This is a genomic window from Muricoccus roseus, from assembly GCF_900141905.1.
In the GTDB taxonomy this organism is placed as follows: Bacteria; Pseudomonadota; Alphaproteobacteria; order Acetobacterales; family Acetobacteraceae; genus Roseomonas; species Roseomonas rosea.
Window position 1 is genome coordinate 10447 of sequence record NZ_FQZF01000026.1, and the last position, 55297, is coordinate 65743.

Below are 55297 nucleotides of genomic sequence, written 5' to 3' on the forward strand. Positions count from 1 at the left end.
CCGGGACAAACCGTCAGCGCAGAACAAAACCCAGCCGCGATCAGGCCGCGTCCCGCACCTTCAGCAGCCGGTCCACCGTGATCGGCAGGTGGCGGATTCGCTTGCCGGTGGCGTGGTACACGGCATTGGCGATGGCGGCCGCCGTGCCCACGATGCCGATCTCGCCCAGCCCCTTCACGCCGATGGGGTTGAGCTTGTCCTCGTGTTCCTCGACGAAGATCACCTCGATCCCCTCCACATCCGCATTCGCGGGGATGTGGTACTCGGCGATGTTGTGGTTCATGAAGCGGCCGAGATGGTGGTCCATCATGGACTCCTCGTGCAGCGCCATGCCGATGCCGAAGACCACGCCGCCCAGGATCTGCGACCGCGCCGTCTTGGGGTTCAGGATCTTGCCGGCCGCCACAGCATCCACGACGCGCGTCACGCGCACGCGACCCAGTTCCTCATCCACGCGCACCTCCGCAAAAATCGCGGAATGGGTGAAGCCGGAATAGCGGGCCTGGTTGATGCGGCTCGGGCTGCCGGTTTCCTCCGCCTCGATCCGGTGCACCTTGCCCGCCACCATGGCATCCTGGATCGTCACGAAGCGGGTAGGGTCGGAGACCAGCTCGATGCGCCCGTCGCGGAAGGCGACGCGGCCGATCTCGGCATTCGCCAGTGGCGAGCCTTCCATGCCGCGGGCATAGCCGAACAGCGTCTCCCGCACCGTGTTGCAGGCCAGCGTCACCGCGGTGCCGGCTGAGGCCGCGGCCCAGGAGCCGCCCTCCACCGGGGAGAAGGGCAGCTTGGAATCACCGACCTTCGCCGTCACCTTCTCCATCGGCAGCCCCAGCGCATCGGCCGCGATCTGCGTCAGGATGGTGTAGGTGCCGGTGCCGATATCGGCCGTCGCGGTCCCGACCTCCAGCTTGCCGTCGATCGTCAGCACGGCGCGGGCGGAGGTCTTCTGCATCTGCGCCTCCCACATGCCGCTGGCCATGCCCCAGCCGACCAGCTCCCGCCCCTCCTTCATGGAGCGGGGCTCCGGACTGCGCTTCGACCAACCGAAGCGCTCCGCGCCCAACTGGTAGGCGGCGCGCAGCTCCTTGCTGCTGAAGGGCTTGCCGGTGGCCTCGTCGATCTCGGCGTAGTTCCTCAGCCGCAGCTGCAGCGGGTCCATGCCGAGCTTGTAGGAGAGCTCGTCCATCGCCGATTCCAGCGCGAACATGCCGGTCGGGGCGCCCGGCGCGCGCATGTCGCCGGGAGTGTAGGTGTCGATCTGCGCCAGCTTGTAGGTCGTCGAGACGTTCTCGCAGTGATACATCATGGATGACCAGCCGACGATCATCTCCTGGTAGTCCTCGAAGGTCGAGGTATTGCTGACCACGTCATGCCGGATGGCCTGCAGCATGCCGTCGGGATTGGCGCCGATGGACATCTCCTGCAGCCCGTCCGGGCGATAGGTGAAGGTGAACATCTGGTCACGCGTGAGCGTGACGCGCACCGAGCGCTTCAGCTCCAGCGCCGCCATCACCGCCAGGAAAAGCTGGTATTGCGGCCGCAGCCCCGAGCCGAAGGCGCCGCCCACGAAGGGCGAGAGCACATGCACGTCGTCCTGCGACAGGCCGAAGACATGGGTGATGTAGGACTGCGTGTTCTGCACGCCCTGGATCTTGTCATAGACGGTGATCTTGCCGTCCCCGTCCCACACCACCGTGGCGGCATGGGGCTCCATCGGGTTGTGGTGCTCGATGGCGATCCGGTAATCCGCGCTCACCCGGACCGGGGATGCGCCGAAGCCTGCCTCCGCATCGCCGCGATCCGGCGCCGGCGCCATGCCGGAGCGGGTCTTGGGCGGCTTATAGGCCTGCATCCGAACCTTCTCGAGATCCGTCTGGTGCCCCTCCGCCTCATAGGTCACGCGGACCAGGGAGGCGGCGTAGCGCGCGATCTCGAAATCCTCCGCCACCACCAGGGCGATGGGCTGGCCGCTATAGAGGATCTTCTCGTCATAAAGCGGGCGGAAGGGCGTGCCGGGCGGCGCGACCTCGTCCTGATAGGCCTTGCTGCGCCAGGCCGTGCGCGGGCGGTTCTGGTGGGTGAAGACCTGGATCACCCCCGGCACCGCCATGGCGGCGGAAATGTCGATGCTGGTGATGCGCCCCTTGGCGATGGCGCTGTTCACCACATAGCCCTGGGCCAGGTCCGGCGCGGTGTATTCCGCAGCATAGCGCGCGGCGCCAGTGACCTTCAGCTTGCCGTCCACGCGGCTGCGGGGCGATCCGACATGGGTCTCGTACATGGTCCGGCTCCCCTTCCCTACTGGATGCGCTTGTCGACTTGCGACTGCGGCGTGCCCGCCGCGGCCTGGGAGAGGGCGCGGATCACTGCGCGGCGGGCCAGGTCGATCTTGAAGTCGTTGTGCCCATAGCCCTTTGCGCCATCGAGGATACGTTCCGCCACCGCCTCGAACAACGCGCGCTCCGGCACCTTGCCGCGCAGCAGCTCCTCCGCTTCCGGCAGGCGCCAGGGCTTATGGGCGACACCGCCGAGCGCGATGCGCGCCTCCACCACCTTGTCGCCATCCATTTCCATCGCGGCGGCGACGGAGACCAGGGCGAAGGCATAGGAGAGACGGTCGCGCAGCTTCAGATAGGTGTAGTTCTTCGCGAACCGCGGCTCGGGCAGCTCGATCGCGAGGATGATCTCGTCGCCATGCAGGTTCGTGTCCTTCTCCGGCATGTTGCCGGGCAGGCGGTGGAAATCGGCCAACGGGATGCTGCGCTCCCCGTTGGGGCCGGCCACCTTCACCACCGCCTCCAACGCGGCCAGGGCCACGGCCATGTCGGAAGGGTGGGTCGCGATGCAGTGCTCGCTGGTGCCGAGAATGGCGTGGATGCGGTTCACGCCTTCCTTCGCCGGGCAGCCAGAGCCAGGCGCGCGCTTGTTGCAGGGCGTCGCGTCGTCATAGAAGTAGTAGCAGCGCGTGCGCTGCAGCAGGTTGCCGCCCATGGTGGCCGAGTTGCGCAGCTGGGCCGAAGCACCGGCCAGGATGGCGGAGGAGAGCAGCGGATAACGCTCCTTCACCCGCTCGTCATAGGCGGCGGCGGTGTTGCTCACCAACGCGCCGATGCGCAGCCCCCCTTCCCCGGCCTCGCCGATCTCCTTCAGCCCGGGCAGGCGAGTGACGTCCACGAGATGCGTGGGCCGCTCCACATTGTACTTCATCAGGTCGACGAGGTTGGTCCCGCCCGCGATGAACTTCGCCGCGGGGTTCGAGGATACCTCGCGCAGCGCATCCTCGACGCTGCCGGGGCGCGCATAGGAGAAGCGGTTCACTTCGCCGCCTCCTTCGCCAGCACATCCTCGATCGCATCGACGATGTTGGTATAGGCGCCGCAGCGGCAGAGATTGCCGCTCATATGCTCCCGGATTTCCGCCCGGCTCGTCGCATGGCCTTCCTTCACCAGCGCGACGGCGGAGCAGATCTGCCCCGGCGTGCAGTATCCGCACTGGAAGGCATCGTGCTCGATGAAGGCCTCCTGCATCGGGTGCAGCGTGCCGTCCGGCCCGGCCAGCCCCTCGATGGTGGTGACCTCGCAGCCATCCTTCATCACGGCCAGGGCGAGGCAGGAATTGATGCGCTCGCCATCCAGCAGCACGGTGCAGGCGCCGCACTGGCCGTGGTCGCAGCCCTTCTTCGTGCCGTAGAGAGAGAGGTCCTCCCGCAGGAGGTCGAGAAGGGTGGTCCAGGGCCGCACATGCAGCGCCCGGCGCTCGCCATTGATGGTCAGGGTGATCGGGATCTCGTCGGGCAGCGGCCCCGGCCCCTGTGCGGGCCCGGCATCCGGGGCGAAGCCTTGCCGGAGCGGAAGTTCGAGGTCAGCCATGGCGGTGTCCTGCTGAACGGCGTGGGCACCGGAGGCCGCGGGTGGGGAGTGGTCACGCGGAGAGTGGCCCCGCCGCCCTCCCTTGCCGGAGCCTCCGTGTCTTGGCCCTGCAAACGAAGGGATTGCCCCCGCGGTTGCGGCTAGCCGGCCCGGCGCCCGAGATCGGCCCCGACGAAGGCTCCCGTGCGCTCGTAATGCTGCGCCAGCAGGGCGGCGGCGGTCTCGGCATCGCGGTCCAACGCCGCGCGGGCGATGGCGGCGTGTTCGGCCGCCACGTCCCGGTCTGGATAGGCCACCGTGTTGGCCAGGGCACGATATCGCCGCGCCTCCTCCCGCAGCCTGTCGCAGAAGGCGAGCAGCTGCGGCGCACCGCAGGCTTCCAGCAGGGCCTGGTGGAAGCGCAGGTGGCAGGCTTCCCATTCCGGGTTGGTCGCGAAGCGGTGGGAGTCCAGCGAGCGCGCCAGGCGGTTCAGCCGGTGCTCCGCGAGCACCAGCGCATCCTCCCAGGCCGCGTCGCCCAGGCGGATGGATTCCTGCAGCGCCGCGCATTCGGCCAGCACCCGGCTGCGGATAAGCCCCTCCAGCTGGGACGGCGCGGCGGCGGCCACCCGGAAGCCGCGATGCTCCAGCCGTTCCGCGAGCCCCTCGGCCGCCAGCTTGGACAGCGCTTCCCGCATGGGGGAGGCCCCGGCGCCGTAGCTCTCCGCCAGGTCCCGCAGCTTCAGCTTCAGCCCAGGGGCCAAGCGGCCCGAGAGGATGTCCTCCCGCAACCGCCGGTGGACGGCGGTGGCCAGGGTGGGGTCGCGCCCCTCACTCGATGCGGCCTGGGACATTCCGGCAATTATTCGCCATTTCAGAATAGGAGCAAGCCTTGGCGACGTTTTGCTTGACGAAGTCAGAATTTCGACAAAATCTCTCCCGACCAACCGGAGGAAACGCCGCGTGCGTCTGATCGCGTTCGAGCATGAGGGCCGTCCGGCCCTCGGCGCCCGCATGGGCGAGGAAGTGGTGGCCCTGGCCGATGCCATTCCCGGCCTGCCTGCCGACCCGCTGGCGGCCTTCGCCTCGCTGAACCTGCCCGAGGGCGCGCCCGCCCTCGCCGAGAAGCTCGCCAAGGCGCCGCGCCGCCCCTTCAAGGGCCTCAAGCTCCTCCCGGTGGTGCCGCGCCCGGGCAAGATCATCTGCATCGGCCTGAACTACGTGGAGCACGCGAAGGAGGGGAACAACCCCATCCCCGACTACCCCGCCGTGTTCTTCCGCGGCCACACCTCCCTCGCCGCCCATGGCGAGCCGCTGCTGCGCCCCAAGGTGTCCGACAAGTTCGACTACGAGGCGGAGCTGGTCATCGTGGTCGGCCAGCGTGCGAAGCACCTGACGGAAGCCAACGCCCTGTCCTGCGTCGCCGGCTACACCTGCATGAACGAGGGCTCGCTGCGCGACTACCAGCGCAAGGGCGCGCAGTGGACGGTGGGCAAGAACTTCGACCGCACCGGCGGCCTCGGCCCCGAGATCGTGACGCCCGACGAGATCCCGCAGGGGCCGAACGCGCTCCGCATCACCTCCCGCGTGAACGGGCAGACGATGCAGGACAGCAATACCTCGGACATGATCTTCTCCGTGCCCCGCATCCTCGCGATCCTGTCGGAGGTGATGACGCTGGAGCCCGGCGACATCATCGCCACCGGCACGCCGAGCGGCGTCGGCTATCCCCGCAAGCCGCCCGTCTTCATGAAGCCGGGCGACACGATCGAGGTCGAAATCGAGGGCGTCGGCACGCTCGTCAACACGGTCGAGGACGAGGCCGCCTGAGCATGGCCGGGCCGGTTGTCACGCTCAGCTTCGACAACGGCCCGGAGCCCGAGGTCACGCCCGGCGTGCTGGATGTCCTCCGCCGCCGGGGCCTGCGGGCCACCTTCTTCGTCATCGGCCGGAAGCTGGCCGCGCACCGGCCGCTGGCCGAGCGCGCGCATGCCGAGGGCCACTGGATCGGCAATCACACCTGGAGCCACACCCGGCCCCTGGGCGAGATGCCGGACGACGCCGCGACGGCGGAGGCGGAGATCGGACGCACCCAGGCCGTGATCGGGGATCTCTCCCATCCGGACCGCCTCTTCCGCCCGGTGGGCGGCGGAGGCGCGCTGGGGCCGCACCTGCTGAGCGGGGCCGCGCTGGAGCACCTCCGGGAGGGGGGCTTCACCTGCGTGCTCTGGAACGCCGTTCCCGGCGACTTCCGCGACGCCGAGAACTGGCCGGAACGCGCCCTGGCCATGTGCCGCGGCCCCGACCCGGTGACGCTGGTGCTGCACGACCTGCCCAATGGCGCCATGCGCCAGCTGGACCGCTTCCTCGGTCGCCTGGCCGATGCCGGCGCCCGCTTCGCACAGGACTTCCCGCCCTCCTGCGTCCCGATGCGCCGGGGCGAGGATGACGGCACCATCACACGCTACTCCACCCCCCATACCGGAGCCGCCGCATGACCCATCTTCCGCGCCGCGCCCTGCTGGGTGCCCTCGCAGCCCTTCCTGCCGCGCAGGCCATGGCACAGGGCGCCGGCACCTGGCCCAACCGGCCGATTCGCCTGGTCGTGCCCTTCGCGGCCGGCACCACCACCGACATCCTCGGCCGCATCCTGGCCGAGGCGTTGGCCAAGGAGGCAGGCCAGCCCGTGGTGGTGGACAACCGCGCGGGCGCCGGCGGCAATGTCGGCGCCCAGGCCGTCGCCCGCTCCCCGGGGGATGGCTACACGCTGCTGCTGGGCACGAACGGCACGCATGGCATCAATGTGAGCCTCTATGCGGACCAGGGCTTCGACCCGATCCGCGACTTCACGCCCATCGCGCCCTATGTCTCCACCCCCAGCGTCCTCGGCGTGCCGCCCTCCCTCGGCGTCTCCTCGGTGGCGGAGCTGGTGGCCCTGGCGAAGCGCCGCACCGTCACCTTCGCCTCGGCCGGCAACGGCACCACGGGGCATCTCTCCCAGGCGCTGTTCAACCTGCGCGGCGGGCTGACCACGGAGCATGTTCCCTACCGCAATGCCGGCCAGGGCGTGACGGACCTCATCGCCGGCCGGGTGGATGCGATGTTCTACCACCCGCTCGGCCTCAAGCCGCATCTGGATGCCGGCACGCTAAAGGCGCTGGCCGTCACCTCCGCCTCGCGCGTCACCATGCTGCCGGATGTGCCCACCATTCAGGAGGCCGGGCTCCAGGATTTCGTGGTGGAGGGCCGCTGGTCGCTCTACGGCCCCGCCAACATGCCGCCCGAGGTGGTCGCGCGGCTGAACCGGGCCACGAACGCCCTGCTGGCCGATCCCGCCTCCCTCGCCAATCTGCGCGCCCAGGGCGTGGAGCCGCTGGGCGGGTCGCCGGAGAAGCTGGCGGAGATGACGCGCGAGGAAATTGCGAAGTGGCGCGCCGTCGTGGCCGCTGCCAACATCAAGCCCGACTAGATCCGAACCCCGGACAGCATGCATCCGAGGGCGGGCGACCGAGACCCGCCCCGGACGGAGGATGACGAGAATGGCTGACCTGGACCAGAACACCGTCACCGAGGCCGTGATCGCGCAGATGGCCGACACGCCCGACCCGCGCCTGCGCGAGGTGATGGCGAGCCTCGTGCGACACCTGCACGGCTTCGCGCGGGAGGTGAAGCTCACCCCGGCCGAATGGCTCGCCGCCATCGGCTTCCTCACCCGCGTCGGCCAGACCTGCACGCCCATCCGGCAGGAGTTCATCCTCCTCTCGGACACCCTCGGCCTCTCGCGCCTGGTCAACCTGATGGACGACAAGGCCAACCGCGTGGGCGAGGCGACCGAGACCAGCCTTCTCGGCCCCTTCTACCGCGAGGCCGCCCCGCAATTCGGCTATGGCGAAAGCATCGCGACCCGCGCCAAGGGGCCGGAGATGATGCTCTTCGGCCGCGTGGTGAACGAGGCCGGCGAGGGCGTGCCCCATGCCACGGTGGAGATCTGGCAGACGGATGCCGACGGCGCCTACGACCTGCAGGTGAACAACCCGGAGGTCATGGACATGCGCGGCCAGTTCCGCACCGATGCGGAGGGGCGCTACGCCATCCGCACCCTCATCCCGCTCGGCTACTCCATCCCGATGGACGGCCCTGTGGGCGCCATGGTGCGCGCGCAGAACCGCCATGGCTTCCGCCCCGCCCATATCCATGTGCTGATCGGCGCCGAGGGGTACCGCGAGCTCGTAACCGCCCTCTATCTCGGCGATGACGACCACATCGATTCCGATACCGTCTTCGGCGTCTCGGAATCGCTGGTCGTGCATCCCCGTGCCGGGCTGGAAGGCGCGCCCGATCCTGCCCTGCCGAGCGTGCGCTACGATTTCCGGATCGCCCGGAAGGCCGCCCACGACACATCGGGCCGCGTCGGCGCCGACCCGTCCAAGATCGCCGCGGAATAGCCGCGGCCCACCGCGTCAAGGCATTGGCCACGGGCGAAGAAACCGGGCCGCAGGAGGAGAAGGTTCATGGAAGGTCTCAGCAGGCGCGGCCTCGGCCGCGCGGCCCTGGCGGCGGCCATCACCGTGCCCGCCACCGTTCCCGCCACTGCGCGCGCGCAGACCGCGCCGTCCGGCCCGCCCATCCGCATCGGCTATTCCATGTCGCTCTCGGGCGGGCTGGCCGGCAACGGCCGCCCGGCGCTCATCGCCCACCGCATCTGGCAGGAGGACGTGAACGCCAAGGGCGGGCTGCTCGGCCGCCCGGTCGAACTGGTGCATTACGACGACCAGAGCACGGGTGCGCAGGTGCCGGGCATCTACACCAAGCTCATCGACGTCGATAAGGTCGATCTCGTCATCTCCGGCTATGCCACGGCCATCATCGCGCCGGCCATGCCGATCGTGATGCAGCGGAACATGACCTTCGTGTCTCTGTTCGGCACGGGCGCGAACAACGACTTCAAGTACGACCGCTATTTCAGCATCAACCCCGCGGGCTCCAAGGTGAAGGAGACCTTCGCCAAGGGCTTCATCGACCTCGCCATGGCGATGGAGCCGCGGCCGCGCAGCATCGCCCTCGTCAACCTGGACAGCGACTTCCACCAGCGCACCGCCGAGAGCGCCCGCTACCTCGCGCGCGAGGCCGGGCTCCGCATCGTCTATGATCGCGCCTATCCGCCGAGCACGGTGGATTTCTCCCCCATCATCCGCGCGGTCCAGGCCGCGCGGCCCGATGTCGTCTTCGTCGGCTCCTACCCGCCCGACACGGCCGGCCTGCTGCGCGCGGCCAGCGAGCTGCGGGTGAACTTCCAGATGTTCGGCGGGCCGATGATCGGACCGCATATCACGGCGCAGAAGCTCCAGCTGGGCCCCATCCTGAACAACCTGGTGGTGTGGGACGTCTATGCGCCCGAGCCGACCCTGCAGTTCCCGGGCACCCAGGCGCTGATCGAGAAGTACCAGCCCGTCGCCGCGCGGGAGGGAACGGATGCACTGGGCCACTATGTGCCGCCGCTGGCCTATGCCCAGATGCAGGTGCTGGAGCAGGCGGTGAAGCGCGTCGGCCGGATCGACCAGGCCGCGCTGGCGGCGGACATGCACGCCAGCACCTTCGAGACGGTGATCGGCCCGCTGAAGTTCGACGCGCTGGGCGAATGGACCGAGGAGCGGAACCTCTACACCCAGTATCAGGGCGTGCAGGGCAACGGGATCGACCAGTTCCGCAAGGCGGGCACGCAGGTCATCCTCTACCCCCAGCGCTACAAGTCCGGCGATCTCCGCAAGCCCTACACGGCGGGTGCCTGATGGACCCCGACCTCGCCCTCCTCCTGAACGGGATCGTCTCGGGCCTGCTGCTCGGCGGTCTCTACGCCGCCGCGGCGGCGGGCCTTTCCATCTCCTTCGGGATGCTGGACGTGGTCAACATCGCGCACCCCGCCTTCATGGTGCTGGGCGCGCTGCTCGTCGCCCTCCTCTGGGGGGCGACGGGGATCGACCCGCTGATCCTCTCCGTGCTGCTGACACCCGCCTTCTGGGCGCTCGGCGCCGCCATCTATGTCGTCTACCACCATTTCTTCGAACGGCGGGGAGACGAGGCCATCCAGGGCCTCGCCTTCTTCTTCGGCGTGATGTTCATCATCGAGGTCGGGCTGGTGCTGGCCATCGGGCCCGAGCAGCATTTCGCCGACGCCGCCTATGCCGGCATCACCTGGCGCCTGGGCGAGATCGACCTGCCGCTCCGCATGCTGGTGCCCGCCCTGGTCGCCTTCGCCGCCATCGGCGGGCTCGCCCTCTTCCTCCGGCGCAGCTTCACCGGCCGCGCCATCGCGGCCGTGGCGCAGGACCGGGAGGCGCTGCGCCTGCTGGCAATCGACCCCGTCAGGATCAAGCGCCTCGCCTTCGGCATCTCCATCGCCATGGCGGCCCTGGCCGGCGGCGCGCTGGTGGTGGTGCAGCCGGTGGATGCCTGGTCCGGCCATGTGTTTATCGGCCGGGTCTTCGCCGTGGTCATCATGGGCGGGCTCTCCTCCCTCGGCGGCTGCGTGCTGGCGGCGCTCGCCTTCGGCGTGGTGGAGAACGTCACCGCCAGCTTCTACGGCCCCTCCTGGTCGCCCGCCGTCGCCTTCGGATGCCTGCTGCTGGTGCTGGCCATCCGGCCCCAGGGCTTCTTCGGGCGCGTGGCATGAGCGACACGACCATCCCCGCCATGCCCACCCTTCCCGCTCCGCGCCGCACGGGCCATCCGGCCTTCTGGCTGGCCAGCGCCGCCGTCGCGCTCGTCAGCATCCTCGCGCTGCGGGGGATCGGCAGCGAATACGCCTACTTCGCGGCCACCTTCATCCTGCAATACGTCGTGCTCGCCACCGCCTGGAACATCCTCGGCGGCTATGCGGGCTATGTGAACTTCGGCGCCGCCGCCTTCTTCGCCGCCGGCGCCTATACCACCGTCGCCATCGGCAAGGCGCTTGGGCTGTCCCTCCTCCCCTGCATCGGATTCGCGGCGCTGGTGGGCGGGGTGCTCGGGCTCGGCACCGGCATCCTCACCCTGCGGCTGCGCGGCGCCTATTTCGCCATTGCCACCCTTTGCCTCTCGGTGGTCCTGCAGACCATCGTGGTGAACTGGGACTATGTCGGCGGATCTCGCGGCGCCTATGTCATCCGCCCGCGCGAGGTTCCCTGGCCCTTCGAGAGCTACAGTGGCTATCTCTGCGCCGTGATGGTGGTGCTGGCCGCCGCCGCCGTCGCCATCGCCCGCAGCATCGAGAAATCCCGCCTCGGCCTGGGGCTGGCGGCGCTGCGGGACGACGAGGCGGCGGCGGAAGCCGCCGGCGTGCCGACCCTGCGCCTGAAGCTCATCGCCACCACCATTTCCGGCGCCATGATGGCCGTGGCGGGGGCCCCGCTGCCCCTTCTCGGCTCCTATGTGGAGCCGAACTCCGCCTTCGGCCTCTCCTACGCGGTGAACGCCATCGCCATGCCGCTCATCGGCGGCACGGGCAGCTGGGCGGGGCCGCTCATCGGTGCCGTGCTGCTCGCCTCGCTCCAGCAGGCGGCGACGGTCACCATCTCCTCCGCCGCTAACCTCATGATCGTGGGCGTGGTGCTGGTCGTCTTCGTCTGCGCCGCACCCCACGGCATCATCGGCCTGTTCCGGAGGCAGAAATGAGCCCCGACATCGTGCTGCGGGCCGAAGGCGTGGGGAAGCGGTTCGGCGGCTTCACCGCCCTCTCCGGCGTGGAGCTGGAGGTGCGCGCCGGAGAGCGCCTCGGCCTCATCGGGCCCAATGGCTCGGGCAAGAGCACCTTCACCAACTGCCTCGCGGGTGCCTTCCCCAGCCATGACGGCGGCTTCACCTTCAAGGGCGAAAAGCTGGCCGGGCTGAAGTCCCATGAGCGTGCCCGGCGCGGGCTCGCGCGCACCTTCCAGCTTCCGCGCCCCTTTCGCGGCCTGACGGTGCTGGAGAACATCCGCGTCCCCCTCGCCTATGGCGGCCGCGACGACGCCACGGCGGAGCGGGCGATGGAATGCCTGGAATCCGTCGAGCTGGCGGCCAAGGCGCATCGCATGCCCAAGGAGCTGACCCAGGTGGAGCTGCGCCGGCTGGAACTGGCCCGCGCGACGGCGCTGAAGCCGGAGCTGTTGATCGCCGACGAGGCGATGGCCGGCCTCTCCCATGCGGAGGTGGACCAGATCCTGGCCCTGCTGTTCCGCCTCAACGCCGGCGGCACCACCATCATCATGATCGAGCATGTGATGCGCGCGGTGACGGAGTTCTCGCAGCGCCTGGCCGTCCTCGTCGCCGGGCGCAAGGTCGCGGATGGCGACCCGCGCGAAGTCCTCTCCATGCCCGAGGTCGAGGAGGCCTATCTTGGCCGCTAGCCTTCTCATCGAGGATGTGGATGCCGCCTATGGCGCCGTCCGCGCGCTGGACGGCGTTTCCCTCCACGTCACCACGGGCGAAACCGTCGCCCTGCTGGGCACCAACGGCAATGGCAAGACCACGCTGATGCGCTGCATCCTGGGCCTGCTGAAGCCCAGCCGTGGCCGCATCGCCGTCACGATCGACGGCAGGACCACGGAGCTCGTGGGCCGCTCGCCGGAGGAGATCGTCGATCTCGGCATCGCCATCGTGCCCGAGGGCCGGCGCCTGTTCCCCCGCCTCTCGGTGGAGGAGAACCTGCTGCTCGGCGCCTATCGCCGCGCCGCCCGTCCGGCCATCCCGCGGAACCTCGAATTCTGCTACGAGGCTTTCCCGCGCCTGAAGGAGCGCCGCTCCCAGCCCGTCGGCAGCATGAGCGGCGGCGAGCAGCAGATGGTTGCCCTCGGCCGCGCCGTGATGTGCGCGCCGAAGCTGCTGCTTGTGGACGAGCCCTCCGTCGGCCTCGCCCCCATCCTGGTGGCGCGCACCATCGAGAAAATCGCCGAACTGAAGGAGAAGCTGGGCCTCACCGTGCTGATGGCCGAGCAGAACTTCCACCAGGCGATCCGCATCGCGGACCGTGGCTATGTGCTGGTGCATGGCCGGGTGGAGTTCCAGGGCGACAGCCCCGCAGCGCTGGGCGACAGTGATCTCGTCCGCAAATTCTATCTGGGGCTGTGAGAATGGGTGCGCTGCAGGGCTGGAAGCTGGGCTGGATCGGCGTGGGCCGCATGGGGACGCCGCTGTGCCGGCGCCTGCTGGATGCCGGCGCCACCCTCTCGGTGGCGGATCTCGACCCAGCCCGCACCGCCCATCTCGCCGCCGAGGGCGCTCGCCCCAATGCCACCGCCGCCGCCCTGGCGGAGGAGGCGGACATCCTCCTCTCCATGGTGACCAACGACGCCGCGCTGCTCGCCGTCGCCATCGGGCCCGGAGGCGTGGCCGAGACTATCCGCCCCGGGCAGGTCTTCATCGACCTCAGCACCGTCTCTCCCGCCACCTCGGCCCGGGTGGCTGAAGCCATGGCCGAGCGCGGCGCGGATTACCTGCGCTGCCCGGTCTCCGGCAGCACGACCATGGCGGCCGCCGGCACGCTGACCCTTTTCGCCTCCGGCCCCGCCGCCGCCCTCGACCGCTGCGAGCCCCTCCTCGCCACGCTGGGGAAGGAAACGCTGCGCTGCGGCAGCGCCGAGGAGGCGCGCGCGGTGAAGCTGATGGTCAACATGGTCGTCGCCCTCACCCCCGCCATCATCGGCGAGGCGCTGGCCTTCGGCTCCCGCCTCGGCCTGGACTGGGAAGGCATGGTCGATGCCCTGAACCGCAGCACCGTCGCCTCGCCGCTTCTTGCCTACAAGGCCGATATGCTGAAGGCGCGAGACTGGACCCCGGCGGCGGATGTGGACCTGGTGGCGAAGGACGTGGACCTCGCCCTCTCCATCGCCCAGCGGGAGGGCGTGCCCATGCCCTTCTCCGCCCTGGCCCGACAGTTCGCCGCCGCCTGCCAGGCGACCGGCGAGGGCGGGCTGGACTTCTTCCGTGTCGCCACCTGGCCCGAGCGCCTGCTCGCGCCCAATCCCCGCTGAGGCGCCCCATGCAGGACGAGATCCGCGCGCTCGAGGCGCGCCGCTATGCCGCGATGGAAGCCGGCGATATCGGGGCCCTCGAGGCGCTCCTGTCCGAGCGGCTGGTCTATGCCCATTCCAACGCCACGACCGACAGCAAGACGAGCTACCTGGACACGCTGCGGGATGGCAGCCTGCGCTACCTCTCCGTCGACTTCACGACCGAGCAGGTGCTGGAAGCCGGCCCCGGTGCCGCCGCCGCCCTGGGCCGCATGAGCGCCCACGTCTTCAGCTACGGCGCGGAGCGGGAGATCGCCTCCCTCACCCTCGCCCTCTGGACGAAGGAGGGCGACGCGTGGCGCCTCCTCGCCTATCAGCCCACCTCGCTTCCCAAGGCCTGAGCATGACCAACACCCTTCTGCCCACCACCGTCGTCGGCAGCTACCCGCAGCCGGACTGGCTCGTGGACCGCAACGTGCTCGCCCAGAACCTCGTCCCGCGCGTGCGGATGAGGCAGATGTGGCGCGTGGCCGAGGATGCGCTGGAAGGCGCGCAGGACGACGCGACGCTGGTCGCCATCCGCGACATGGAGCGGGCCGGCATCGACATCGTCACCGATGGCGAGATCCGCCGCGAGAGCTACTCTAACCGCTTCGCCCTGGCGCTGGACGGCGTGGATGTGGACAACCCCGCCCGCACCATGGGCCGCGCCGGCAAGGAGACGATGGTGCCGCGCGTGATCGGCCGGATCCGCCGCAACCGCCCGGTGGAGGTGCGCGACGTCGAGTTCCTCGTCGCCAACACCGACCGCCGCACGAAGATCACCCTGCCCGGCCCCTTCACGCTCTCCCAGCAGGCGTCCGACGAGTACTACAAGGACGAGGAGGCGATGGCGATGGATTACGCCGCCGCCGTGAACGAAGAGGCGAAGGACCTCCGCAAGGCAGGTGTCGACGTCATCCAGTTCGACGAGCCCTGGATGCAGGCCCGGCCGGAAGCCGCCGCCCGCTTCGGCGTGAAGGCGCTGAACCGCGCCCTCGAGGGGCTGGAAGGCGACACCGTCGTGCATCTCTGCTTCGGCTACGCCGCCGTGGTGAAGGACAAGCCCTCCGGCTACTCCTTCCTCCCGCAGCTCGCCGATTGCACCGCGCAGCAGATCTCCATCGAGGCCGCGCAGCCGAAGCTCGACCTCGGCGTGCTCGACGAGCTCTCGGGCAAGACGATCATGCTCGGCGTCATCAACCTCGGCACGGATGAGGTGGAGACCCCGGAGATCGTCGCGGAGCGCATCCGTGCCGGGCTGAAGCACCTCCCGCCCGAGCGCCTGGTCGTCGCGCCGGATTGCGGCATGAAGTATCTCCCCCGCCCGCGCGCCTTCGCCAAGCTGCGGGCCATGGCGGAAGGCGCCGCGATCGTGAGGCGCGAGCTGCAGGGCTGACGCCATGCGGCCCGGCGTGGGCGTCATCGGCCTCGGCATGGCATCCACGCCGCATATGCTGGCGCTGCGCGACCTGGAGGCGCAGGGAAGGCTGCGGGTCGTCGGAGGCCACGCCCCCTCCGCCGAACGGCGCGACGCCTTCGCCCGGCGCTGGTCCGTCCCGGTCTTCGCAGATCAGGCCGAGCTTCTCGCGGCACCCGGCCTGGATCTCGTCCTCGTCCTCACGCCGCCCTGGACGCATCTCCCGGTGGCGGGCGCCGCGTTGGAAGCGGGCAAGCACCTGATTGTCGAGAAGCCGCTGGAAGCCACCGCGGCGCGCGCGGAGGCGCTTGCGGAGGCCGCGGAAAGAGCTGGCCGGCTGATGGCGGTGTGCCTGCAGCACCGCTTCCGCCCGGCCGCGCAGCACCTGAAATCCGTCATCGATTCGGGCGCCCTGGGAACCCCGCTTTCCGCCTCGGCCAGCATCCGCTGGTGGCGCGACGAGGCCTATTTCGCGCAGCCGGGCCGTGGAACGAAGGCACGGGATGGCGGCGGCGTGCTGCTCACCCAGGCGATCCACAGCATCGACCTGCTGCTGCACTTGATGGGCCCGGTCCGGGAGGTCACGGGCTTCGCCACCACCTCCCCGCTGCGCCGGATCGACACGGAAGATGTCGTGGCCGCCGCGCTGCGCTTCGAGAACGGCGCCATCGGCGTGCTGGATGCGACCACGGTGGCGCGCCCGGGCTTCCCGGAGCGGATCGAGATCGCGGGCACCAGGGGCAGCGCGGTTCTCTCGGCGCACCGCCTGGAACTGCACCGGGCCGATGGCAGCGGGCCCGAGATCATCGGGGAGGAAGGTTCGGGCGGCGGAGGCGTCGATCCCATGGCCTTCGACCACGGCCCACACCGTGCCATGATCGCGGCGATGCTCGATGCGATCGCAACCGGGCGGGCGCCGCCGCATGCCGCCCGCACCGCCCTCCCCGCCCAGCGGCTGATCGAGGCGATCCTCGCGCGGCGACCGCATCCGTGAGGCTGGCGGGCCTTCTGCTGCTGGCGCTGCTGATCGGCGCCGGAGGGTTCCTCGCGACCGAGATGCTGGGCAGCCGCCGCCTTGCCGACCCCACGGATCGCTGCGCCGAGGCCGCTTCGGCCGCTCGTCAGGCCTTCGAGGCCGGCCCCATGGCCCGCAATGGCCTGCGCGTGACGGATTTGGGCCCGCCGTTGCGCGAAAAGGCGCCGCAGGGCTCGGTTGCGGGGCTGATCCTCTGCCGCGCGGAGGCCAGCTTCAGCACCGGCGCGCAGGAAACACTCTGGTACGCCCTGGTGCCTGCCGCGAGTGGCGGCGCCGGCCAGTTCATGATTCACGCGGCCCCGGGCGAGATGGGCCGGCGGAACATTCTCGCGCTTCGTTAGTCACGCCTTCCGAAGGGGAGTGCCGGACGGGTCCGGCACTCCCCCCCAGCAGCAGCTTACGGGCGAACGACGACCGTGGAGCCCGCGGCAGGAGCCGTCATCATCGGCGCCGGCGTCACGACCGTCGCGGCGACGGGCGGCTGCGGGTTCGCGGGCGCGGTGTTGACCGTGCAGGCGGCCAGGCTCAGGGACGCGGCCGCTACGGCCAGGATGGGGAGCAGTCGCATTCGTTACCTCCGTTGTGACTTCCAACGGCGCTTTAACTTCTATGTCGCTGCTTCGTAACACCAGTTAACCCATGACAGCTTCGTGATCGTTTCTGAGACCTTGTTACAGCGGGCGGCGCCGAATACCCGCGGTTTGGATCGGCCGCACAAAAAGCCACTAACGGCCGCCACGGGCCTGCCCTGCGAAGCAGCCCTCGGCAGACGACACGCTCGGAGAATTGCAAGTAAAACGCCACCTGCGGAGGCCAGGCTGTCGGCGAATACTGTCGCTCGGGGAGAATGGTGCCGGGTGCGAGAATCGAACTCGCGACCTATCGATTACGAATCGATTGCACTACCGCTGTGCTAACCCGGCCCATGCAGGGCGCGCCGACCGGGGCCGGCGCGCTGCGGTGCGGCGCCTTCTAGCGGGACATGCGCCGCCCGGCAACCTCGTCTGTGATGGAACCGCTCAGGTCGTCACCACGGAGCCGCCCTTCGCGGCCGCCCCACCCGTCCACTCGATCCGCCCGGGCGTGCCGCATTCTTCGCAGACCGGCTCCCACTTCGCATGGGTGGTACCGCAGGAGAGGCACTGCCACCGCGGCTCGGCCGGCGCGGCGGCGGCGGCCCGCAGCCACTTCGCCTCCGCGGCCCGGCCGGCCGCGCTGTCGCCCAGCTCCACCGCATCCATGTCCACCATGGCGAGATAGGCGCGGCGATCCGCACTGCCGGATGAGACCAGCGCCTCCAGCTCGGCCCGCGCCCGGCCCGTCAGCCCTGCGGCCAGCGCCGTTCGGCCGAGCACCAGCCGGCTCTCGGGATGGGTGCGGTTCTCATGCGTCAGCGCCTCGGCCCCCTTCACCCGGGCCAGGGCATCCGACTCATCCGCCAGATAGGCCTCGGCGAGGTCCGGATGCGGCGCCACCTTCCACGCGGCCTGGAGCGTGGACTTGGCCCGGCGCGGGCTTCCCTCCGCCGCCTGCCGGCGCGCCACGGCCAGCGCCGCCGGGGCAAAGCCCGGATCGGCCGAAAGCGCCTGCTTCTCCAGCGCCGAGGCGGTCTCAGGGTCCTGCATCGCCGCCGCCAGGGCCAGCGCCGCGCGGCGGTGCCCGGTCAGCTGCTCGGAGGGGGAGAGGGCGAGCGCCTCCTTCCAGTCCCGCGTGCGCAGGGCGAGCGCCGCGCGCTCCTCCCGCACCCAGGCGGCGCCGGGCTGGGCGGCCTCGGCCTCCCGCGCCAGGCGTTGTGCGGCCGGCCAGTCCTCGCGCTGCATCGCGTCCCGCAGCAACCCGCGCAGGCCGAGGAACTTGCCGTCCTCCCGCTGGGAGAGGAGGCGGAAGGCCTGATTCGCGGCGTCGTTGCGGCCCGCCATGCGCTCGGCCTCGGCGGTCAGCAGCAGGGTATGCGGCGTATCGCCCAGCAGGTTCCGGGCGCGCCGGATCTCCAGCCGCGCCTGGTCCGGCGTGCCGGCGGCCAGGGCCACCAGCGCCCGCGTCACCGCCGCATCGCCGTCCCGGCGGTGCCGCGCCTCGCGCCGTGCCCGCATCCGCGCCGGCCAGCCGCGAAGCGACTTCCAGGCGGAGAGAATGCCGTGCAGCACCACGAAGCCCACCACCAGCGCCAGCAGCCCCAGCCAGACGGGCACGCCGATGAAGGTGTTGCCGACCGTGATCTCCACGATCCCGCCCATCTGGCGGAGGAAAAGAGCGGCCCAGACGCCCAGGCCGAGAAGGATCAGCAGCCAGATTGCGCGGAGCATCAGTTGCTCCCGGCGCCGGAGGTGCTGCCGGTGGCGGCACCTGAGGTGCCGAGGTCGCGCAGCGCGGCGCGGGCCTCCACCAGATCACGCGCCTGGCCGATCCAGCCCGCCATGGCATTGCGAGAGGGCTCCGGCAGGCGCTCCAGCCGCTCCACCGCGCCGGGCAGGTCACCGGCGTCCAGCGAGCGGCGCGCGCGCTCCAGCTCACCCGAAACCGCGTCGCCGACCACGACCTGGTCGCCACGCCGCACCGTCACCAGCCCCTGCAGGCGGGCAAGGGCCGAATCGGTCACCGACTGGCCCTGGGGCTCGGCCGCCAGCCGCGCCGTCCGGGCCGCATCCTCGAAGGAGAGGCGCAGCGCCGCCTCCGTGGGCGGCGCGGCCTCGCGGTAGCGGGCGAGCGCCACCGGCGGCGTGCCGGAAAGGCCGGAAAGGGCCTGGCCCAGCGGCCGGCCAGCCTCCAGCGCGGTCTGGATCGCCCCGCGCGCGGCCAGGGCGCCCAGGCGGCGCTCCGCCGCCTCGGCCTGGGCCAGGCGGCGCTCGAACTGCTGCACGCGCTCGGCCAGCTGCTGCTCCTGCCGCGCCACGCGCTGGTTCATCTCGGCCTCGGCGCGGGACAGGCGCTCATCCATCGAACGGCCCGCCGCATCCATGCGCTGGGTCATGGATTGGCCGGCCGCCTCCACGCGCTGGTTCAGCGCGGCGTCCAGGGCGGCCAGCCGGGGGGCGAAGGCCTGCTCCGCCGCCGTCACCCGCGCCGCCAGGGCCTGCTCGGCGCCGGTCATGCGGTTGGCCAGGGTCGCCTCGGCCTGGGCGATGCGCGCCTCGGCCCGGCGGGCTTCCTCCTGCATCCGGCTTTCCAGGGCATTGGCGCGCTCCTCGATGCGGCGCAGCGCCTCCGTCGCGGCTGTCACGCCGGACCGCGCCTCGGAATCCACCATGGGCCGCGCTGCCAGCTCACGCGCCGTGGTCTCGGCCGCATCCAGCCGGCGCTCGGCCGCAGTGGCGCGGTCCGCCAGCCCTTCGGCGGCCGGGCGGGCCTCCAGCGCGGCGAGGCGACGGTCGATCGCCGCGTCGCGGGCGGCCTCGGCCTGCTGCACGGCGGCCGGGGCCTGCCGCTCCCGCGGGCTCGAAACAAGATAGGCCGTGGCCCCCACCAGCACGACCAGCCCGGCCGCGATCGGCAGGATGGCCGGCTCGAAGCGCCGCGCCCGCGTCTGGGCGGGGGGCGGCGGAGCGGGCGGGCTCGCCGGCATGGGCTGCGACACGCGTGCCCCGCCCGAGGGCGTGCTGGCGCCGGAGGAGACGCCCGCCGAAGGAGCAGCAGCCTCAGCGGAGGCGGCGGCCGGCGTGCCGGAAGCAGCCCCCCCGGTCGCGGGCGGGGGCGTGTCCTGGGTCATCTCCGCCGCGGAAGCGACGGAGGCCGGGGAGCTGGTCTCTCCAGCCCCCTTCACCTCGGGCGCCGCCATCGGCGCCGCCGTGCCGGAAGCCGCCCCGGCCTTGCTGCCCTTGGCTTGGTTGCCGGAGGAGGAACTCCCCCTGGGGCGTGGCGCGTTAGGCGGCGTACGGGGCGTGTCGCTCATGGGTACGGCGTCATCCTTCTGGTCAGGCGGGAAGGGCCAGTGCTCGAGGGCCATTGCGGAGGGGCAGGGCCGAGAAGCGCCAGCAGCGCGTCCTGATCCGGTCGCGGCGCCACGTCCAGCCCCCCCCAGGCGAAGGCCCCGGGATTCGCCCCCGAAGCCCCCGACGAAGCTAGCAGCAGCGCCTCCGCCACGCGGCCGCTCAACGCCACGGCGCGGATGGCGGTTGCCGCCCCGCCCAGCCCGGCCTTCCGCAGCTGGGCTACAAAGGATTGGGCACTCCGGGGCGAAAGGAAAAGGGCAGCCCGCACCTGCCCTGCCGCCAGCGCCTCCCGCGCCTCCGGCCACAGCTCGGTGGTTTCCGCCGCCACATAGACCTCGCGCCGGATCACGGAGAAGCCGCGCCCGGCCAGATCCGCCGCCAGCGCATCCCCATAGCCGCGGCCGGAAGCCAGGAGCACGGGCCCGCCGGCCGGGTCTAGCCGGGCGCTCGCCATGGCGGCCAGGGAAACGGCATCGCCGGCAGCGGCCGCCACGTCGCGGAACCCGGCGGCCCGCGCTGCCTCCGCCGTCCCCTCCCCCACCGCCAGCAGCGGAAGACCGGGGGGCAGGACCCCGGCCAGCGAGGGAAGGGCGGCGGCGCTCGGCAGCAGCACCGCCCGCGCCTCCGGCACCGGCTCCATCGGCAAGGGGTTCAGCACCAGGGCCGGCGTCAGGACCGGCTCCCAGCCGAGCGCCGCCACGCGTCCGGCCGTGGCCGAGCCCCCTGGCTCCGGCCGGGTGATCAGGCAGGCCGGGCGGGACCCGTCCCGCTCAGCCAAAAATATCCGCCGGGCTGTCCGCGCGGAGGCTGAGTCCCAGCTCCTGGCCCAGCGCCTCGGCATCGGACACGCCGCCATGCAGGCTGCGCTTCAGCAGGAAGGATCCGTCCGGCCGGGCCACCAGCCCGGTCAGGTGCAGCCGCCCATCGGGCAGCAGCCGGGCATGGCCGCCGATCGGGGTGCGGCAGGAGCCATCGAGGGAGGCGAGCAGCGCCCGCTCCGCGCGGGACACGGCGCGCGCCTCCCGGTCCTCGATCCCGGCCAGCAGCTCGTGCAATTCCACGTCCTCGGCGCGCACGGTCACGCCGACGATCCCCTGCCCGGCCGCCGGCACCATCGCCTCTGGGTCCAGCACCATCATGCCCTCGGGGGAGAGCTCCATGCGCTTCAGCCCGGCCAGAGCCAGCATGGTGGCATCCGCCTCGCCCTCGGCCAGCTTGCGCAGGCGCGTCTGCACGTTGCCGCGGATCATGCCCACCTGCAGGTCCGGCCTGGCATGCAGGAGCTGCGCCTGGCGCCGCAGGCTGGCCGTGCCCAGCCGCACCCCGGCCGGGATGCTGCCGATCGGGTCCGACGGGTCGAGCGCCGCCATGCCGGGGCCGGGGATCAGCACGTCCCGGCTGTCCTCGCGCTTCATGGTGCAGGCCAGCACCACGCCCGGCGGCATCTCCGTCTCCAGGTCCTTCAGGCTGTGGACGGCGAAGTCGATCCGGCGATCCAGCAGCGCCTCGTGGATTTCCTTGGCGAAGAGCCCCTTGCCGCCCACATCGGCCAGCCGGCGGTCCTGGATCCTGTCGCCCGAGGTCTGGATCACATGCTCCTCGAAGGCCTTGGCATTCCGCAGCACCGGGCAGAAATGCAGGACGACATCAAGGAAGGTCCGCGTCTGCCACAAGGCGAGCGGTGACCCCCGCGTGCCGACGCGGAGCGGGAGCGAACGCATATGAGGCCGGACCTTGGGGGTTCCCGCCTGGGGCTCGGCGCCCGGATGGGCGGGGTGGGCAGACAGCATGGCGGCGTCTTAGAACCGCGCCGCGAATCGTGAAAGGCGATAGATCATGGACGCGCCCGGTCCGGTACACGGACCTGCCCTCGGCCCGGTCCTGGGAATCGAGAGCAGTTGCGACGAAACGGCCGCCGCCATCCTGGCGCCCGACGGCACGATCCTGGCCGAATCCGTCTTCAGCCAGACCGAGGACCATGCCCGCTTCGGCGGGGTGGTGCCCGAACTCGCGGCGCGCGCCCATCTCGCCCACCTGCCCGGCCTTGTCGCCGGGGTGTTGCAGCGGGCGGGGCTGACGCCGCGGGATCTGGGTGGGGTGGCCGCCACCTCCGGCCCGGGGCTCATCGGCGGCCTCATCGTCGGCGCCAGCTACGGCAAGGGCATGGCCATGGCCCACCGCCTTCCCTTCGTGGCCGTGAACCACCTGGAGGCGCACGCGCTGACGCCCCGCCTGCCCGGGCTCTTCCCCGGGCTGCCGGGGGGCGGCGCCGAGTTCCCCTATCTCCTGCTCCTCCTCTCCGGCGGGCATTGCCAGTGCGTCGCCGTGGAGGGGCTGGGGCGCTACCGCCGGCTCGGCACCACGCTGGACGACGCGGTGGGCGAGGCCTTCGACAAATCCGCCAAGCTCCTCGGCCTGCCCTGGCCCGGCGGCCCGCATCTGGAGCGCTTGGCCCGGGAGGGCGACGCCGCCCGGGTGCCTCTTCCCCGCCCCCTGCTGGGCCGCGAGGGTTGCGACTTCTCCTTCTCCGGGCTCAAGACCGCCGTCGCGCAGGCCGTGGCCAAGGGCCATGCCCATGCCGATATCGCCGCAGCCTTCCAGGCTTCGGTGGCGGCGGTGGTCGCGGACCGGGCGCGCCACGCCCTCGCCATGGCGCCTTTCGACAGGAAGCCCGGGGCAACCGCGCTCGTCGTCTCCGGCGGCGTCGCCGCCAACACGGCGGTGCGCGAGGCCCTGGCCCGGGTGGCCGAGGCCGCCGGCCTGCCCCTAATCGCGCCGCCCATCCGCCTCTGCACCGACAATGCGGTCATGGTCGCCTGGACGGGAATCGAGCGCCTCCGCGCCGGGCTGACTGACCCCTGGAACCACGCCCCGCGCCCGCGCTGGCCGTTGGACGAGCTGACACCCGCCGCATGAACTACCGCCACGCCTTCCACGCCGCGAACTTCGCGGACTGCATGAAGCACGCCCTCGTCCATGCGCTCGTCTCGGCCCTGCTGCGCAAGCCCACCCCCTTCCGCGTGCTGGACACCCATGCCGGCATCGGCCTGTACGACCTGCAATCCGAGGAGGCGCGGCGCACCGGCGAATGGCGGGACGGGATCGGGCGGCTGGAAACGCTGCAGGACGGCCCGCTGCTGCCCTGGCTGGAGCTGGTCCGGTCCTTCCCCCGGGGCAGCTATCCCGGCAGCCCGGCCCTGATCCGCGCCATGCTCCGCCCGCAGGACCACCTCGCCCTCTGCGAGCTGCATCCGGAGGATGCGGCCACCTTGCGGGCCCGCTTCAGGGGTGACGCCCAGGTCTCCGTCCACCGGCGCGACGCCTATGAGGCACTCTCCGCCTTGACGCCCTTCCCGGAGCGGCGCGGCCTCGTGCTGATGGACCCGCCCTTCGAGGAGGAGGGCGAGTTCGCCCGCCTCGCGGCGGGGATGGCGGCCCTGGCCCGCCGCTTCCGCCCCGCCATCCAGGCTGCCTGGTATCCCGTGAAGCACCGCGCGCCCGTGCGCGCCTTCCAGGATGCCATCGCGGCCTCCGGCCAGCGCGACGTGATCGCCTGCGAGCTCTGGCTGCGCGAGCCGACCGACCCCACGCGGCTGAATGGCTGCGGCCTGGCCGTGGCGAACCCGCCCTTCGGCTTCGCCGAGGCGGCCCGCGCCATCCTGGCCACGCTGCATGCCCGCTTCGACGAGGGCGAGCGCGGCGCCGGCTGGACCGTGACGGAGGTCGTGCCGGAATGAGCAGCCCGGACAAGGTCGCCGTCATCGGCGCCGGCGCCTGGGGCACGGCACTGGCCATCCAGGCGCTGAGGGCGGGCGGCGAGGTCTCCCTCTGGGCCCGGGACCCGGCGCGGGCGCTGGCAATGCAGGCCCTCCGTGTGAACGCCCGCCACCTCGCGGACACGCCCCTGCCCCCGGAGCTTCAGGTCACGGCCGATCCCGCCGCCGCCATCGCCGGGGCCGGCCTCGCCATCCTGGCCGTCCCGACCCAGCATCTCGGCGCCGTGCTGGCCGAGCTGCCCCGGCTGCCGCCCTCGATCGTGGTGGCCAAGGGCGTGGAGGCCGGGACGCTCCGCTTTCCCCTCGAGATCCTGGCCGAGGCCCGTCCGGGCCAGCCCTCCGCCATCCTCTCCGGCCCAAACTTCGCCCATGAGGTGGCCGAGGGCCTCCCGGCCGCCGCGGTGCTCGCCAGCGCCGATCCGGCCCTGCGGGAGGCCGCGACGACCCGCCTTTCCAGCCCTAACTTCCGCCTCTACGGCGGCGCCGATCCGCTGGGGGTTCAGGTGGCCGGTGCGGCGAAGAACGTGGCCGCCATCGCCGCCGGGGCGGCGATCGGCGCCGGGCTGGGCGAGAACGCGCGCGCCGCCATCGTCACCCGTGCCCTCGCCGAGATCGCGCGGCTCGCCGTCGCCCTGGGCGGGCGGGCCGATACGGTGGCCGGCCTCTCCGGCCTGGGGGACCTGATGCTCACCTGCGCCGGCGGGGCGAGCCGCAACTTCACCCTCGGCCTCGCCCTGGGCCAGGGGAGGACCGCCGCCGAGATCCTCGGCGCCCGAACCTCCGTCACCGAAGGGGCCGCCACCGCCCCTGCCCTGCTCGCCCGTGCGGCCCGGGCGGGGGTGGACATGCCCGTCTGTGGCGCCGTTACCGCGGTGCTGGAAGGGGAGCTGACGGTACCGGAGGCGGTGGAGCGTCTTCTGGGGCGCCCGCGGAAGGCGGAATAGCAGGCGCGCTGGCGGACACATCGGAGTCTGGCCCGGAGGAGGGCGCCGCCTCCTCCTTCCCGGCGCGCGGACCGGGCTTCCACCATCCCGTGACCTCCCCACCCAGCCACACCGAGGCATAGGGGCGGAAGGGCGCCAGCGCGGCTTCGGATTCCGCATCGGGCATCACCATGGATGCGATTTCCAGCCCCGGCGCGCGGGCCAGTGGCGCCTCAACCGGGGCCCGGAGAGGGTTGGTCTGTGCGACGCCCACCAGCGCCTGGATCCGCGCCGGCTCTCGCGCGGCGGCCAGGGTGAAATCACGAAGGCGCCGGTAGGCTGCCGCCTCCGCCTCGGTCAGCGCGATGCCATTCGCCACCGCCAGCCGCTCCAGCGCGGCCAGGGCATCGAAGGCGAAGAGATGGTAGTGCAGCGCCATCGCGCCGCGCCGCAGCTCCTGCGGCAGGGCGCCGCGTTCGTCCACCTGCAGGAGCTGGTTGCGGAGCCGCTCCACCCCCCAGTCCAGCAGCGCGCGCTCCCCGGCAGCCACGCCGGCGGCGGCCACGGCAAGCCCGGCCCAGGCGGCCTGGTTGTTCCGCACGTCGCTGATCAGCGCCTCGGAGGGACGGTCATGCCGCGGGCGGATCTGCCGGGCCACGGCGGCGAGCCAGCGGGCCACCCGGTCCAGCCGCGGCGCTTCCAGCCCGGGGGCCTCGCGCAGCGCCAGGAAACTCAGCCCGGCCCCGGCCAGGCCCCAGGCCCTGTGATAGTCGCCCTGCAGGTTGAAGGCGCCCAGCAGCGCCCCGTTGCGCGCCCAGTGGTCCATCGCCTCCAGCGCGCAGGCGGCGGCGCCCGCTTCCCCCTTCCTGTGCCGGGCCAGGGCTCGCTGGACCAGGGCCAGCCAGTCCCGCAGCGGCTTCGCGGCCGCCTGGTCCATCGCCAGGCGCTTCGGGTCCGGGCGCGAGAAGGCGGGGTCGAGGAAGTAGCCGAAGCCCTCCAGGTTTCGCAGGGGCGGCAGCCGCTCCTCGCAGGGCGCTGCCTCGCCCGTGGCGGCCGGGGCTGGCAGGAAGGGTCCCTCCAGCGGGCGCCGCTCCCGGCGCTCCTCCGGCAGGGCTGCCTGGGCGCCCAGCAGCGTGGCCGCAGCCGCCGCGCCTGCCGCGGCGGGCGGGCGGGCGGGCGTTTCCGCGGCCGGCCGGCCCGGTGGAGGCGGAGTGCGCTGGGGCCTTCGCGCCTCCCGCCCGGGGGCCACGGCGCGCGGCGCGGCTGGGGCGGCAGACGGGCGGCGGGACGGAGGCGGCACGGCCTGGCGTGGAGGCCTGGGCAGGGTGGCACGCGGAGCCGGGCGCGCGGCGCCGGGCCGGGAGGGCGGCGATGGTGGCTGGGACTGCGCGAGGGCCGGGCCGGTCAGGAGCGGAAGCAGCAGCAGCGCGGCGAGGCGGGCTTGGGGCAGTCGCATGGCCACACCATGCCACCGGAGGCCGGGGCGCGTCAGGTCTCCGGGAACAGCGGCAGCTCCCCGCCCTCGGCATGGCGCCGCCGCAGCCGGGCCGCCTCGGCCGCGCGATGGCGCAGCAGCTCGTCCAGCAGCCGGTCCATGGTCTGCCAGAGCGGCTCGTTGCCCTGCCGCTCCTTCATCACCAGCGCATGGGCGGCGAGCGTCACGTTCAGCGTGCCGCGCGTCGTCTCCGGCCGGGGCATCCGCATCTGGACGAGAGCCTTCTCCACCTCCTCCAGCGGCGCGCCGATCGCCTCGGCGATCTGCGCCGGCTCCAGGCCGGTGCGGCGCAGCCGACGCGCCTCGTCCCGCTGGCGCGGCGGCAGATCGATGGCCGGGCGCAGCGCGACGGTCCGGCGCGACATCTCGCCCGAGCCGGAGCCGGGCGGCTTTCCCTTGAAGGCCATATCTATTGAACGCCGCAAAACGGGATTTGATTCAACCCTCCCGCAGCGCGGCGCCCGCCGCCAGCGGGGCCAGCGGCAGGGCCCCGGCCAGGAAGGCCCCCAGCAGCAGCAGGAAAGGCCGGGCCTCCCCGCCCCCCGCCGCCGCCTCGATCGCGCCGGCGGCGAAGATGACCACCGGCACGGCCAGGGGCAGGACCAGCAAGGGCAGCAGCACGCCACCCCGCCGCGCGCCGAGCGTCAGCGCCGCGCCAAGCGTGCCGAGGAGGGAGAGCACGGCCGATGCCAGCGCCAGCGTCAAAACCGCTACCCCCCAGCCCTCCACCGGCAAGGCCAGCAGCGCGGCGGCCACGGGGGTGGCCAGCAGCAGGGGCAGGCCGGTTACCGCCCAATGCGCCGCCGCCTTCGCCGCAGCCAGCCCGGCCGGCGGCAGGCCGGTGGTGAGCAGCAGGTCGAGCGAGCCGTCCTCGGCCTCGGCGGCGAAGAGCCGGTCCAGCGGCAGCAGAGCCGCCAGCAGGGCCGCCGTCACCAGCGCGCCCGGCGCGAGGCGGGCCAGCGCGTCCGGCGAAGGGCCGACCCCGAAGGGAAACAGCGCGCAGACGATGACGAAGAACAGCACCGCCGCCAGCGCCTCGGCCGGGTGCCGCAGGGCCAGCCGCAGCTCGCGGAGGAAAACCGCGATCATGCCGCCCTCCCCATCGCCACCTCCCGCGCGCCCGGCAGGGGCAGCGGGAGATGCGTGGCGGCCAGCACGATGCCGCCCCGGGCGCGATGCGCCGCCAGCAGAGCGCCGAGTCGCACCACCGAGGCCGTGTCGAGCCCCAGCGTGGGCTCGTCCAGCAGCCAGAGCGGCGCGCCCCCCAGTGTCAGCCGCGCCAGCGCGAGCCGCCGGCGTTGCCCGGCGGAGAGCGTGCGGCAGGGCAACCCGCCGAGGCCCGAAAGTCCCATGGAGGCCAGCGCCGCCTCCGGGTCGCCGCCGCGCAGCCGCGCCCAGAAGCCGAGATCCTCGCGCGGGGTCAGCGACGGCTTGATCGCGTCCTGGTGGCCGAGATAGCGCGTGCGGGCGCCATGGGCGGCGGCGTCCAGCGCCACTTCCTCGCCCGACCAGGCCAGGCTCCCCGCCGCGGGCCGCAGCAGCCCCGCCAGCACCCGCAGCAGCGTGGACTTGCCCGCCCCGTTCGGCCCGAGCAGCAGCAGCGCCTCCCCCGGCGCCGCCCGCAGCGACAGCCCGGCGAAGACCACGCGTCCGCCGCGCCGCGCGGCCAAATCCTCCGCCGCCAGCACGTCTGCCATACCCTCCGGGAAGCCCCCCGGCCCCTGGACCGGAAACCCTCGCCATGCTTCAAGCTGGCCTGAATTTCAAGAACGCGTGGGGAATTGCGACGCATGAGCAAGTACGGACAGGATAGCCTCAAGGCGAAGCGCAGCCTCTCGGTCGATGGGAAGACCTACCACTACTTCTCCATCCCCGAGGGGGCGAAGGCGCTGGGCGTCGATGTCTCCCGCCTGCCGAACAGCCTAAAGGTGCTCCTCGAGCACATCCTGCGCTTCGAGAACGGCCGCTCCTACAAGGTGGATGACGCGAAGGCCATCGTCGGCTGGCTGGAGAAGGGCCAGTCCGACAAGGAGGTCCCCTTCCGTCCCGCGCGCATCCTGATGCAGGACTTCACGGGCGTCCCCGCCGTGGTGGACCTGGCCGCGATGCGCGACGGCATGCTGAAGCTCGGCGGCGACCCGCAGAAGGTGAACCCGCTGGTTCCCGTGGACCTCGTCATCGACCACTCCGTGATGGTCGACGTGGCCGGCACGCCCGACGCCCTGCGCCAGAACGTGGACCTGGAATACCAGCGCAACAACGAGCGCTACGAGTTCCTCCGCTGGGGCTCCTCCGCCTTCAACAACTTCCGCGTCGTGCCCCCCGGGACCGGCATCTGCCACCAGGTGAACCTCGAATACCTGGCCCAGGTGATTTGGACCGACACCGATGCCGGCGACGTCTATGCCTATCCGGATAGCTGCTACGGCACGGACAGCCACACCACCATGGTGAACGGCCTGGGCGTGCTGGGCTGGGGCGTGGGTGGCATCGAGGCCGAGGCCGCCATGCTCGGCCAGCCCATCGCCATGCTCATCCCGGATGTCATCGGCTTCAAGCTGACGGGCAAGCTCAAGGAAGGCGTCACCGCCACCGACCTGGTGCTGACCGTCACCCAGATGCTCCGCAAGAAGGGCGTGGTCGGCAAGTTCGTCGAGTTCTACGGCCAGGGCCTCACCTCCCTGCCCGTGGCGGACCGCGCGACCATCGGCAACATGGCCCCGGAATACGGCGCAACCTGCGGCTTCTTCCCGGTGGACGAGGCGACGCTCGGCTATCTCCGCCTCTCCGGCCGCGACGAGCACCGCATCAACCTCGTGCGCGAGATCTCGAAGGCGCAGGGCATGTGGCGCGACGACACGACGCCCGACCCGGTCTTCACCGACACGCTGGAGCTCGACCTCTCCACCGTGCTGCCCTCCATGGCCGGCCCGAAGCGCCCGCAGGACAAGGTGGTGCTGACCGAGATCGCCAGCTCGTTCGCCAAGGAGCTGCCGAACCTCTCCGTTCCCGGCGCCCCGCCGCTGGGCGCGCGCGTGCCGGTGGGCGGCGCCAATTACGACCTCGGCCATGGCGACGTGGTGATCGCGGCGATCACCTCCTGCACCAACACCTCCAACCCCTATGTGCTGGTGGCCGCCGGCCTGGTGGCGCGCAAGGCGCGCGCCAAGGGCCTGACCCCGAAGCCCTGGGTGAAGACCTCCCTCGCCCCGGGGTCCCAGGTCGTCACCGACTACCTGAACGCCTCCGGCCTGCAGGCCGACCTCGACGCGCTGGGCTTTCAGACCGTCGGCTATGGCTGCACCACCTGCATCGGCAATTCCGGCCCGCTGGAGGACGCGATCGTCTCCGCGATCGAGGATCACAAGCTGGTCGCCGCCTCGGTGCTCTCGGGCAACCGCAACTTCGAGGGCCGCGTGCACCCGAATGTGCGCGCAAACTACCTGGCCTCGCCGCCTCTGGTGGTCGCCTACTCCCTCGCCGGCACCATCACGAAGGACATCACCACCGAGCCGCTCGGCACGGGCAGCGATGGCCAGCCCGTCTACCTCAAGGACATCTGGCCGGCGCAGCAGGAGATCAACGACGTCGTCCACGAGGTCCTGACGCGCGAAATGTTCCAGTCCCGCTACGCCGACGTCTTCAAGGGCGACGAGCACTGGCAGGGAATCAACGTCGAGACGGGCACGGACACCTACCGCTGGAACTCCGGCTCCACCTACGTCCAGAACCCGCCCTATTTCGAGGACATGGGCGTCGAGCCGAAGCCCGTCGCCTCGGTCACCGGTGCGCGCATCCTGGCGGAGCTGGGTGACAGCATCACCACCGACCACATCTCCCCGGCCGGCTCCATCAAGAAGGCCTCGCCCGCCGGCGAGTACCTGCTGGAGCACCAGGTCCGGCAGAACGACTTCAACTCCTACGGCGCCCGCCGCGGGAACCATGAGGTCATGATGCGCGGCACCTTCGCCAACATCCGCATCAAGAACGAGCTGGTCCCGGGCATCGAGGGCGGCATCACCAAGCACTACCCGTCCGAGCAGGTGATGCCGATCTACGACGCGGCCATGAAGTACAAGGCCGAGGGCGTGCCGCTGGTGATCTTCGGCGGCAAGGAATACGGCACCGGCTCCTCCCGCGACTGGGCGGCGAAGGGCACGATGCTGCTGGGCGTGAAGGCCGTGATCGCCGAGAGCTTCGAGCGCATCCATCGCTCGAACCTGGTGGGCATGGGCGTGCTGCCGCTGGTCTTCAAGCCGGGCGAGGACCGCAAGACCCTCGGCCTGAAGGGCGACGAGACCGTGGACATCCTCGGCCTTGAGGAGCTGCGCGCCCGCATGATGCTCGACATCGTCATCCACCGCGCCGACGGCACTGAGACCCGCACCCAGGTCCAGTGCCGCGTCGATACGGCCGACGAGGTCGAGTACTACAAGCAGGGCGGCATTCTGCAGTACGTGCTGCGCTCCATGGCCGGGGTGATGGTCCCGGCCTGACCCGCCGGGCCGGAATGGGGTAAATGAGGGGGCGCGGGCCGCAAGGTCCGCGCCCCTTCTCGCAACCGCGGCAAGGGCCGCGGCGTTCGCCCGCCGCAAGCGGGGGATTCTGGCTCAAATGATCGGCAGCCCATGACAGGCGCCGTCCTGGTGATGAACCGCCGCGCCGGCACCCTGGCGGGCCGGCCGGAGCTGCCCGACCTCATCGAGGCCGCGCTGTGCAGGGCGGGCTTTGACCTGACGGTGATTAGCGCGGAGGCGGCCCCCGATATCGGCGGCCAGATCCAGGCCGCGCTCGACACCGGCGCCCCCCTGATCATCGTCGGCGGCGGCGATGGCACCGTGCGCAGCGTTGCCGCCCGGCTGGCCGGCACGGATCGCATGCTCGCCATCCTGCCGCTCGGCACCCTGAACCTGCTCGCGCGGGATCTCGGCATGCCGCTGGACCCGTTGGAGGCGGCAGAGGCGCTGGCCCGGTCCGTCCCCCGCCGGATCGATCTGGGTGAGGTCAACGGGCAGATCTTCGCCTGCCAGTCCGTCATCGGCCTGCCCAACACAGTCGGCCGCGCCCGCCAGCGCTTCCGGCGCCGTGGCGGCCTCTATGTCGTGCTCCGCGTCATCATGGCGGCCGCCCGCGCCCTGCTCCGCCAGCGCCCCATGCGGCTGATGGTGAATGCGCCGGGCTGGCAGAAGCCCTGGCGCATCTGGACCCGCGCGATGTCGGTGGTGAACAACGCCTATGACGAGGGGACCGGGCTGATGTTCCACCGCTCCCGCCTCGATGGCGGGATGCTCAACCTCTATGTCAGCCGGAACTTCTCGATCGGCTGGACGGCGAAGATGCTGATTGCCATGGCGCTCGGCATGTGGAAGCGCTCCGACAGCATCCACATCCTCACCGGGCCATCCTTCACCATCCACGCCCGCCGGCGCCGCCTGCTCGTGATGAATGACGGCGAGGGCTCGGTGCTCCGCACCCCGCTGAACTACACGCTGCACCCCCGCGCCCTGGCCGTGCTGGCGCCCCCGCAGGCGGCCCCGGCGGAGGATAGGGCCGCGCCCACCACGGCCTCTTCGGTGCCTCCGCCGGAATGAGGGTGATCGACCACATCTCGGACCTGCACTTCTGCCGGGTGGACCGGGCCGCGACGGACGCGCTGCTCGCCCGGCTGAACGCGGACCCCGCCCATCTCGTCGTCGTCTCCGGGGACCTGACCATGCGCGCGCGCCGGCACGAATACCGGGCCGCCCGCGCCTTCCTCGACGCGCTGAACCCGCCCTGGCTCGCCGTGCCCGGTAATCACGACATCACCGCCTATTATCCCTGGGAGCGTTTCCTCGACCCCTTTGGGCGCTGGCAGAGCCTCGTCTCCGACGAGATGGAGCCGGTCTTCGAGGATGAGGAGATCCAGGTCCTCGGACTCAACACCGTCTCGCGCGGCGGCCTGCATCTGCAATGGGAGAACGGCAAGGTGCCGCGGGCCGGGCTGCTGCGCCTGCTCCGCCGCCTGCGCCGCATGGAGGAGGGCCGCTTCCGGATCGTGGTCGCGCACCACCCCTTCCTCGCCCCGCCGGAGCAGCCAGGCACGCCCGTCGTCGCGCGGGGTGAACGTGCCCTGCGCGATCTCGCCCGTGGCGGGGTGCGCCTTGTCCTCTCGGGACATCTCCATGTCGGCTACCACAACACGCACGACATCCGGGCGGAGGAGGGCAGCCGCCTGACCGTCCTCCAGGCCGGCTCCGCCACCTCCACCCGTCTTCGGGGAGAGGCCAATGCCTACAACCGCGTCACCGTGGAAGGCGGCCGTGCCCGCTGGACCTCCCACCACTGGGACGGAACGGAGTGGCGCTGATCAGGCCGATTTCGGCCCGGCTGCCCGCCTTTCCTCCAGCGGGATGATGTTGCCGCGGCCAGGGGCCGCCAGCGCGGCCACCGCCGCCGCCAGCGCGGCCTGGCTGAAGGGCTTGTTCAGCTTCGTCAGCCGCCCCGCCACCTCCGCCGGCAGGTCCGCATAGCCGCTCACCAGCAGCACCGGCAGGCCGGGCCGGGCGAGATGCAGGGCACCGGCCAGTTGCACGCCGGTCATCCCCGGCATCGCCTGGTCGGTCACCACCAGCTCGACCGGATGCCCCTCCTCCAGAAGGGCCAGCGCCTCCGCGCCGGACGCGGCCTGCAACACGCGGTGCCCCAGGTCCTCCAGCATGGCCGCGGTGTTTGCCAGCACCAGCGCATCGTCATCCACGGCCAGGACCAGCAACGACTCGACCGTCCGGATCTCCGACGCCGGCTGCGGCTCGGCGGGAGGAAGGGCGGCCTCCGCCTCCGCGGCCGGCAGCCAGATCTCCACGGTGGTGCCCTGCCCGGGCTGGCTCCGCAGCACCAGCCGGCCGCCGGACTGCGCCGCCAGCCCCTGGGCCATGGGCAGGCCGAGCCCCGTCCCTTTTCCCACGCCCTTGGTGGTGAAAAAGGGCTCCGTCGCCCGCGCCAGGGTGGCGGCGTCCATGCCCATGCCCGTATCGGCGACGGAGAGCAGGAGGTAGCGCCCCGGCTCCAGGGATCCGGGCCCGCCCGGCAGCACGATGCGCTCCGCCGCGGCGATGCTGAGCGCCCCGCCCTCCGGCATCGCGTCCCGCGCATTCACCGCCAGGTTCAGCGGAGCCAGTTCCAGCTGGTTCGCATCCACATGGGCGCGCGGCAGTTCGGTCGGGAAACGGGTCTCGATCCGCACCATCGGCCCGATGGAGCGTTCCAGCAGCTCCGCCATCCCCCGCACCAGCTCCGGCACCTCCACCGCGCGCGGCTTCAGGTCCTGCTTGCGGGCGAAGGCCAGCAGGCGCTGCGTCAGCCCGGTTCCACGCCGCACACCCTGAAGGGCGTTGTCCAGCAGCCGCGCTGCCTTCGGGTCATCCGGCAGGCGCTTGCGCAGCATCTCCAGATTGCCCAGCACCACGGCCAGCAAGTTGTTGAAGTCATGCGCCACGCCGCCGGTGAGCTGGCCGATGGCCTCGATCTTCTGGGACTGCCGCAGCGCCTCCTCCGCGCGCCGCCGCTCCGTCACATCGGTCAGCCCGCCCAGCACGCGCAGCGCCGCCCCGGGCTCGGCCTCCTCCAGCCGGGCGGAAACCAGCACGTCGAGGAAGTCGCCCGCCCGGGTCACCGCCCGGTACTCCACCTCCCGCAGCGCCCCGCCGCCGGTGAGGGCGGGCCAGTCCGTCTGCACGAAGCGCCGGGCCGAGGCCTCGGTGAGGAAATTGATCAGCGGCCGGCCGACCACCTCCTCCCGCCGGTAGCCCAGCAGCGCGAGCCAGGCCTCCGTCACATCCTCGATCCGCCCCTCGCGGTCGAGGGAATGCAGCGGCAGCGGGGTGCGCTGGTAGAGCGCGCGGAAGCGCTCCCCGCTCCGCCGCAGCGCCTGTGCCTCCCGCTCCGAGAGCATGGCGAAGCGCCGGTCGAACATAGCGGCGGCCAGGCTGAGGAAGAGGATGAAGAAGGTGGAGGCCGCGACGGCGAGGGCGAGGGTGACCTGGTTGAGGCTGGCGGAGCCATGCGCCATGTCCACGCCGGGATGGGCCGTGAAGACGGCGCCGTGCATGCTAGCGTAATGCATGCCGGCGATCGCGACGCCCATCACCACCGCCGCGGCCGCCCGCACGGCCATCCGGCTGGCCTGGGTGGAAAGCCAGAGCGCCACGGTCGCCGCGCCGATCGCGATCAGGACCGAGGCGGCGACCCAGCCATGGCCGTAGCTCAGATCCGCCGCCATCTTCATGGCGGCCATGCCCATGTAGTGCATGGCGACGATGCCCAGCCCCATGAGCAGGCCGCTGGCGAGCAGCACCGGCACCCCCGTCCGGGCCCGGCTGACTAACAGGAAGCTCAGCCCCGTTGCCAGGATGGCCACGGCGAGGGACAGCAGGGTGAGCCAGAGATCATAGCCCACCTCCATCCCGGGCATGCTGAAGGCCAGCATGGCGACGAAATGCATGGCCCAGATGCCGCCGCCCATGGCGACCGCGGCAGTGGCCAGCCAGGCGTGCCGCGCCAGCCCGGCCGAGGCGCGCATCCGGCTGGCCAGGTCGAGCGCGGTGTAGGAGGCAGCCATGGCGATGAGGATCGAGAGCACGATCAGCGTCGCATCATGCATCCCGGGAATGATCATCTCCGATCCTGTCTCCCGCGGCTCGTCGGATGTTCGGTAGACCGGAACGGTCTGCCCACCGCCCCGCTAGGCCTCAACTATGTCCGGAGAAAGACCGCCGCCGGGAACTTGTCGACCGGGCGTCCGAGCGCACCCTCCAGGCGCCCGGTGGCCGGGATCATGGGAACCGGTGAAGCCCAACTGGCGGGCTGACCGGCTGGGCCAGCCGATGCCGCGTGAGGAAGGTCCTTAGCCCGGCTGCCCTCCGGACTTGATGCTCCGCGGCAGCAGCGCGGCGACGAGCCGGAGGGCGGGCCGCAGTTCCTCGCGGCAATAGTCGGCCAAGCTCCACAGCACATCGCTGTCCATGCGGTTGAGAGATCGTCCGGCCAGCCCGCTTAGTGGCAGGAGCACGGGCTCGAGGCGGCCATGGAGCCGTGGCGCCGCCGCCCGGAGCTGCTCGGCCAGGGCGACGAGCCGCTCGAGGCAGATCTCGCACCCGTCCCGCCGGAGCGTGTCGGCGGCGAAGCTCCGGCGCGTGCCCTGCCCCCGATAGGCATCGCAGGTATCGATCTCGCGAAGCATCGCCTGGATGGTTCGCTGGCAAGCGCGCGGCGAGATCACGACGGGCTCCTTGGCGGCTGGCCCCAGTTAGACGGGCGCGGCCGACAAGGTCAATCGACTGATTAAACCCGCAGGTCGTCCCGCTCCCGATATGCGTGTAGAAGGACGCCATGAGGCCGCCTCTCCGCACGGACGCCCCGGCGCCGGGCAAGCGTTCGAAGCCAGCCGACGAAGAAAGGGCGCAGTTTCCTCGTGGAGAGGAGGTGCGGCAGCGCATCCTCGCGGCAAGCATCGAGGAGTTCGCCGATCACGGCTACAAGGGCGCGAGCACGCGCGGCATCGCATCCCGCGCCGACGTCAACATCGCCGCGCTGAACTACTATTTCGGCGGAAAGCCGAAGCTGTATCGCGCCTCGGTGGACTACATCGTCGACTGGACGAACCAGCTCCTCGAACCCATCGCGGCGGAAGCGCGCGCCGCGCTGCAGCGGGAGGATCTGTCCCCTCAGGAGGCCCGGCGGGTGCTGGCCTCCTATCTCGGCAACCTCTCAGGCTTCTTCCTCGGCGCTCACGGAGAGGGCTGGCGGCCGAGCTGGAGCATTCTCCTCGCGCGCACCGAGTTCGAGCCGCCGGAAGGTGATCCCTGGACCTTCAGCTCGACCTTGGGAATTCTCATGTTGCCATTCGGCGGCCTGACCGCCCGCGCCCTGGGCCGCCCGCCCGAGGACGAGGAATGCCGCGCGATCGCGCTCGGGATGCTGGCCCAGGTTCTCTTCTTCCGGGTGAAGCCGTCGGGCGAAATGCCCGGCATGGGCTGGGAGCATGTGGATGAGACCCGCAAGGCCCTGATGCAAGGCGTGCTGGTCAGAAGCTGCCTCGCCACCATCGACGCCTTTGCGGCTGTTGGAAGCCCTGCGCCTTCTCCAGGGCGGGGTGGAAGTTCCGCCGCCTAGGACCACGCGGTCACCGCCCGGCCCGCCATCCCCAGGCGACCGGCACCGCCAGGGCGCAGAGCAGCGCCATGGCGAGGAAGGCCCCGCCCTCCACCCGGGCATAAAGCCAGCCCGTCGCCAGCATGGCCACGGCCTGCGCCCCGGTGGTCCCCAGGGCCGCGTGCAGGCTTTGCGCCGCCAGCGCCTCCCCGGGCGGCGGGTTGGCCGAGAGCCAGCGCATCGCGCCCATGTACTGGGCGCCGAAGGTCAGCGCGTGCAGCGCCTGCAACGGGACGAGCGCCCAGAGCTCGGTGGTGATCCCCATCGCCACCCAGCGCAGCATCCCCGCCCCAGCCGCCAGCAGCATCAACCCGCGCGGGCTCACCCGCCCCAGCAGGGGCCGCGCCCAGAGGAAGAGCAGGACCTCGGCCATCACCCCCTCGGCCCAGAGCAGCCCGATGGTTTCCGCGGAATGCCCGGCCCGCGCCCAGTGGATGGAGGAGAAGCCGTAGCAGGCCGCATGGGAGCCCTGGACCAGCGCGCTGATCGCGACCAGCCGCCCGAAGCCGGGCCGCCGCAGGAGGTGAAGGGCGAAGGCCCCGCGCAGCCCGCCGCCGCCCGCCCGGCGGAGCGCCTGCCCTCCCGCCGGGGGCCGCGGCAGCAGCCAGGCGGCCAGCGCGGCCGCCGCGTAGGAACCGGCCAGCAGCCAGGGAACCGCGGCATAGCCGCCCCATGCCGCCATGCCCCCCGCCCCGGCGGCGCCCAGGATGAAGGCGGCCGAACCCGCGGCCCGCACCGGCCCGTAATCCACCCCGGCCCGGCGGGTGGCGGCCAGGGCCATCGCCTCCCCCACCGGGCTGAGCGGCGCCATGGCGGCCGCGAAGAGGAGCTGGACGCCGAGCACCGCCCAGAACCCCTCGGCCGGCAGGAAGAGCGGCGCCGCCAGCGCGGCCAGCGCCGCGCAGGGGATCAGGACCGCCCGCCCATCCCCGATCCGGTCCGCCAGCCGCCCCAGGGCCGGGCTGACGAAGAAGCGGATGAGCGAGCCGGCGAAGAGGATCTGGGCCACGGCCTCCGCCCCGAGCCCCCTTCCGGCCAGGAAGGGCGGCAGGAAGGGCATGGAGACGCCCACCCCGAGGAAGCAGGCCGCGAGAAGCAGGGCGAAGCGGGCCAGCGGAGGGGCCGTTTCAGGCACGGAGGGGGACGTGGTCATGGAGTGCCGACAACCTCCCCCCAGCCTCCGCGCTTGCCAAGCCCGTCCCGGGGGGCCACACGTCGCCGCAGATGAGCCCCATCTCAGAACGCCAGATGTTCGCCTCGCGGGTGAAGGCCGTGCTCGGCCCCACCAACACCGGCAAGACCCACCTGGCCATCACGCGGCTGCTGGCCCATTCCAGCGGCATTATCGGCTTCCCGCTGCGCCTGCTGGCGCGCGAGAACTACGACCGCATGGTGGCCGCCAAGGGGGAGCGGAACGTCGCCCTCATCACCGGGGAGGAGAAGATCATCCCCCCCGGCGCCAAGTGGTTCGCCTGCACGGTCGAGGCCATGCCGCTCGACCGCCAGGCGGAGTTCGTGGCGGTGGACGAGATCCAGCTCTGCGCCGACGCCGATCGCGGCCATGTCTTCACGGACCGCCTGCTGAACGCCCGCGGCCTGGTGGAAACCATGTTCCTGGGCGCGGAGACCATCCGCCCCCTGCTCCAGCGGCTGGTGCCCCAGGCCGAGATCGAGAGCCGGCCCCGCCTCTCCCAGCTCACCTATGCCGGCCCGGCCCGCCTCACCCGCCTGCCGCCGCGCAGCGCCGTGGTCGCCTTCTCGGCCGGGGAGGTCTATGCGATCGCCGAGGCCATCCGCCGCCGCCGCGGCGGCTGCGCCGTGGTGATGGGCCGGCTGAGCCCGCGCACCCGCAACGCCCAGGTGGCGCTGTACCAGAACCGCGAGGTCGATTTCCTCGTGGCGACGGATGCCATCGGCATGGGGCTGAACATGGATGTGGACCATGTCGCCTTCGCCGGGCTGCAGAAATTCGACGGCCACCGCCCGCGCCTCCTCACCCCGCAGGAAGCCGCCCAGATCGCCGGCCGCGCCGGCCGCGGCATGCGGGACGGCACCTTCGGCGTGACCGCCGAATGCCCGCCGCTGGCCGACGATTTCGTGCACAAGATCGAGGGGCACCATTTCGAGCCGCTGACGACGCTCGCCTGGCGGAACAGCGCCCTCGACATGTCCGGCATCGACGCGCTGCTGGACAGCCTCGCCCAGCCGCCCCCCTTCCAGGGCCTGGCCCGCGGCAACGACGCCACCGACCACATCACGCTCGAACACCTCTCGCGGGACCAGGAGATCCGCAAGCTCGCCCAGGGCCGCGCCCGGCTGCGCCTGCTCTGGGACGCCTGCCAGATTCCGGACTTCCGCAAGCTGGCCGACGAGAGCCACACACGTTTCTGCGCGCGTGTCTTCCGGCATCTCGCCGAGGATGGCACTCTGCCAACGGACTGGGCTGCCTCCCAGATCCGCTACCTCGATAACACCGAGGGCGATCTCGACACGCTGATGGCCCGGCTTGCCGGCATCCGCACCTGGACCTATGTCGCCGCCCGCTCCGACTGGCTGAAGGACGCTACCGCCATGCAGGAGGCCGCCCGCGCCGCCGAGGACCATGTCTCCGACGCGCTGCACGAACGCCTGACCGCCCGCTTCGTGGACCGCCGCGCGGCCCACCTGATCCGCAAGCTCGACGAGGGGGAGGAGAACCTCCTCTCGGCGGTCGCGCGGAATGGCGAGGTGGTGGTCGAGGGCCATCCCGTCGGCCATGTGAAGGGCTTCGTCTTCGAGACGGCTGCCGATGCCGAGGACGAGGAGGAGCGCCGGGTCATGCTGCGCGCCGCCCGCCGGGCGCTGCGCGAGGAGATCCCCCGCCGCGTCGCCGCCTTCGAGGCCGCGCCGGACGAGGCCTTCGCCCTCACCAAGTTCCAGCGCATCACCTGGAAGGCGGAAGGCGACGACGAGGCGCATGAGGTCGCCAAGATCAAGCCCGGCACGACGCCCGAGAAGCCGGTGATCGAGCCCATCGATTCCGAGTTCATCGACGGCTCGGACCGCGAGCGGATCCGCGCGAAGCTCGCCACCTGGTTCGACGCCCTCGTCGCCCGCGACTTCGCGCCGCTGATCGAGGCCGAGGCCAAGGCGGCCGAGGATGCGGAGCTGCGCGGCCATCTCTTCCGCCTGCGCGAGTTCCTGGGCCTGCTGCCCGGCGGGACAGAGCGCGAGGTGACGCCCGAGATCCGCGCGAAGCTGAAGGCCATCGACGTCCGCGCCGGCCGCTTCGCCCTGTATATCCCGGAGATGCTAAAGCCGCGCCCCATGGCGCTGCGCGCCCAGCTCTGGGCGCTGAAGGCGAATTCGGCGGTGCCGGACCTGCCCGGCGGCGGCCTCGTCTCCATCATCCCGCCGCGGGACTGGCCGCGCGGCTTCGGTGCCACCATGGGTTGGGTGCAGGCCGGGCCGGCACTCGTCCGCCTCGATGTCGCCGAGCGCATCGCGGGCGAGCTGGGCCACCTGACCCGCCGCGCCCCCGCCGCCCTGCCGGTGGATGTCGCCAGCCGCCTCGGCGCCAAGGCCGACACGCTGCCGGCCGTGCTGAATGCGCTCGGCTTCCGCCTGGTCTCGCCCGAGCCCTTGGCCGAGGACGCCTTCGGCCCGCCGGCCCCGCAGCTCGTCGCCGCCCGGCGCGAGGACGCCCATCGCGGCCGCGGCGGACCGGAGCGGCGTGACCGCAACCGCCCCCGCCGCGACGGCGCCCCGGCACGGAAGGCGGCCGATGGCGCCCCCGCCGATGCCGCGCCTGCCGATGGTGCTCCCGCCGATGCTGCTCACACCGGGGGCGCCGAGGCCGCGCCCGCCGAGGGGGCTCCCCGGACCGAGGCCGCGCCGGAGAATCGCGAGGTCCGCGGCCCCCGTGGTCCCCGCCGCGACGATCGGCAGGGCCGCCAGGGCGAACGTGGTGGTGACCGGGGCGGCAACCGCCAGGGAGAGCCACGGAACGGCGAGCGCCAGGGCAACCGCGACGATCGCGGCCCCCGCAACGGCCCGCGCGCTGACGGCCAGCGGGGCGGTGGTTACGGCAACGGGCCGCGCCGCGACCGCCGCGATGACGGCCCCGCCACCCCCCGCCCTGTCTTCGAGCCGCCGCGCGGCAAGGGCCCGGACCCCGACAGCCCCTTCGCCGTGCTGGCGAGGCTGAAGCTCGGAAAGTCCTGACCCCACCGCATGGCGGAGGCGGAGGACCGGGACTGGCAGCGCCTGGACAAGTGGCTCTGGTGCGCGCGCCTGTCCAAGACCCGTTCGGCCTGCGCCGCGCTGGTGGAGCGCGGCGCGGTCCGGCTGAACCGCCAGCCCGTGGACAAGCCGCATGCACGGCTACGCCCGGGTGACATCCTCACCCTCGCCATGGGAGGGCCGGAGCGCGGGACGGTGAAGGTCTGGCGAGTCCAGGCACTCGCCGAGCGACGTGGCCCGCCAGCCGAGGCCCGCACCCTCTATGAGGAAATCGCGGCCGGCTGACCGGCAGCGTACCGATGGAGCCTCCAGACCTGCGATACCGCTTGCTCGCCTTCTGGCCCGTCCCCTTGCTTGTCTGGGCGCTCGGCTTCGCCCTCTTCGCCGCCCGCGCCCTCTGGATGGGGCAGGATTCCAACTGGGACCTGCAGAACTACCACGACTACGGCGCGCATGCCCTGCTGCAGGGGCGCTATGACGGGGATGTCGGCCCGGCCGGCATCCAGGGCTACTTCAACCCTGTCCCCTATGTGATCCCCTATCTCCTGCGCCACGGCCTGGCCCCCATCCCGGCCACGCTCGGCCTCGTCGCCCTGCAGGCCCTCACTGTCGTCGCCGCCTGGATGCTCGCCGGCGCGTTGCTGGACGAGAAACTGCCCCGCCGTCCCCTCATCCGCCTCCTGGCCGTGGTGGCCGGGATGGCCAGCGCCATGGCGATCTCGGAGATCGGGACGACCTTCGCCGATCTCTTCATGGCCGCCCCCATCCTTCTCGGGCTCCTCGCCCTCCTGCGGGGCTGCGAACGCGGCGACCACCGTCTCTTCGCCCTGGCAGGCCTGCTGGTGGGCGGGGCGGCGGGGCTGAAGCTGACGAACTTCGTCTTCGCCCCCGGCCTGGCGCTGGCCATTCTCCTGCCCTGGCCCGGCCTCCACGCCGCCTGGGGCGCCACCTGGCGCACGGCGCTGGGAGGATTGACCGGCGTGCTGCTCACCGGCGGGATCTGGGGCGGGTTTCTCTGGGTCACGCTGGGCAACCCGATCTTTCCCGCCCTGAACCAGGTTTTCGGCTCCCCTTCCGCCCTTCCCCACGCCTTCGCCGATCCCCGGTTCCTGCCGGGCAGCATCGCCGAGGCGGTCCGCTATCCGCTGGACATCGCGCTGGGCGGCCATCCCACCGCCGAACTCGCCTTCCGCGACCCCCGGATGCTGCTCGTCCTGCTGCTCGCGTTGCCCAGCCTGGGGCGCGCGCTCCGCGCCCGTCGGCCGGATGCGGCACCGCTTCGTCCGGCCTCTCCGGGCCAGCTTCGCGCGCTCGTCTTCCTGCTGGCGAGTGGCGCCACATGGCTCTCCCTCTTCAGCATCCATCGGTACGCCGTGCCGCTCGATATCCTGGCGGGGCTGCTGCTGGTGGCCTTGCCGACCGCGCTGCTCCCGGGGAAGGCCGGTATCCGGGCCGGGCTGGCCCTTGCCCTGCTGGCGGTGCTGGGCACCCGCGCGCCGGACTGGTTCCACCGGGCCTGGGCCGATGCCTACCACCCCGCTCCGCCTTCCGCCCTGCCGCAACCGGCGACCATGCTCGTCACCCATGCTCCGCTTGGCTACTGGGTCTCGGCCCTGGCCAAGGAGTCCCGCTTCTACGGGGTGCTGGACAACGATATCGCCGAAGGCGGCCCCTTGCTGGAGCGGATCCGCGCGGGGCTGGATGCGCCCGTGAGTGGCCGGATCTGGACCCTGGGCAAGGACGAGCCAATGGCGGAATCCACCCGCGCCATGCTGGCCCGCCATGGCGTGGTCCCGACCGGCCCCTGCCTCCGGGCCCCGGGCTGGTGGGATTCCAGCACGATCTTCTGTGCGGCCACCCGTGCCGGCCGGCGCAACTTCGCCGCACCCGATCTCGCGATCGGCGAGCGCGTGGATTTCACCTCGGCCGGCAGCGGCTGGATCTATCTCAGCGCCGATATCCCGCCGGGCAAGCCGGGCTGGCACCCCGCCTCCGCCGAGGGCACCGAGGCCGGCGATACTGCCCGCCTCGTCCTCAGGCCGGCCAGCTCGGGGCAGCCGCGCATCCTGGATTTCGAATTGCGACGGGTCGGCCCCGCCCGGCAGGCTGCCCGCATCAGGATGCTCGCCAACGGCCAGCCCGCGACGGACTGGCCGCTGGGCGCGGGGCCGGGCTGGAGCATCCGCAGCCTTTGCCTGCCCCTCTCGGATCCGGCGCAGGGCGGCGTCTTCGACCTCTACTTCCTGGATACCGAGCGCCCCGGCCCGGAGCACCAGCCGGGCCTCATCCTCCGCAGCATGAGCCTGCGGGAGGCGGGGCCGGGAGAATGCACCCGCTGATCCCTTCCGGGCCGGCCCTGGCGGAAAGAGCCCGGCCCGCGACGCAGAGCGGCCCTGCACCTCGAAACCGCGGCTTGCATGCTGCGGCCGCTCGGTCCATCTGGGCGCGCGTCGGGGGCTGTTACCGCCCCGCGCCGTGAAGGGGCTGACCGTGACCTACGTCGTCACCGAGAACTGCATCCGCTGCAAGTACATGGACTGCGTCGAGGTCTGTCCGGTGGACTGCTTCTATGTCGGCGCGAACATGCTCGTCATCCACCCGGATGAATGCATCGACTGCGGCGTTTGCGAGCCGGAATGCCCCGCCGAGGCTATTTTCCCCGACAGCGACGACCGCGCCACCGAATGGGCGGAGCTGAACCGCACCTATTCCACCCAGTGGCCGAACATGTCCCGCAAGGGCGAGCCTCCGGCGGATGCGAAGGAGTGGGACGGCAAGCCCGGCAAGAAGGAGCTGTTCGACCCCGCGCCGGGCGAAGCCTGAGCCGAGCGCCCCAACCCGAGCCCGCCCCGGGCGTTCCGGCGAGAAGGCGTGCGCGTCCAGGGGCCACCGCGTGACGGAATCGGGTTTTCGTGATAGGGTGTCCCCGGAATGCAAGCACCCTCCCGCCGGGCCGTGACGGCCTGCGGCGGGATGGGCTGCGCCGCATGGCATGAAGGGCTCCGCCATGGCGGGGCCCGGCGCTCAGCCCCCGCCTGGCCGGACCGATCCCGGCCCGGACCGGCGGCGTCACAGGATCGCGGAGAGCATGATGAAGGCAGCCGCCGGGAGCAAGGCCTCCACCGCCAAGGCCACGCCGAAGAACGCCGACACGCCGGCAGAGGCGAAGCCGGCCGCGAAGGCCGCGGGCAAGACCGCCATGCCGAAGCCGATCGCCACGGCGCGCAAAACCGAGGCGCCCGCCAGGGCCGAAGCGGAGGCCCCTATGGCGGCCCCCAGGCCGGCCGCCAAGGCCCCGGCCCCGAAGGCCGCCGCCGCGCGCACCTCCTCCCCTGCCAAGATCGAGGCGCCGGCCAAGGCCGAAGCCGCCTCCAAGGCGCCCGCCGAGCCGCCCCGCGCCACCGAGCGCCCTGGCGCGCCGACCGGCATGGCCGAAGCCCAGGCGCCCGCCCCCAGCATGACCGCACCAGCACCCGAGCCCATCATCCAGGCCCCCATCCGTCCGGCCCCGCCGCCCAAGCCCCTCGGCAATGCCGGGAAGGACTTCAAGGCGGGCGATTTCGTCGTCTATCCCACGCATGGCGTCGGCCAGGTGCAGGGGATCGAGGAGGTTCCGGTGGCGGGCCAGAGCCTCAAGGTGATCGTCGTCACCTTCGAGGAGAACCGCATGACCCTGAAGGTCCCGATGGCCAAGGCGGCCTCCTCGGGGCTGCGCAAGCTCGCCTCCGAGAAGGTGATGGGCGAGGCGCTGGACACGCTGCGCGGCCGCGCCCGCATCAAGCGCACCATGTGGTCGCGCCGCGCCCAGGAATACGAGCAGAAGATCAACTCGGGCGATCCCATCGCCATCGCTGAGGTGGTGCGCGACCTGCACCGCAACGCCGGCCAGCCCGACCAGTCCTTCTCCGAACGCCAGATCTACGAGCTAGCGCTGGACCGGCTGGCGGCCGAGGTCGCGGCGCTGGACCGCACGGACAAGAACGCGGCGACCCAGAAGCTGCTGGACCATCTGAAGACGAGCGAGAAGGAGAAGTAGGCCCCGGGCCCGCTTCCCTCCCCAAGGCCCGGCCCCGAGAGGGAGCCGGGCTTTTTCATATCCGCGCCCCGGCCCGTGCCGCGGGCAAAAAGAAACCCCGGGGATCGCTCCCCGGGGTTCGCTTGTCCGTCGTGCCGCCCGATCAGTCGGACTGCTGGCGGACGCCCATGAACTGCAGCAGCAGCTGGAACAGGTTCACGAAGTTCAGGTAGAGGCCCAGCGCGTCGAAGACCGAACGCCTGGCCGCCTCATCCGAACCCTCGGCATAGGCGTATTCGATGTAGTCCGCCTTGATCCGCTGCGTGTCATAGGCGGTGAGGCCGGTGAAGACCACCACGCCGATCACGCTGATCGCGAACTGCAGCGCCGTGCTGCCGATGAAGGCATTGACCAGCCCCGCGATGAGGATGCCGATCAGGCCCATCATCAGGAAGCCGCCCATCCGCGTCAGGTCGGCCTTCGTCGTGTAGCCGTAGATGCTCACCGCGGCGAACATGCCGGCTGTCACGAAGAAGGTGCTGGCGATGGAGGCGCCCACATAGACGGCGAAGATATTCGCCATGCTGGCGCCCATCGCGACGCAGAAGGCCCAGAACAGTGCCTGGGTCGCGCCCTTGGAGAGCCGGTTGATGCCGAAGGACAGCACCATGACGAAGGCCAGGGGAGCGAAGATCGCCACGAAGCCCAGGATGGTCGGCTGCGTCGCCAGGCCGCGCGGGGTGCGCACGACGGTGAAGAACAGCTCGGCCAGCTGCGTGTTCGCGATCACGTAGGCGGTGATGGCCGTCAGCGCGAGGCCGGAAGCCATCCAGTTGTACACGCGCAGCATATAGGCGCGCAGGCCGGCATCGAGCGTCGCGGCATCGGTGGCGGCGCGGCCCATCGGCTGCGTCCAGGCGGACGGACCGCCCTGGAACCGGTTGTCGGGACCGAAGGCCATGTGTGTCAGAACTCCTCCCGGGGACGGCACCCGCCATCCCCCGTGACGCTGATATATGGACTTCCTGTAATCCAAATCAAGCGGCAACCTGCTCGTAAGATCCCCGTAAGGTCATGGGGCGCCTCTCAGCCGGCTTCCCTGGCACGGCGAGGCCACCTTCCTCCTCTCGGCGGGAGAGGCGAAGGCCGGGCGTAGAGGGCCGCGCGTTCCGCAGCCAGAGGCAGCCAGAGGATTGCGCCGGCCAGAAGCGCGTAAACCACCCGCCCGAGTCCGGCATAGGAGATCGCGGCGGCAAAGGGGCGGCCCGGGGCAAGGCGCCGCACGGCAGCGCACCGCCCGGCGGAGACCGGCTCATCCCCAGCGGGGCTGGTCGGTGCCGAGCGGCACGGGCGGGCGGCTCCATTGCGCCGGCGTCTCGGACAGCACGGCCGCATGGCGCACGGTGGCCACCCGCCCGAAAGCGGTATCCCTCTCCTCCATCAGCTCCGGCTCGGGCCCGGGCGCCGGCGCGGCGAAGCCTCCCGCCACGCGGCCCAGACCGCGCAGCCAGTGCCCGGTGCGGGCCAAAGAGACCTGCACATGCCAGCTTCCCCCTTCCTCCGCGCGGCGCATCAGGGCGGCCAGGGCGCCGAGCGCCATGAGATACCCGGCCCCATGGTCCAGCGCCTGGCAGGGCAGCGGCTTCGGCGTGCCTGGCGCGCCGGCCGCCTCGGCCTCCGCATCGTTGAAGCCGCTGGCGGTTTGCACCAGCGAATCGAAGCCGCGCCGCCCCGCCCAGGGCCCGGCCCGGCCATAGGCGCAGAGCGAGACGCAGACGATCCCGGGCCGCAGCGCCGCAACCTCCTCCGGCCCGAAGCCACGCCCGGCCATGGCGCCGGGCCGGTAGCCCTGGATAAACAGGTCCGCCCCGCGGATCAGGTCCCGCAGCCCATCCCTCCCCGCCTCCTCCCGCAGGTCCAGCGCGGCGGAGCGCTTTCCCCGGCCGGTATCCACCACCAGGCTGGGAATGGAGGGGAGATGCGGCGCGGTGACCAGCATCACCTCCGCCCCGTGGGCTGCGAGCACCCGCCCGCAGACCGGCCCGGCGATGATCCGGGTCAGCTCCACCGCCCTCAGCCCGGCCAGCGGCCGGGGCGCGAGCGGCGGGAGGGGCTCGGGCGGCGCATCGCCGATCCGGGTGATCTCGATCAGCGGCAGGTCGGCCACCGCCCTGCCCTGAGGATGCGCGTCCCATTCCGCAAAGCGCCGCATCATCGCGGCGGGCAGGCCGGCCGCCGCGGCCGCCTCCTCCAGCCGCGCGGCCTCCCAACCCTCCAGCGCCCGCGCCACGGCGTCGCGCTCATGCGCGGCGCCGAGCAGCGCCAGGAAGCCGTCCCGGTGATGCGGGAAATTCGTGTGGATGCGGACCCAGCGGCCATCGCCGCAGCGATACGCGCCCGCGATGGCGTCCCAGGGGTCGCCAAGGGGCGCCCCGCCCACCCGCATCAGCTGCTCGCTGCGGAACTCCGCCAGTGCGTGGCGCGCCTCAACCAAGACACGCTGGGCGGGCCCGCCACGCCGGTGATGGATGTCCGCCGCCGCCAGCCCGACCCCGCCAATTCCCGCCATGGCGGCCGCCGCGAGCCGGAAGGAGGAGGGCAACACCGGGTCTGCCCCGGAGAGCCGCGCCCGTACCAGGGCTCCAGGCGACAGCCCCACCCCCGTCCAAAGTCGCGACAAGACCTGATCCGGCGTGTCCATGCGGCAAGGCGAGCATGGAAGCGGACACCCCGCAACGCGGCCGCACCGCCGCCCAGCCATGCGCCGGCTCCCGCCCCTGCCCTGCCCTGCCCTGCCCTGCCCTGACACAGGCCACAGCGGCTCTGACGCCAGCGTTCGATACCGGGGAATTTACGCTTCCTATCCTGTCGCTCGCTTAAACTTGCGCGCAGCATCCGCGCCTCCGGCCACGCCGGGGCGTTTCCCTGCCCGCAAGGGGCATGAAAGAGGCGGTGTGACAGATCAGCGGGTATCTTGTGTCGGCTGCCGGGAGAGCCGCCTGGACTTCCCCTTTACCATGGCCTTCCAGCCCATCATCGACCTGCGGGACAGCCGGATCGATTCCCATGAGGCGCTGGTGCGCGGCCCCCAGGGCGAGGGGGCCGGCGTCATACTGGCCAGGCCCAATGCCGTCTATGAGCCCCGGGCCTGCATCCGCCGCACGCTGGACGCCGCCGCGCGCACCGGCTTTCCGCTCGACCGGCTGACCTTCGAGCTGACAGAGGATGAGCGCATCGCCGATGTGGGGCACATGCTCTCCATCATCACCGAATACCGTCGCCACGGCTTCGGCATCGCGCTCGATGATTTCGGCACGGGCTATTCCGGCCTGGCCCGCCTCGCCGCGTTGCGGCCGGACTGCGTGAAGCTCGACCGCGCCCTGGTGAAGGACTGCGACACGGACCGCATCCGCCTCGCCATCGTCGCCAGCATGGTCGGGCTGGCCTCCGCAATCGGCGTGAAGCTGGTGGCGGAAGGCGTGGAGCGCATCGGCGAGGTCGAGGCGCTGCGCGGCGCGGGGGTGCGCTTCATGCAGGGCTTCTACTTCGCGCGCCCCCTGTTCGAGGACCTCGTCCCGGAAGCGGAGATCCGCTGGCCCGTCCCCGTTCCGTCCTGACCGCCGCTCCTCATTCGTTCCGCAGCAGCGGTGCCGCCTTGGCGCGAAGGGCGAGAGCCGTGCCCGCATAGCCCATCGCCAGGGTGAGCACGACGCAGAGGATGATCGTGCCGGCCAGCGTGCCAGGCAGGAAGGTCCAGTCCGCCCGCATCACGAAGCGCGTCACGCCCCAGGAGGCCGCCGTGCCCACCGCCGCGGCGACGATCCCGGCGACGAGGCCGAGCAGGCCGAATTCCACCAGCCAGGCACGGCGTATCTGCGCCCGCGTCGCGCCGAGCGTCTTCAGCACCACCGCATCCCGGATCCGCCGCCGCTGCCCCGCGGCCACCGCCCCCGCGAGCACGAGAAGGCCGGAGAGGAGCGTGAGGGCCGCCGTGGAGGACAGCGCGGTGCCGAGCCGGCGCAACAGCGCGCCCAGCGCATCCAGCGCGTCGCGCACGCGGATGCCGGTGACGTTGGGGAAGGCATCTGTCACCGCCCGCAGCAGCGAAGCGTCCCGCGCCGGGTCGCCGCGCACCGTGGCGATATGCGTGTGCGGTGCCGCCTCCAGCATCCCGGGGGAGGCGATCATCGTGAAGTTCAGCCCCAGGCCGCGCCACTCGATGTCACGGGTGGAAGCGACGCGCAGGGGGATGTCGCGCCCCAGCACGTTGACGGTGATGGTGGAGCCCGGGCCGGCATTCCAGCCGCGCGCCAGCCGGTCATCCAGGGAGACGAGCGGCTCGCCCCGGTAATCCGCCGCCCACCATTGCCCCTGCACGATCCGCGTGCCCTCCGGCGGCGTGGCGGCATAGGTCAGGCCGCGGTCCCCGCGCAGGGCCCAGCGCGTTTCCTCCGTCGCCTGCACTTGCTCCACCGGCACGCCGTTCACGGCGGCGATGCGCGCCCGCAGCGAGGGCACGCGCTTCACCTCCGTCACGCCCGGAACGGCGCCCGCGACCCGATCGAACTCCGCCGCCTGGTCGGATTGCACGTCGATGAAGAAGAAGGAGGGCGCGGCATCCGGCAGGCTCTCGCTGATCTGGTAGCGAAGGTTGCCCTGGATCAGCGCGATGGCCGCAAGGGTCGTCAGCCCGATGCCGAGGGAGACGAGCATGAGCGCCGTGGGCGCGCCGGGCCGGTGCAGGTTGGCGAGACCGAGGCGCAGCGAGGGGCGGCTGCGCGCTGGAATCCGCCGGGCGACCGCCTGCAGGCCCGCCGCGGCGACGCGGAAGAGTCCCAGCGTCGCCAGCGCGGCCGCGCAGAAGGACAGCGCGAAGAGCGGCCGCTCCGCCGTGCCGACAACCAGCGCCACCAGCAACGCCACCGCGGCGGCATTCGCCAGGATGAGCCCGATGCGCGGGCGCGCGCCGGCCACGGGCTGGATATTGTCCCGGAACAGCGCGGCGCCCGGAATGTCCTGCGCCCGGCCGAGCGGCCAAAGCGCGAAGGCCAGGGCGGTGAGCATCCCGTAGGCGGCGGCCAGCGCGAGCGGCAGCGGATAGAAGCCAAGGCGGGGCGGCACGGGCAGCGCATCGGCCAGCGCTAGGGCCGCCGCCCAGGTCAGCCCGTAGCCGGCCACCAGCCCGATCGCGATGCCCAGCAGGGCCAGCCCGATCACCTGGATTAGATAGGTCGCGAAGATGGCGCCGGCCGGCGCGCCGAGGCAGCGCAGCGTGGCGATGGTGCGCCCCCGCTGCTCCAGCCAGGACCGCACGCCGGTGGCGACGCCGATGCCGCCGACGAGCAGCGCGGTGAGCCCGGCGAGGACGAGGAAGGAGGCCGCCTGGTCGAGAAAGCGGTTCACGCCGGGCTGCCCCTGCGAGGCCTCCCGCACGCGCCAGCCGCCATCCGCGAAGGGCTGGTTGCGCAGCGCGGAGGCGAAGGCACGCCCATCCGTGCCCGGCGGCAGCGCGGCCCGGATCTCATAGGTCACGAGGCTGCCGGGCTGGATCAGCCCCGCCGCGTCCAGCGATGCCAGGGGGATCAGCGCGCGCGGCCCCAGCACCGCCGGGCCGGCCACCTTGTCCGGCTCGGAAACCAGCCCGCCGCGATAGGCGAAGCGCGCCTCGCCGATCCGCAGCTCGGCCCCGGGCGCGAGGTTGAGGCGCTGCGCCACCAGGGGGTCCATCACCACCGGGGGCAGGCCGTTCGCCCCGGTGCCGACCGGACCCGGCGGGTCGAGTTCCAGGACGCCATACAGCGGATAGGCGGTATCGGCGGCCTTCAGCTCCACCAGCGTCCGCTCGCCCGAGGGCGCAACGGCCATGGCGCGCATCAGGACCAGCTCGGCCACGCGCCCGCCCTGCGCCTCGATCCAGGCCCGTGCCTCCGGCGGGAACGGGCGGGAATTGGCGGCGACCACGTCGCCGCCCAGCAGCCGGGCGCCATCCGCCTCTAGCCCCGCCTCCACCGCGGCGCGCAGGGTGCCCACCGCCGCGATGGCGGCCACGCCCAGCGCCAGGCAGGCGAGGACAATCCGCAGGCCCCGCACGCCGCCGCGCAGCTCCCGCCGCGCGAGGCGCCAGCCCAGGCTCCAGTTGCTCATGCGGGAACGGCCCGTGAGTCGGAGACGATCCGCCCATCCTCCACCCGCACCTGCCGCTCGCAGCGGGCGGCGAGCGAGGGGTCATGGGTGATGAGCACGAGGGTGGTCGCGAAGCGCTCCCGCAGGCCGAAGAGCAGGTCCATCACCCTCTCGCCCGTCGCGCGGTCCAGGTTGCCCGTGGGCTCGTCGGCCAGGAGGAGGGCGGGCTCGGCCACGAAGGCGCGGGCGAGGGCGACGCGCTGCTGCTCGCCGCCCGAGAGCTGGCCGGGATAATGGGAGAGCCGGTGGCCCAGCCCGACGGAGCGCAGGGCCTCGGCCGCCCGGTCGAAGGCATCGGGCCGCCCGGCGAATTCCAGCGGGATGGCCACGTTCTCCAGCGCTGTCATGGTGGGAACGAGGTGGAAGGCCTGGAAGACGATGCCCAGGCTGTCCCGCCGGAAGCGCGCCAGCGCGTCCTCGTCCAGCGCCGCCAGATCCTTCCCGGCCACGCGGAGGGTGCCGCCCGTTGCCCGTTCCAGCCCCGCGAGAAGCATCAGGAGGGAGGTCTTCCCCGAGCCCGAGGGCCCGACGATCCCGACCGCCTCCCCCGGCGCCACCGAAAGATCGACGCCCCGGAGGATGTTGACCTCCCCCCCTGCCCCCACCACCCTGAAGGCCAGTGAGCGTGCGTCAATCAGGGGCTTGCCGGCCGTCGCATCCGCGGCGGCCGGGGTCTGGGTCAGGGAGTCCGGCATGGAGGCGAGATTGGGGCGCCGGAGGCTCCTTGTTAGGGGGAGCGCGGGTTTCGTTCTGTGTCTGAACGGGATGGCCCAGGCGCAGTCCCCGCGCCCCATCCGGCTGCTGATGCTGGGGGACAGCATCACGGCCGCCTATGGCCTCGCCCGGCCGGAAGGCCTGCCGGCCAAGCTGGAGGCCGCCCTGCGGGCCAGGAGCCGGGCGGTGACGGTGATCGACGCCGGGGTTTCGGGAGACACGACAGCCGGCGGGCGCGCGCGGCTGGAATGGGCGCTGGCGGAGCGGCCGGATGCGGTGATCGTGGCGCTTGGCGGCAATGACGGGCTGCGCGGGGTCGAGCCCCGCAACAGCCAGGCCAACCTCAAGGCCATCCTCGACATGCTGAAGGCGCGGAACCTGCCCACCCTGCTGGCGGGCATGCTCGCCCCGCCCAATCTGGGCGCCGATTACGGCCGGGAATTCGCCGAGGTCTTCCAGACCCTCGCCCGCGAGAACCCCGATGTCGTCTTCTACCCCTTCCTGCTGGACGGCGTGGCGGGGGACCCCGCGCTGAACCAGCCCGACCGCATCCACCCCAACCCGCAAGGCGTTGACGAGATGGTCCGTCGCATGACGCCCGCCGTCGAGACGCTGCTCAGCAAGGTGAGGCCCGCCTAAGCCCCATGGTCCGCCTCTTCGTCGCCCTCGCCCTGCCCGAATCCCTTCGGACGCAGCTCTCGATGCTGGCCGGCGGCATCCAGGGCGCGCGGTGGGTTCCACCCGTGAACTACCACCTCACCCTCCGCTTCATCGGCGAGGTGGAGGGTTGGCGCGCCGACGAGGTGGACGAGGCGCTCTCGGCCATCCGCTGCCGTCCCTTCGACCTCTGCCTGCGCGGGGTCGGCACCTTCGAGAAGGCCGGGAAGATCCAGACCCTCTGGGTCGGGGTCGAGAAGTCGGAAGGGCTGACGCATCTGCAGGCGAAGATCGAGACCGCGCTGCAGCGCGTAGGGCTGGACGCCGAGCGGCGCCGCTTCGCCCCGCATGTCACGCTGGCCCGCACCGACCGCGCCCCGCCGGACAAGCTCGTCTCCTGGGTGCAGTCGCACAACCTGTTCCGCGCGCCGCCCGTGGCCATGGAGCATTTCACCCTCTTCTCCTCGCGCCTGGGCAAGGAGAACCCGGTCTATGTGCCGGAGGTCGAATACGAGCTTGCCTGAAGGCTGATCCGACCCGATCTCCGGGAGGATATGGCCCCTCCAAAGATCGTCATCCTGACCGGCGCCGGCATTTCCCGCGAATCCGGCCTGCACACCTTCCGCGACGCGGACGGCATCTGGGCCCGCCACCGCATCGAGGATGTGGCGACGCCCGAGGCCTTCGCCCGCGACCCCGCCCTGGTGCAGGGCTTCTACAACGCCCGCCGCGCCCAGCTGCGCGACCCGTCCCTGCGCCCGAACGCGGCGCATGAGGCGCTGGCGGAGCTGGAAGCGCGCTGGCCCGCCGACTTCCTTCTCGTCACCCAGAATGTGGACGACCTGCATGACCGCGCGGGCTCGAAGCGCCTGGTCCATATGCATGGGGAACTCGCCAAGGCGCGCTGCCTGCATTGCGCGGCCGTGAGCCACGCGCCGGGCGACCTCACGGCCGAAACGCCCTGCCCCGCCTGCGGCCGCGCCGGCGGGATGCGCCCGCATGTCGTCTGGTTCGGCGAGATGCCGCTGGAAATGGAGCGCATCGGCGCGGCGCTCGAGGGATGCGACCTCTTCGTCTCCATCGGCACCTCCGGCGCCGTCTATCCTGCGGCCGGCTTCGTGCGGGAGGTACGCCACCGCGCCGACACGCTGGAGCTGAACCTGGAGCCCAGCGAGGGCAGCCATCTCTTCGACGAGGCGCGCCACGGCCCCGCCACCCAGCTCGTGCCCGCCTTCGTGCGGGAGATGCTGGCGAAATGGGGCTGATCCGCCCCGCCCCGCCCGCCGCGCCACCCGGCACGCCCGCCCGCGACCCCGGCCTGCGACCCGGGGCGGAAATGGCGGAGGCCGCCGCGGCCGCCAGCGCCTGCACCCTCTGCGCGCCCCATCTGCCGCTCGGCCCGCGCCCGATCCACCAGCTGCACGCCCAGGCGCGGATCGTCATCACCAGCCAGGCGCCCGGTACCAAGGCGCATCTCTCCGGCATCCCGTTCGAGGACGCCTCCGGCGAACGGCTGCGCGACTGGCTCGGACTGGGCAAGGACCGCTTCTACGACCCGACCCTGGTCGCCATCATGCCGATGGGCATGTGCTACCCCGGCCGCGAGCCGCGCGGCGGCGACCGGCCGCCCCGCCCGGAATGCGCGCCGCTGTGGCACCCACGCCTCCTGCCCCTCTTCGCCGCCCCACGGCTGCGCCTCCTCGTCGGCGCCCATGCGGTGCGATTCGTGCTCGGGCGCGGCATGCCCTTCGCCGAGCGCATCGAACGCTACGCGGAAACCCTACCGATGCACTTCCCCCTGCCCCACCCGTCCTGGCGCACGCTCGTCTGGGCGAAGCGGAACCCCTGGTTCGATACCGAGGTCATCCCCGCCCTGCGCCGCGAGGTGGCGCGGGCGCTGGGGGATTGATCCTGGCGGGGTTTGTTCTTCGCTGTTGGTCTGTCCTGGGAAGAGGGAGAAGGAATTCTGCCTCCCCCCAGGTCCCTCACCATCATCTTTTTCTAGAAGCTTGGAATCACTCGGCTGACGGTGCGCCTCGGGTCATGGACCCGAGGCGACTGCAACGGCAGGAAACGCGCCCAGTAACCCGAGACCCCTTCGATCATCGTATCCACGGCAGTCAGACGGGGTTCCAAGGGGCTCAGGCCCTTGGCGGGTTGAGGGCGGAGCCCTCAAACGCGAAGCCCTGAAAACCTCCGGAAGGACAGCATGAACCGCGCCGCGCTTCTCCTCCTCATCGGAATCGCATGGCCACTCCGGGCGGAGCCGCTCGACCGGGTGGAGGCGATGGATTTCCTCGTCCAGTCCGCCTGTTTCGACGAGGCCGATCGCCCGCTTCGGGGCCGGCTGCCGTTCGAGCTCGGCTGTGACCAGCGCCGCCCCATGCGCCAGGGAGAAGTGCTCGCCTGGCGCAAGACCGACTGGCCCGGCACCGCCCATGCCGCCGCCCAGCCGGAGGGCTACATGGCCTCCGACGCCGTGCTGGGCCGTTTCGCGGGGCAGGAGGCGGCGATCCAGACCTTCGATGTCGGCGGCGGATCGCTCGCCTTCGGGCGGCTGGACCCGATGGATGGCGGCCAGGTGGCGGTGCTGGGCCCGCTGGGCGCCGATTTCGTGGTCACGCAGGATGGCGGGAAGCCGAGCCGGCTCCAGTGGTTCCTCTCCCCGGATTGCCGGCCCGGGGCGGCGCCGGCCGCGGGCTGGCTCATCTTCGGCCCGGATGTGCCGCGCGGCCTATGGGCGCAGCGCGTGGCGCGGCTGCGGATCGCCGATGCGCCCGACGCCTGCCCCACGGCCTTCGATTCCGCCCTGACCCGCTGGCGGCGCGAGACGATGCGTCTGCCCGTCCGCTTCCACGACGATGCGCGGCCGCGCGAAGTGA

The 55297-nt window shown here is 71.9% G+C and carries 52 protein-coding genes and 1 tRNA gene (1 of these 53 cut by a window edge); 32 read left to right on the forward strand and 21 right to left on the reverse strand.

Annotation, left to right across the window (positions count from 1 at the left end):
* Positions 1-40: 40 nt before the first annotated feature.
* From BUB97_RS18840 to BUB97_RS25930, 4 genes are all read right to left on the reverse strand, one after another.
* Entirely contained in the window at positions 41-2284 is a 2244-nt protein-coding gene (locus BUB97_RS18840; RefSeq protein WP_073137611.1) for a xanthine dehydrogenase family protein molybdopterin-binding subunit, read from the reverse strand.
* 17 nt (positions 2285-2301) lie between these two features.
* A complete protein-coding gene (locus tag BUB97_RS18845; protein ID WP_073137613.1) occupies positions 2302-3321 on the reverse strand; it encodes an FAD binding domain-containing protein in 1020 nt (339 codons plus the stop codon).
* Entirely contained in the window at positions 3318-3872 is a 555-nt protein-coding gene (locus tag BUB97_RS18850) for a (2Fe-2S)-binding protein (protein ID WP_086062350.1), read from the reverse strand. The genes BUB97_RS18845 and BUB97_RS18850 overlap by 4 nt, the downstream gene beginning before the upstream one ends.
* A gap of 140 nt (positions 3873-4012) precedes the next feature.
* Positions 4013-4705 carry a GntR family transcriptional regulator gene (locus BUB97_RS25930; protein ID WP_073137615.1) on the reverse strand — a complete coding sequence of 231 codons (693 nt, stop codon included), beginning with the start codon at positions 4703-4705 and terminating at the stop codon, positions 4013-4015.
* A gap of 109 nt (positions 4706-4814) precedes the next feature.
* Between BUB97_RS25930 and BUB97_RS18860 the strand changes: the two genes are divergently transcribed.
* From BUB97_RS18860 to BUB97_RS18925, 14 genes are all read left to right on the forward strand, one after another.
* Positions 4815-5681 (forward strand): fumarylacetoacetate hydrolase family protein, encoded by an 867-nt coding sequence (locus BUB97_RS18860; protein ID WP_073137617.1) that lies wholly within the window; start codon positions 4815-4817, stop codon positions 5679-5681.
* Between the two features lie 2 nt (positions 5682-5683).
* Positions 5684-6349 (forward strand): polysaccharide deacetylase family protein, encoded by a 666-nt coding sequence (locus BUB97_RS18865; protein WP_073137619.1) that lies wholly within the window; start codon positions 5684-5686, stop codon positions 6347-6349.
* The gene (locus BUB97_RS18870; protein WP_073137621.1) at positions 6346-7320 is read left to right on the forward strand and encodes a Bug family tripartite tricarboxylate transporter substrate binding protein; all 975 of its coding nucleotides are present in this window, start codon (positions 6346-6348) and stop codon (positions 7318-7320) included. The genes BUB97_RS18865 and BUB97_RS18870 overlap by 4 nt, the downstream gene beginning before the upstream one ends.
* 70 nt (positions 7321-7390) lie before the next feature.
* The gene (locus BUB97_RS18875; RefSeq protein ID WP_073137623.1) at positions 7391-8296 is read left to right on the forward strand and encodes a dioxygenase family protein; all 906 of its coding nucleotides are present in this window, start codon (positions 7391-7393) and stop codon (positions 8294-8296) included.
* A gap of 66 nt (positions 8297-8362) precedes the next feature.
* Positions 8363-9640 (forward strand): amino acid ABC transporter substrate-binding protein, encoded by a 1278-nt coding sequence (locus BUB97_RS18880; protein WP_073137625.1) that lies wholly within the window; start codon positions 8363-8365, stop codon positions 9638-9640.
* Entirely contained in the window at positions 9640-10521 is an 882-nt protein-coding gene (locus BUB97_RS18885; RefSeq protein ID WP_073137626.1) for a branched-chain amino acid ABC transporter permease, read from the forward strand. Before BUB97_RS18880 ends, BUB97_RS18885 begins: the two co-directional genes overlap by 1 nt.
* Positions 10518-11501, forward strand: a complete 984-nt coding sequence (locus tag BUB97_RS18890; protein WP_073137628.1) for a branched-chain amino acid ABC transporter permease — start codon at positions 10518-10520, stop codon at positions 11499-11501. Before BUB97_RS18885 ends, BUB97_RS18890 begins: the two co-directional genes overlap by 4 nt.
* The gene (locus BUB97_RS18895) at positions 11498-12214 is read left to right on the forward strand and encodes an ABC transporter ATP-binding protein (protein ID WP_073137630.1); all 717 of its coding nucleotides are present in this window, start codon (positions 11498-11500) and stop codon (positions 12212-12214) included. The genes BUB97_RS18890 and BUB97_RS18895 overlap by 4 nt, the downstream gene beginning before the upstream one ends.
* Entirely contained in the window at positions 12204-12935 is a 732-nt protein-coding gene (locus tag BUB97_RS18900; protein WP_073137632.1) for an ABC transporter ATP-binding protein, read from the forward strand. The genes BUB97_RS18895 and BUB97_RS18900 overlap by 11 nt, the downstream gene beginning before the upstream one ends.
* A gap of 2 nt (positions 12936-12937) precedes the next feature.
* A complete protein-coding gene (locus BUB97_RS18905; RefSeq protein WP_073137634.1) occupies positions 12938-13837 on the forward strand; it encodes an NAD(P)-dependent oxidoreductase in 900 nt (299 codons plus the stop codon).
* An 8-nt stretch (positions 13838-13845) separates the two neighbouring features.
* On the forward strand, positions 13846-14217 hold the full coding sequence (locus tag BUB97_RS18910) for a nuclear transport factor 2 family protein (RefSeq protein ID WP_245818363.1): 372 nt from the start codon (positions 13846-13848) through the stop codon (positions 14215-14217).
* 2 nt (positions 14218-14219) lie between these two features.
* A complete protein-coding gene (locus BUB97_RS18915; protein ID WP_073137638.1) occupies positions 14220-15254 on the forward strand; it encodes a 5-methyltetrahydropteroyltriglutamate--homocysteine methyltransferase in 1035 nt (344 codons plus the stop codon).
* Between the two features lie 4 nt (positions 15255-15258).
* On the forward strand, positions 15259-16269 hold the full coding sequence (locus tag BUB97_RS18920) for a Gfo/Idh/MocA family protein (RefSeq protein WP_073137640.1): 1011 nt from the start codon (positions 15259-15261) through the stop codon (positions 16267-16269).
* Entirely contained in the window at positions 16266-16652 is a 387-nt protein-coding gene (locus BUB97_RS18925) for a hypothetical protein (protein WP_073137642.1), read from the forward strand. Before BUB97_RS18920 ends, BUB97_RS18925 begins: the two co-directional genes overlap by 4 nt.
* Before the next feature lie 56 nt (positions 16653-16708).
* Here the strand turns inward: BUB97_RS18925 and BUB97_RS26335 are convergent, their stop codons facing one another.
* The 6 genes from BUB97_RS26335 to hemC all read right to left on the reverse strand — a co-directional run bounded on the left by BUB97_RS26335 (position 16709) and on the right by hemC (position 22030).
* A complete protein-coding gene (locus BUB97_RS26335; RefSeq protein WP_175562682.1) occupies positions 16709-16879 on the reverse strand; it encodes a hypothetical protein in 171 nt (56 codons plus the stop codon).
* Positions 16880-17159: 280 nt separating this feature from the next.
* Positions 17160-17234, reverse strand: a tRNA-Thr gene (locus BUB97_RS18930).
* Between the two features lie 96 nt (positions 17235-17330).
* Entirely contained in the window at positions 17331-18617 is a 1287-nt protein-coding gene (locus tag BUB97_RS18935) for a heme biosynthesis HemY N-terminal domain-containing protein (RefSeq protein WP_073137644.1), read from the reverse strand.
* Positions 18617-20200 (reverse strand): COG4223 family protein, encoded by a 1584-nt coding sequence (locus BUB97_RS18940; protein WP_175562683.1) that lies wholly within the window; start codon positions 20198-20200, stop codon positions 18617-18619. The genes BUB97_RS18935 and BUB97_RS18940 overlap by 1 nt, the downstream gene beginning before the upstream one ends.
* Positions 20197-21018 (reverse strand): uroporphyrinogen-III synthase, encoded by an 822-nt coding sequence (locus tag BUB97_RS18945; protein WP_073137648.1) that lies wholly within the window; start codon positions 21016-21018, stop codon positions 20197-20199. The genes BUB97_RS18940 and BUB97_RS18945 overlap by 4 nt, the downstream gene beginning before the upstream one ends.
* Positions 21011-22030, reverse strand: coding sequence for a hydroxymethylbilane synthase (hemC, locus tag BUB97_RS18950; RefSeq protein WP_073137650.1), 1020 nt, complete (start codon positions 22028-22030; stop codon positions 21011-21013). Before hemC ends, BUB97_RS18945 begins: the two co-directional genes overlap by 8 nt.
* Positions 22031-22076: 46 nt before the next feature.
* Here hemC and tsaD point away from each other — a divergent pair, with 46 nt between their 5' ends.
* The 3 genes from tsaD to BUB97_RS18965 are packed head-to-tail and all read left to right on the forward strand — an operon-like array spanning position 22077 to position 24960.
* On the forward strand, positions 22077-23156 hold the full coding sequence (gene tsaD / locus BUB97_RS18955) for a tRNA (adenosine(37)-N6)-threonylcarbamoyltransferase complex transferase subunit TsaD (protein ID WP_073137652.1): 1080 nt from the start codon (positions 22077-22079) through the stop codon (positions 23154-23156).
* Positions 23153-23977 carry a 23S rRNA (adenine(2030)-N(6))-methyltransferase RlmJ gene (locus BUB97_RS18960; protein ID WP_073137654.1) on the forward strand — a complete coding sequence of 275 codons (825 nt, stop codon included), beginning with the start codon at positions 23153-23155 and terminating at the stop codon, positions 23975-23977. The genes tsaD and BUB97_RS18960 overlap by 4 nt, the downstream gene beginning before the upstream one ends.
* Positions 23974-24960 (forward strand): NAD(P)H-dependent glycerol-3-phosphate dehydrogenase, encoded by a 987-nt coding sequence (locus tag BUB97_RS18965; RefSeq protein WP_073137656.1) that lies wholly within the window; start codon positions 23974-23976, stop codon positions 24958-24960. Before BUB97_RS18960 ends, BUB97_RS18965 begins: the two co-directional genes overlap by 4 nt.
* Here BUB97_RS18965 and BUB97_RS18970 read toward each other — a convergent pair.
* Genes BUB97_RS18970 through ccmA form a run of 4 tightly spaced genes read right to left on the reverse strand, consistent with a single transcriptional unit; the run spans position 24881 to position 28131 of the window.
* On the reverse strand, positions 24881-26395 hold the full coding sequence (locus BUB97_RS18970; protein WP_139281392.1) for an alginate lyase family protein: 1515 nt from the start codon (positions 26393-26395) through the stop codon (positions 24881-24883). The genes BUB97_RS18965 and BUB97_RS18970 overlap by 80 nt on opposite strands.
* Positions 26396-26427: 32 nt before the next feature.
* A complete protein-coding gene (locus BUB97_RS18975) occupies positions 26428-26841 on the reverse strand; it encodes a hypothetical protein (protein ID WP_073137660.1) in 414 nt (137 codons plus the stop codon).
* Between the two features lie 31 nt (positions 26842-26872).
* Entirely contained in the window at positions 26873-27523 is a 651-nt protein-coding gene (ccmB, locus tag BUB97_RS18980; RefSeq protein ID WP_073137662.1) for a heme exporter protein CcmB, read from the reverse strand.
* Positions 27520-28131, reverse strand: a complete 612-nt coding sequence (ccmA, locus tag BUB97_RS18985) for a heme ABC exporter ATP-binding protein CcmA (RefSeq protein WP_073137664.1) — start codon at positions 28129-28131, stop codon at positions 27520-27522. Before ccmA ends, ccmB begins: the two co-directional genes overlap by 4 nt.
* Positions 28132-28224: 93 nt before the next feature.
* Here ccmA and acnA point away from each other — a divergent pair, with 93 nt between their 5' ends.
* The 3 genes from acnA (at position 28225) to BUB97_RS19000 (ending at position 32783) form a co-directional block, all read left to right on the forward strand.
* Entirely contained in the window at positions 28225-30930 is a 2706-nt protein-coding gene (gene acnA, locus BUB97_RS18990; protein ID WP_073137666.1) for an aconitate hydratase AcnA, read from the forward strand.
* A gap of 132 nt (positions 30931-31062) precedes the next feature.
* The gene (locus BUB97_RS18995; RefSeq protein ID WP_073137668.1) at positions 31063-32025 is read left to right on the forward strand and encodes a diacylglycerol/lipid kinase family protein; all 963 of its coding nucleotides are present in this window, start codon (positions 31063-31065) and stop codon (positions 32023-32025) included.
* On the forward strand, positions 32022-32783 hold the full coding sequence (locus BUB97_RS19000) for a metallophosphoesterase family protein (RefSeq protein ID WP_073137670.1): 762 nt from the start codon (positions 32022-32024) through the stop codon (positions 32781-32783). The genes BUB97_RS18995 and BUB97_RS19000 overlap by 4 nt, the downstream gene beginning before the upstream one ends.
* On the opposite strand, the gene BUB97_RS19005 is transcribed toward BUB97_RS19000, so the two are convergent.
* Together BUB97_RS19005 and BUB97_RS19010 are read right to left on the reverse strand one after the other, a co-directional pair.
* Entirely contained in the window at positions 32784-35090 is a 2307-nt protein-coding gene (locus BUB97_RS19005; RefSeq protein WP_073137672.1) for an MHYT domain-containing protein, read from the reverse strand.
* Positions 35091-35318: 228 nt separating this feature from the next.
* Positions 35319-35693, reverse strand: coding sequence for a hypothetical protein (locus BUB97_RS19010; protein WP_073137675.1), 375 nt, complete (start codon positions 35691-35693; stop codon positions 35319-35321).
* A 203-nt stretch (positions 35694-35896) separates the two neighbouring features.
* Here BUB97_RS19010 and BUB97_RS19015 point away from each other — a divergent pair, with 203 nt between their 5' ends.
* Positions 35897-36586 carry a TetR family transcriptional regulator gene (locus BUB97_RS19015; RefSeq protein WP_073137677.1) on the forward strand — a complete coding sequence of 230 codons (690 nt, stop codon included), beginning with the start codon at positions 35897-35899 and terminating at the stop codon, positions 36584-36586.
* 10 nt (positions 36587-36596) lie between these two features.
* On the opposite strand, the gene BUB97_RS19020 is transcribed toward BUB97_RS19015, so the two are convergent.
* Positions 36597-37778: an MFS transporter gene (locus BUB97_RS19020; RefSeq protein ID WP_073137679.1), complete on the reverse strand. Its 1182-nt coding sequence runs from the start codon at positions 37776-37778 to the stop codon at positions 36597-36599.
* Between the two features lie 95 nt (positions 37779-37873).
* On the opposite strand from BUB97_RS19020, the gene BUB97_RS19025 reads away from it, so the two are divergent.
* The 5 genes from BUB97_RS19025 to BUB97_RS26950 all read left to right on the forward strand — a co-directional run bounded on the left by BUB97_RS19025 (position 37874) and on the right by BUB97_RS26950 (position 44882).
* Positions 37874-40828, forward strand: coding sequence for a helicase-related protein (locus BUB97_RS19025; RefSeq protein ID WP_073137681.1), 2955 nt, complete (start codon positions 37874-37876; stop codon positions 40826-40828).
* 9 nt (positions 40829-40837) lie between these two features.
* Positions 40838-41131, forward strand: coding sequence for an RNA-binding S4 domain-containing protein (locus BUB97_RS19030; RefSeq protein ID WP_073137683.1), 294 nt, complete (start codon positions 40838-40840; stop codon positions 41129-41131).
* A 14-nt stretch (positions 41132-41145) separates the two neighbouring features.
* On the forward strand, positions 41146-43185 hold the full coding sequence (locus tag BUB97_RS19035; RefSeq protein WP_073137685.1) for a glycosyltransferase family 87 protein: 2040 nt from the start codon (positions 41146-41148) through the stop codon (positions 43183-43185).
* Between the two features lie 151 nt (positions 43186-43336).
* Positions 43337-43669 (forward strand): ferredoxin FdxA, encoded by a 333-nt coding sequence (fdxA, locus tag BUB97_RS19040; protein WP_073137739.1) that lies wholly within the window; start codon positions 43337-43339, stop codon positions 43667-43669.
* A gap of 265 nt (positions 43670-43934) precedes the next feature.
* Positions 43935-44882, forward strand: coding sequence for a CarD family transcriptional regulator (locus tag BUB97_RS26950; protein WP_245818364.1), 948 nt, complete (start codon positions 43935-43937; stop codon positions 44880-44882).
* Positions 44883-45024: 142 nt separating this feature from the next.
* Here the strand turns inward: BUB97_RS26950 and BUB97_RS19050 are convergent, their stop codons facing one another.
* On the reverse strand, positions 45025-45822 hold the full coding sequence (locus tag BUB97_RS19050) for a Bax inhibitor-1/YccA family protein (RefSeq protein ID WP_073137689.1): 798 nt from the start codon (positions 45820-45822) through the stop codon (positions 45025-45027).
* A 351-nt stretch (positions 45823-46173) separates the two neighbouring features.
* Positions 46174-47541 carry a CoA transferase gene (locus tag BUB97_RS19055; protein ID WP_245818365.1) on the reverse strand — a complete coding sequence of 456 codons (1368 nt, stop codon included), beginning with the start codon at positions 47539-47541 and terminating at the stop codon, positions 46174-46176.
* Between the two features lie 337 nt (positions 47542-47878).
* Between BUB97_RS19055 and BUB97_RS19060 the strand changes: the two genes are divergently transcribed.
* Complete coding sequence (locus BUB97_RS19060) at positions 47879-48478, forward strand: EAL domain-containing protein (protein ID WP_073137693.1); 600 nt, start codon at positions 47879-47881, stop codon at positions 48476-48478.
* Between the two features lie 10 nt (positions 48479-48488).
* On the opposite strand, the gene BUB97_RS19065 is transcribed toward BUB97_RS19060, so the two are convergent.
* Together BUB97_RS19065 and BUB97_RS19070 are read right to left on the reverse strand one after the other, a co-directional pair.
* Positions 48489-51005, reverse strand: a complete 2517-nt coding sequence (locus tag BUB97_RS19065; RefSeq protein WP_073137695.1) for an ABC transporter permease — start codon at positions 51003-51005, stop codon at positions 48489-48491.
* The gene (locus BUB97_RS19070) at positions 51002-51739 is read right to left on the reverse strand and encodes an ABC transporter ATP-binding protein (protein ID WP_073137697.1); all 738 of its coding nucleotides are present in this window, start codon (positions 51737-51739) and stop codon (positions 51002-51004) included. Before BUB97_RS19070 ends, BUB97_RS19065 begins: the two co-directional genes overlap by 4 nt.
* Positions 51740-51809: 70 nt before the next feature.
* Between BUB97_RS19070 and BUB97_RS19075 the strand changes: the two genes are divergently transcribed.
* The 5 genes from BUB97_RS19075 to BUB97_RS19095 form a co-directional block, all read left to right on the forward strand.
* Positions 51810-52397, forward strand: a complete 588-nt coding sequence (locus BUB97_RS19075; RefSeq protein WP_073137699.1) for an arylesterase — start codon at positions 51810-51812, stop codon at positions 52395-52397.
* A gap of 5 nt (positions 52398-52402) precedes the next feature.
* Complete coding sequence (gene thpR, locus BUB97_RS19080; RefSeq protein ID WP_073137701.1) at positions 52403-52939, forward strand: RNA 2',3'-cyclic phosphodiesterase; 537 nt, start codon at positions 52403-52405, stop codon at positions 52937-52939.
* Positions 52940-52969: 30 nt separating this feature from the next.
* A complete protein-coding gene (cobB, locus tag BUB97_RS19085; RefSeq protein ID WP_073137703.1) occupies positions 52970-53680 on the forward strand; it encodes a Sir2 family NAD+-dependent deacetylase in 711 nt (236 codons plus the stop codon).
* The gene (locus BUB97_RS19090) at positions 53671-54324 is read left to right on the forward strand and encodes a uracil-DNA glycosylase family protein (protein ID WP_408906144.1); all 654 of its coding nucleotides are present in this window, start codon (positions 53671-53673) and stop codon (positions 54322-54324) included. Before cobB ends, BUB97_RS19090 begins: the two co-directional genes overlap by 10 nt.
* 300 nt (positions 54325-54624) lie before the next feature.
* Positions 54625-55297 carry the 5' portion of a hypothetical protein gene (locus BUB97_RS19095; protein WP_073137705.1) on the forward strand. Its footprint extends 302 nt past the window's final position, so 673 of the gene's 975 nt are visible here — the first part of the coding sequence; the start codon lies at positions 54625-54627; the stop codon falls past the right edge of the window.

Bases quoted from the DNA above. Each gene is read 5' to 3' on its own strand.
- BUB97_RS19030 (WP_073137683.1), top strand. From the start codon at position 40,838: ATGGCGGAGGCGGAGGACCGGGACTGGCAGCGCCTGGACAAGTGGCTC.
- BUB97_RS19035 (WP_073137685.1), top strand. From the start codon at position 41,146: ATGGAGCCTCCAGACCTGCGATACCGCTTGCTCGCCTTCTGGCCCGTC.
- BUB97_RS18840 (WP_073137611.1), bottom strand. From the start codon at position 2,284: ATGTACGAGACCCATGTCGGATCGCCCCGCAGCCGCGTGGACGGCAAG.
- BUB97_RS18880 (WP_073137625.1), top strand. From the start codon at position 8,363: ATGGAAGGTCTCAGCAGGCGCGGCCTCGGCCGCGCGGCCCTGGCGGCG.
- BUB97_RS18920 (WP_073137640.1), top strand. From the start codon at position 15,259: ATGCGGCCCGGCGTGGGCGTCATCGGCCTCGGCATGGCATCCACGCCG.
- BUB97_RS19060 (WP_073137693.1), top strand. From the start codon at position 47,879: ATGGCCTTCCAGCCCATCATCGACCTGCGGGACAGCCGGATCGATTCC.
- BUB97_RS18975 (WP_073137660.1), bottom strand. From the start codon at position 26,841: ATGGCCTTCAAGGGAAAGCCGCCCGGCTCCGGCTCGGGCGAGATGTCG.
- acnA (WP_073137666.1), top strand. From the start codon at position 28,225: ATGAGCAAGTACGGACAGGATAGCCTCAAGGCGAAGCGCAGCCTCTCG.
- BUB97_RS19090 (WP_408906144.1), top strand. From the start codon at position 53,671: ATGGGGCTGATCCGCCCCGCCCCGCCCGCCGCGCCACCCGGCACGCCC.
- BUB97_RS19025 (WP_073137681.1), top strand. From the start codon at position 37,874: ATGTTCGCCTCGCGGGTGAAGGCCGTGCTCGGCCCCACCAACACCGGC.
- BUB97_RS26335 (WP_175562682.1), bottom strand. From the start codon at position 16,879: ATGCGACTGCTCCCCATCCTGGCCGTAGCGGCCGCGTCCCTGAGCCTG.
- BUB97_RS18890 (WP_073137628.1), top strand. From the start codon at position 10,518: ATGAGCGACACGACCATCCCCGCCATGCCCACCCTTCCCGCTCCGCGC.
- BUB97_RS19075 (WP_073137699.1), top strand. From the start codon at position 51,810: ATGGCCCAGGCGCAGTCCCCGCGCCCCATCCGGCTGCTGATGCTGGGG.
- BUB97_RS18865 (WP_073137619.1), top strand. From the start codon at position 5,684: ATGGCCGGGCCGGTTGTCACGCTCAGCTTCGACAACGGCCCGGAGCCC.
- BUB97_RS19065 (WP_073137695.1), bottom strand. From the start codon at position 51,005: ATGAGCAACTGGAGCCTGGGCTGGCGCCTCGCGCGGCGGGAGCTGCGC.
- BUB97_RS26950 (WP_245818364.1), top strand. From the start codon at position 43,935: ATGATGAAGGCAGCCGCCGGGAGCAAGGCCTCCACCGCCAAGGCCACG.
- hemC (WP_073137650.1), bottom strand. From the start codon at position 22,030: ATGCTGTCTGCCCACCCCGCCCATCCGGGCGCCGAGCCCCAGGCGGGA.
- BUB97_RS18940 (WP_175562683.1), bottom strand. From the start codon at position 20,200: ATGAGCGACACGCCCCGTACGCCGCCTAACGCGCCACGCCCCAGGGGG.
- BUB97_RS18850 (WP_086062350.1), bottom strand. From the start codon at position 3,872: ATGGCTGACCTCGAACTTCCGCTCCGGCAAGGCTTCGCCCCGGATGCC.
- BUB97_RS19005 (WP_073137672.1), bottom strand. From the start codon at position 35,090: ATGATCATTCCCGGGATGCATGATGCGACGCTGATCGTGCTCTCGATC.
- BUB97_RS18870 (WP_073137621.1), top strand. From the start codon at position 6,346: ATGACCCATCTTCCGCGCCGCGCCCTGCTGGGTGCCCTCGCAGCCCTT.
- BUB97_RS19070 (WP_073137697.1), bottom strand. From the start codon at position 51,739: ATGCCGGACTCCCTGACCCAGACCCCGGCCGCCGCGGATGCGACGGCC.
- BUB97_RS25930 (WP_073137615.1), bottom strand. From the start codon at position 4,705: ATGTCCCAGGCCGCATCGAGTGAGGGGCGCGACCCCACCCTGGCCACC.
- tsaD (WP_073137652.1), top strand. From the start codon at position 22,077: ATGGACGCGCCCGGTCCGGTACACGGACCTGCCCTCGGCCCGGTCCTG.
- BUB97_RS18910 (WP_245818363.1), top strand. From the start codon at position 13,846: ATGCAGGACGAGATCCGCGCGCTCGAGGCGCGCCGCTATGCCGCGATG.
- BUB97_RS18935 (WP_073137644.1), bottom strand. From the start codon at position 18,617: ATGCTCCGCGCAATCTGGCTGCTGATCCTTCTCGGCCTGGGCGTCTGG.
- BUB97_RS19050 (WP_073137689.1), bottom strand. From the start codon at position 45,822: ATGGCCTTCGGTCCCGACAACCGGTTCCAGGGCGGTCCGTCCGCCTGG.
- BUB97_RS18905 (WP_073137634.1), top strand. From the start codon at position 12,938: ATGGGTGCGCTGCAGGGCTGGAAGCTGGGCTGGATCGGCGTGGGCCGC.
- BUB97_RS19020 (WP_073137679.1), bottom strand. From the start codon at position 37,778: ATGACCACGTCCCCCTCCGTGCCTGAAACGGCCCCTCCGCTGGCCCGC.
- ccmB (WP_073137662.1), bottom strand. From the start codon at position 27,523: ATGATCGCGGTTTTCCTCCGCGAGCTGCGGCTGGCCCTGCGGCACCCG.
- cobB (WP_073137703.1), top strand. From the start codon at position 52,970: ATGGCCCCTCCAAAGATCGTCATCCTGACCGGCGCCGGCATTTCCCGC.
- BUB97_RS18875 (WP_073137623.1), top strand. From the start codon at position 7,391: ATGGCTGACCTGGACCAGAACACCGTCACCGAGGCCGTGATCGCGCAG.
- BUB97_RS18965 (WP_073137656.1), top strand. From the start codon at position 23,974: ATGAGCAGCCCGGACAAGGTCGCCGTCATCGGCGCCGGCGCCTGGGGC.
- BUB97_RS19000 (WP_073137670.1), top strand. From the start codon at position 32,022: ATGAGGGTGATCGACCACATCTCGGACCTGCACTTCTGCCGGGTGGAC.
- BUB97_RS18885 (WP_073137626.1), top strand. From the start codon at position 9,640: ATGGACCCCGACCTCGCCCTCCTCCTGAACGGGATCGTCTCGGGCCTG.
- ccmA (WP_073137664.1), bottom strand. From the start codon at position 28,131: ATGGCAGACGTGCTGGCGGCGGAGGATTTGGCCGCGCGGCGCGGCGGA.
- BUB97_RS18915 (WP_073137638.1), top strand. From the start codon at position 14,220: ATGACCAACACCCTTCTGCCCACCACCGTCGTCGGCAGCTACCCGCAG.
- BUB97_RS18970 (WP_139281392.1), bottom strand. From the start codon at position 26,395: ATGCGACTGCCCCAAGCCCGCCTCGCCGCGCTGCTGCTGCTTCCGCTC.
- thpR (WP_073137701.1), top strand. From the start codon at position 52,403: ATGGTCCGCCTCTTCGTCGCCCTCGCCCTGCCCGAATCCCTTCGGACG.
- BUB97_RS18995 (WP_073137668.1), top strand. From the start codon at position 31,063: ATGACAGGCGCCGTCCTGGTGATGAACCGCCGCGCCGGCACCCTGGCG.
- BUB97_RS18895 (WP_073137630.1), top strand. From the start codon at position 11,498: ATGAGCCCCGACATCGTGCTGCGGGCCGAAGGCGTGGGGAAGCGGTTC.
- BUB97_RS18960 (WP_073137654.1), top strand. From the start codon at position 23,153: ATGAACTACCGCCACGCCTTCCACGCCGCGAACTTCGCGGACTGCATG.